Source organism: Paenibacillus phyllosphaerae, from assembly GCF_014192105.1.
Lineage (GTDB): Bacteria > Bacillota > Bacilli > Paenibacillales > Paenibacillaceae > Paenibacillus_Z > Paenibacillus_Z phyllosphaerae.
Genome location: NZ_JACHXK010000019.1, coordinates 1 through 57,671, shown reverse-complemented (window position 1 = coordinate 57,671; position 57,671 = coordinate 1). Strand labels below are relative to the sequence as shown.

Genomic DNA, 57,671 nt, shown 5'->3' with positions numbered 1-57,671 from the left:
GCCTATGAAGAATCGGAACGGATGAAGCAGCTCATCCAGGATCTGTTCGAGTACACGCGCCTTCGGAACAATGAGATGAAGCTGACCCGGGCGAAGATCAACGTGGTCGAGATGCTGTACCAGATGTCCGAACTGTTCCGCCTGGAGATGAAGAAAGCGGATATCGAGCTTCGCATGTCGTTCGCGGAATCTGCGCTTCCGGTATACGCCGACGGCAACAAGCTGCACCGGGTATTCGAGAATTTGGTGACGAACGCGATCAAATACGGTCGCGACGGACGATATCTGGACATTAACGGGCGGTTGGACAATGGACAAGTCGTCATCGATATCGTGAACTACGGCGAACCTATCCCGCAGTCGGCGCTGCCGCATATTTTCGAGCGATTCTATCGGGTCGAGAAGTCACGGGCGATAGACACGGGCGGATCCGGACTCGGCCTTGCGATCGCCAAGCAAATCGTTGAGGTGCATAACGGCACCATATCGGCTTCGAGCAGTCCGGAGCAGACCGTATTCACGGTCCGTCTGGGCCTCTACCACGGATGACGAACGCTATAATAAGCGTACTTAGGAACGAGCTTGCTGGTGAGACTGCAGGCTCGTTATTTTTTGTTAGCAGAATCGTAATCTTTTCGTTACCTTTTCGTATCCGATCATTAAAGGCTGTCCGTCATAATGAAGATATGAACCGTAAACGATTAGGAAGGTGTTACGATGGCTACATCCCTACAATGGAAAAAGCCCATTCTGCTTGCTGTCTGCGGCGCGCTCGCATTCGGCATGATGTCCAGATGGGATACGATACAGGCGCAAGCGCCGCAAGTGATTGCCAAGCTAACGGACGCGGTCGGCATCAGCAGTTCGTCGATCGGTTCGCTAGAGGGCGAAGCCGCGGTATTGATGAATGAACAGACCGGCGAAGTGCTATACGGCAAGAATGAGCACGAACGGCTCTATCCTGCCAGCACGACTAAGCTATTGACGGCGCTTATCGCGCTCGAGCAAGCCGATCCGGACGCGTGGATTACTGTCGGAGAAGAAGCGCGACTGCGGACGGCCGGCGAGAGCAGCGCAGGTTTGCAGGAAGGGGACAAGCTCCAGCTGCGCGATCTGATCGCGGCGATGCTCTTGCCTTCGGGCAATGATGCGGCGCGCACGGTTGCCCGTTATATCGCCCAGCAGGAAGAAGGCCGGGGGCTAACGCCGGAGGAAAGCATCGAGGTGTTCGCTCAGCTGATGAATGAGCGGGCCAAAGCGCTTGGCGCGACGGAATCGCATTTTGTCAATCCGCATGGCCTTCATGACCCGAATCATTATACGACGGCGTCCGATCTGGCCTTGATCGCCCGCAAGGCGCGGCAGAATCTGCTGCTCTGCCAGCTCGTCGGCGAAAGCGAATATATGGCCTCGGACTCGGGGGTAGAACAAACGTTCGTAAATCGCAATAAGCTGCTCCAACCGGGAAGCGGGTATTATTTTGACGGCGCGAATGGGATGAAGACCGGTTATACGAGCGAAGCGGGCTATTGTCTGGTTGCTTCGGCCAAACGCAGCGGAACCGGCTATATTGCTATCGTCCTGAAGTCTTCATCCGAAGGCGTATGGCTGGATGCCGCGAAACTGCTGGATTATGGGTTCAAGCGATCGCACCTGGCCAGATAGGCGCGGCACATGACGGAAAAGTTGACGGCCTCTCGATCATCGATATAAGGTAATAGTCGTACATATACGCATATGAAACAGGTGATCAAGATGACGATCAATACGGCAGCATGGCCATTGTCAGCGTCCGCGATTGCGGATGGACTTCGGGCGGTAGGCGTCGAGCACGGAATGACGCTGATCGTTCACTCGTCGGTGAAGTCGCTCGGCCATTGGATTATCGGGGGACCGGCAGCGATCGTTCTGGCACTGGAAGAAGCGCTTGGCAAGGAAGGAACGCTCGTCATGCCCGCTCAGAGCGGCGATTTGTCCGAACCATCAAGGTGGTGCAATCCCCCGGTACCAGAGAGTTGGTGGCAGGCGATCCGCGAAGAGATGCCTCCCTTCCAGGCGGATCTCACGCCAACCTTCGGAATGGGCGCTGTCGTCGAGTGCTTCCGCGCTCAGGAAGGCACATATAGGAGCAATCATCCGCAAGTATCCTTTTGCGCGCGCGGACCGAAGGCTAGTTCGTTGACCGCACACCATGAGCTTGCCTATGGGCTAGGCGAAGGCTCGCCGCTCGCGAAACTTTATGACAGTAACGCGATGGTTCTGCTGCTAGGCGTAGGCTATGACAAGAACACGTCGATTCATTTGGCCGAATACCGGGCGAATTACGGCTCCAAGGCTACTATTGTCAATGGAGCGCCGGTTGTCGAAGACGGGTGCAGGCAATGGGTAACGTTCGACGACGTCGAAATCTCGTCGGATGATTTCAATCAAGTGGGCGAAGCGTTCGAACAAGCAACGGGTCTTGTGAAACAGGGTAGGATCGGAGAGGCGACGGTGAAGCTTATGCCGATGCGCGCGCTTGTTGATTATGCCGTTACTTGGATGGAACAGCATCGATAAGGAAATCGATTCGAACCACAATGAAGCTGCCGGCAATCGTTCCGGCAGCTTCTTTTTCGTGAGTGAGTACGGTAACGGGTCGGCCCAACTACTGTTGTCCTGGCATTTGTCCTGGCATTTGTCCTGGCATTTGTCCTGGCATTTGTCCTGGCATTTGTCCTGGCATTTGACTTGGCATTTGACCTTGCATACCAGGCTGTTGCATACCGGGCTGCTGCATGGACGGCGGTTGAGCGTGATTGGCGACCTCTGAATATGATTTTTGGCACATCATATTGGAGATACGCGGGATATACACCATCTCTCCAGCCCGCAATTGATTCGGGTTGGCAATATGAGGATTCGCTTCCTCGAGAATGGTGTGCGGGATGTTATATTTGTGACTGACCGAGCCAAGCGATTCGCCTGATTGACAGGTATGCTGCGCGTAGATCATGTCGTCTGATTTGCCGTCTCGGAAGAAAGGGAAGAAAAAGGGCGAAAAGAAGAAGAATGGGTACAAGAAACGATTCGGATAAAACGGATGGGGATATGGCCGAAAGAAAGGGCGCCCGAAACCTCCGCCAAACCCGCCGCCAGGGAAAAAACCACGTTCCATGAAATGACCTCCATTTGCGTTAGTAAATTGACGTTACACTATATGGAAGTAAATGGGGATTATGACGAAAATGTAAGCCTTCTTGTCTCTATGAGCATGGCTTATGTTCTTGTTTAGCTTCATTCCTTCAAGCTCGGGTTTATGCCCCGCTGCACTTGTCCATTCCAACTCTATCAAACTTTCATAGAATGGATTAGTCCAACAGTAAGGGAGGGAATGGAATGAAGCAGAAGCTCAAAATTGCCAATGTCTCGATGACCCCTATTCGCAATCGCAAAAAAAGAGCGCGCGTTTCGTCGAACAGCACTTGTGATCGGACGGACAATGCGGTAGCTGGCGTTCAAGAAGCGGGGGCTGAACTGTCGCGGTTCTTCACTCGCTTGCAAAACGAGGACAATGCGGCACAACTTGTACGCGCCATTCGTTGTAAAATCAAACGCGGCGTTGAAGACTTGCTCGGCCCGGATTGTGAAGTGGTCCGCTTCTTCAGCCAAAATCGGTTGGCTTGCGTACGCATTCGTTGCGTATTCGGCAATTGCTGCGACGTGCAGATTACGTTTGACATTTGCGTATCGCAAGGTAATTGCGGCAACCTGGTACAAGGCATCTCCGATAATCGTTCGCATCGTCACTATTAATGACAGGTAAGAAGCCGTAGAGACAGAAGAGAAGCAGCTGCTTGTGACAGCTGCTTCTTGGCGTTTGCGGATACTTGTGGACGGAAGGACGAGAGAAAAGGATGCATTGCGATAAGCCGCATTTTATTTTGATTTTGAGAAAGGTTCAAGTAAACTCGTAATATGGTTTACATAAATATAGTTACGTCTATAACTGTTAGGAAGCGGGCCTCCTATCAATGATAGCGGCGAATCGGCTTGAACATGATAGCGGCAGCTATGCCGGCAATGAACACAAGGAGTCCGCAGCTAAACAGAACAAGATCGGGACTGAAATGGTCTGCTAATGCCGCAGATATGGCGAGCCCGACAGGAGGTGCCGCGCTGCTGAGCGATCCTAACATGCCGAACATACGGCCTTGAAGCTCGGATGGGACCTCGATGCGCATTATGACGCTGACGAGCAGCGTGCAGAATGAGAACAAGATGCCGACTAGAAAGATAAAAGGAATTGCAAGCTGAGCTCCCGACATCACCGCGATTAGACTATAGAACGGTCCCATCAGAATCAGGCTGCCCAAGATCAGCTTCCCCCGGTGCCGCTGTTTGCGGGAGATGGTAAGGATGATCGACGCGCCGATCGCATATCCGAGCGGGATTGCCGCCTCGATCAGGCCGAAATGAACCGGCGATGCTTCCCAAATACGAACCGCCATCACTTGAATGAGCATCAGCGTGGAGGTGAAGAACATGAGCGTGATCGTGGTCAAGAACAGTACGGCTTTGGCGAATGGATTGCGCCACAGGAGCATAAAACCTTCCGTATAATCGTCCTTGAAACTCGATTTAGGCGTGGTTGCCGCTTGCTTGCGCTTAGGAAACTTACCGGCTGCAACCACGCACAGTACAGAGCAAGCGAACATGATCGCGTCGGTAACGATGGCTGTGATGCCGCCAAAGGCAGCGACGATTATGCCGCCGAGCGCAAGACCCGATATGCGAGCTGCATTGTCCGCAATGTTCATGACGCCGGCCGCTTGCTGAATGCGGTCTCTCCCGACAAGATCCGTGAGGGAAGCTTGGAAGGACGGCCCATGCACAAGTCCCACGACTGCGGATAGCGCGGTTAGGATCAGAATAACGAACATCGGCGAAGGCAGGAATGCCATGGCGCCTGCAATCCCGAGCACGAACAGGCATCGGAGCGTGTCGGCCATCAGGATCAGCTTCCGGCGATCGAATCGGTCCGCTATCGTACCGGCGAACGTACCGAATAGCAAGGATGAAAGCATATGCGTCAGCGTCACGGCCGACATCAGCTTCGCGCTTCCGGTCGCCTGCAGCACCCATAGATTGAGCGCTATGCTATGGAAGCAATTACCGAACACGGACAGTGTCATACCGCTGAAGAGGAACAGGAAAGGGCGGTTGCGCCAAAGAGGTCTCGAAGCGGACTGTCCCGTTGTTTGTTCATCGGCCGCAGTTTCCAAAAACATGGTGATTCACCTCAACTTAAACGTTTAAGTTATTATAATGAACGGCGCTGCCTCATGGTTCCGGCAGCACCTGGATTGTTGAAGACGCATGCTAGGAAGGCAGGCGTCGTATATGTTTCATCATGACATCAAACGCGATCGCGGCCTTGTTCCGAAATGTGATCGTCCGAACATCGGGCGGCAGGAGGGAGGCCAGATCGCTGGTGCAAATGACGGTGAGTTTGGCCGGGTCCGTATGCTTGGCGGCATACAAGCCGATAATTTCATTCACGACAACGATATGCCTGCCACGTTGGGTCTGTTCATCCACAAAATGTCTGAGCTGATCCTCGTCCGCCATCCAATGATAAGCGCCGCTGGGAAGGGACAGCGTTTGTTCGAGCAGCGCATTCAATGCCTGGTTATGGAATCTTTCGGTAATCAAGGCGATTTCAGAGGTCTGTTGCTCAGCGGCAATCCGTAGGGCATTCGCGAAATCCGGCACGATCTTATGGAACAGATCGTCCTCGATGAGACTATCGATCACGACTAGCGGTACGCCCATCTTGAAGCGGTTCGAGATTGAGTAGAACGCTTCCTCATGGACATCGATCAAGAAGACGCCGTCCAGCTTGCGTTCTACCACGACATCCAGTTTGGGAGCGGCCGCATCCAAGGAGACGACGATCACGTGATATCCTTCGGCTGTCATGAGCCTTTCCAATTCCATGACGAATCGCTCCTGAGGAATTGAACGCCACGGTTCGATCCGGGGACCGCGATTAATCAGGATGCCGATCAGCTTGGTCTCGCCCTTAACCAACGATTTCGCTGTCAGGTTAGGGACGTAGTTCAACCGGGAGGCGGTCTCCTGCACTTTGCGGCGCGTATCCTCCGGTATCGTCTGATTCTGCACATTGTTCAAAATATAGCTGACGGTCGCTACCGATACGCCGGCTTCAAGGGCGATGTCCTTTAGCGTCGTTTTTTTCAAGATGTCACCTCCGAGTTAAGAGTTGATGAACACAAGGTAATTGTTGGGCGGTGAATGCTGTATTCAGTGAACACAAACACAATCGCCGGACGGTGAATGCTGTATTCCCAGTCTTACGACTGCGAACACAAACCAATCACCCGGCGGTGAATGCTGTATTCCCAGTCTTACGACTGCGAACACAAACCAATCACCCTGCGGTGAATGCTGTATTCCCAGTCTTACGACCGTGAACACAAACCAATCCCTCGACTTAAACGTTTAAGTTAAAATTAGCACAAAGGCAACTTGAAGTCTACAGCGAATGTAACTGTAACTTCATAACATAAAAATATTTATGTTAACCAATAACCACATTATGGACATTCTTGTTTAACACGTGAACCATTATGGTGTATGATGTAGACAAAAGCTTAAAGGAGGTTGTCCACGATGAGTGAACACAATAACAGTAATTCGCAAGAAGAGTTGGCGGTATTCGCCGGCGGATGTTTCTGGTGCATGGTCACCCCGTTCGAAGAGATGCCCGGCATCATTCGTGTGACTTCCGGTTACATAGGCGGTCATACCGTGAATCCCACATATGAAGAGGTATGCAGCGAGACGACCGGTCACGCCGAAGCGGTGCAGATTGCATACGATCCTGCGTTGATGCCATATACGAAACTGCTCGAGATCTTCTGGCGCAGCGTCGATCCGACCGATGAGGGAGGACAATTCTTCGACCGCGGTTCTTCCTACCGTACGGGCATTTTCTATTATACCGAGGAGCAGCGCGAACAAGCGGAAGCTTCCAAGCAAGTATTGGCCGAGAGCGCTCGGTTCGACAAGCCGATCGCCACTGAGATTGTGCCAGCGACGACGTTCTATCCGGCGGAGGAGTACCACCAGGATTATCACAAGAAGAATCCGTTCCGCTATAAAATGTATCGTAAAGGCTCGGGCCGCGACGCATTCATCAAAGCGCACTGGAATACGGATCGCGACAAGGCAGAGCTGCAGCAACGGCTGACCAAGATGCAGTACGAGGTCACGCAGAACAGCGCGACGGAGCCTCCGTTCCGCAACGAGTTCTGGGATAATCATCGTGAAGGCTTGTATGTCGATATCGTCTCCGGCGATCCGCTCTTCACTTCCAAGGAGAAATACGATTCCGGCTGCGGCTGGCCAAGTTTCACGAAGCCGATCGCCGGCGGCGCCGTAACCGAGCATGAGGATCTCACGCACGGCATGGTACGGATCGAAGTGCGCAGCAGCAACGCGGACTCCCACCTCGGCCACGTCTTCGATGACGGTCCTCGCGCGGCGGGCGGATTGCGCTATTGCATCAACTCGGCTTCGCTGCGGTTTATTCCGGTAGAGGAATTGGAGCAAGAGGGATATGGCGCGTACCTGAAGCATTTTGAATAAGGAATTACTCTCGGGCCTTCTTAGTTGCGAGCTGCAGCTGGAAGGCTTTTTTATGTTCCGGCGTCATATCTTCGGACAAGCCGTCATACGTATAGGACAAGCGGTTACAATCGTTACCGTTTCTTTAGATTTCTTTTGGGTCGTTGTAACCTTTTTGCAACATTTGAAACCGGGCAATCGTTTATAGTAATAACTGTAGGCAATTCGACCACTTACGTGTTTCAACACAGCTTGGATTGCGGTAATCAACCTTGTACGCTTGGAATGAAGAAGGGATGGGTTCTCATGAAAAAATCAATTATCGGTGCAGCAATGTTAACCAGCTTAGTCGTCTTTATCTCTGCCGCTTACGCAGTTGGCGAGGATTATAAGCCGGTGCAGCAGACACCTGAAACCCAGACCGTATTCGTAACCGGCGTGTCCCAAGCGAATGGTACACTTACGCTGACCACGGATGCCATCGACTGGTATGAAGGCACTGAAGCCGATCGCGTATTCCTGGAGAGAGAACCCGATTCCGGACTAGATGCAACCCCGGACGGTTACTATATCGTGAATGATGACGAACAAGCGAAGGCTTATCCGGTTGACCCTAAGGCTGAAGTACTCATGCAAATCTATGATCACACGGGCAATATCGAAGAGTTGGACACGAACTGGAATGAGACGATTACGCTCGATAAGTTCGCTTCGATCTTCCCGAACTCGGACATACTGGACTTGAGCCAGTTCCCGTATCACCTGACAATCACCGATGGCGTCGTTACGAAAATCGTTCAACAATACATCCCATAAGCAAGCTAAACGGGTCACATACGCAAGGGACACCTCATCATAGATGGCGGTGTCCCTTGTTTGTTCATGAAGCTGTTGAACGTAGCTGGCGTTGTTCGCGGCTCGACAGATGCGAGCGGATTTGGCGCAAATTCGTGACTATGATACCGCTGATGACCAGCAAGCTACCCAAGATCGAATAGATCGATACGTGCTCGTTATAGAACAATACACCCAAGGCCATGGCGATCAGCGGCGAGATATAGAGCCAGGTCGACGGGAAGAATGCGTTCGTCGCCTTGATCAGCCACGCATACAGGCTATGCCCAAGCATGGAGCCGAACACGATGAGGTAGAACAACGATCCTGCTGCCGGAAAGGTGAGTAACGAGTCCAGGCTTACCTTCTCGCTGAATGCGGATAAGACAAGCAAGGCGAGTCCGCCGTAAAGCATTTGCACAGCATTAATTGCGATTGGCGATACATCATTCAGATGGAACATAACTTTGCGCGACATGAGACTGCCCGCTGCATAGCCCAGTTCGCCGAGAAGAATAACGATACAGCTCGCGATCCATAGCGCATCGGTACCGACGACCAGCTTTGGCAGCAGGAGCACGACGACACCAGCAAAACCAATCACACATCCGAAGTATACGCTGCGTCCGGCACTTTGCCCTGTGCGAGCAGCAGCCTGCATACCGAGAATCATCATCGGCCCTGTAGCCGACAGGATCGCCGCCATGCCGGAATCCACATACTGCTCCGCCCAGTAAAGCGCGGCGAACGTCATGAACGTGCTGCTCAGTCCGACGAAGACAAGTTCCTTTCTTAGCAGAATAGACAGACGGACCTTACGTTGCAGCATCATCCAGCCCAACAGGAGCAGACCTGCTATCGTGAAGCGCAAACCTGCCGAGAAGAAAGGCGGAAGCCCGGCTTCGACGCCGATCTTGATCGCGAGAAAAGTCGTTCCGAAAATCGCACACATCAGCACATAATTGATAATGACCATGTTACCCACTCCTTTTTTGTATACTATAATGGGTAAGCAATAGAACAGATTGTTACGTGATAGAACAGATGGTGGAAGGATGTGGGGAGCGCTCATGGAGCAATCAGAACTTTATGCCGGCAAACAGCGTCAGTCGACCATATATGAGGCGGTCCAGATGAGGATTCGGGAAGGCGAATGGAAGCAGCATGATAAGCTGCCTTCGGTTCGTGCGATGGCTGAGCGGATGCAGGTTCACCGCCTAACGGTGCTCAAGGCGTACCAGCAGCTGGCCGATGAAGGCATTCTGTATGCCAAGTACAAATCCGGCTACTTTGTCGGACCATTAGAGGATTTCGAAACCGGCGTGTCAAGCGAACAGAGCTGGACATACCAGGCGAAGCCGGTCTACGTTAACCAGAGCCGTCTCTCGGACATTCATCGGCATTCGGTAGACTATCAAATGGCCGAGGCGTTAATTGATCCGCAGCTTCTGCCGAATGCTTATATGTCCAACTATGTGAAGGAAGTATTCGATCTATATCCGAGGGTGCTTAGCACCTACTCGTCGGTAATGGGCGATCTCGAATTACGGGAAGCAATGGCCCAATTCTATCTGGACAAATATGGCGTTAGCGTCGATGCGGCTGAGCTGATGATCACCACCGGTTCGCAGCAAGCGATTGATCTCATCTCGCGTGCCCTCGTTAAGCCAGGTGACAAGGTGCTTATTGAGCGGCCGACTTACAGTCCCGCGATTGATGCGTTCCTGCAGCACCGGATACAGCTGTTCGCTGTAGAGATTACGCCAAGCGGTTATGACATGGCGGAGATCGAGGCGATTATGAAGCAAGAGCGGCCACGCTTGTTCTATATGAACCCGACGTTCCAGAATCCGACGGGCTACACGGTGCCGGTCCACCAGCGCAAGCAGCTGATCGAGCTGGCCGAACGGTACGATTGCTTGCTCGTTGAGGATGACGTCTATCAGGACATTTATTTCGGCAGTCCGCCGCCTCCGCCGTTCTTTTACTACGATACCGAAGGGTACGTCATCTATATCCGCAGCTTCAGCAAGTACGTTGCGCCGGGGTTGCGCATCTCGATTCTAGCAGCGAGGCCATCGGTCATGTCCAGCATTGTGCCGGTCAAAGCTCTGTCCGATAACGGCACGCCGCTCCTCAACCAGAAGATCTTCCAGCATTATTTCTTCTCCAGCCGGCTGCAGGAGCATGTCGTGAAGCTGCGCACCGCGCTCGATATCCGCAGAGCGAAGATGGAGCAGATGCTCGCGGGCGGATGGCGGTTCGACAGTCCCAATGGCGGTTTGAATCTGTGGGTGCAAGTGCCGCAATCGCTCTCCGTGGAGGAGCTGCTGCACCGAAGTCTCGCGCAGTCGATGGCTTTCGTGCCGGGATCGATCTGCGACCCGCTCGGAGGGATGAAAGACCGGCTGCGGCTGAGCTACTCCTATATGAACGAATCGAAGCTGACGGAAGGCATTCAACGTCTGGTCACGCTGGCTGACGAGCTAATGAACGACAAAAACGGGCAAGTCGGTTAAGACTCGCCCGTAAAGGTACCGCTAGCCAGCGGCAAGGTGATGGTAAAAACGGATCCTGCGCCTATGACGCTGGTTGCGGTCAGATCGCCGCTGTGATCCTGTACGATTTTTTGGCAGATGGATAGTCCCAGGCCGGTGCCCGTTTCCTTGGTCGTATAGAAAGGATTAAAGATCTTCGTCAGTCCGTCCTCCGATATGCCGCAGCCGGTATCCTGGATATCGATGGCGATTTGCGTGCCGACAATACGCGAGCGGATGATGACTTTACCTGGTTCTTGCATCGCTTCAATCGCATTGCGTACCAGATTGAGCAGCACTTGAACCATTTTATCCCGGTCCATGAAAACCAAGGTACCGTCCGCATCCTCGTGTTCGACCGTCAGCAGATGGCCTTTGGATAGCGCAAGCGATTCCGTCAGATAGTGAACGCGTTCGATACAGTCGGCCAGCCGTTCGTTGCGCATGTTGCTGATGTGCGGCTTGGAGAATTGGAGGAACTCGCTCGTCAGTTCACTCATCCGCGTGATCTCGTGCATGATTATATCAATCCAACGCTCAATGTTAAAGGCATGGGAGCGCGACAGGTCAATGAAGCCGCGCAGCGTCGTAAGCGGATTGCGGATTTCGTGGGCCATGCCGGCTGCCAGCTCGCCGACGATTTTCAGCTTTTCGGAACTGAACATTTCTTCTTCCTGTTTCAACCATTGTAAGCGTTTGTTCTCGAACAGCCGATTCTCGGCGAGCGTAATAATCGCTTGAGCTTCCGCGGCTTCCAAGGGGAACTCGGCGATACTGTACGTCACTTCAAAATCCAGCTGATTCGAGGCAAGTACTTGTTGAATTTGCTTAATCGTATTCGGCTTCCGCGGAAACAGAAGTGCGAACCGGTCTCCCGCATAACGTGAAATCGCGGAAGCTTGCGGAAAATGATACTGTAGGGAATGCGCAAATTTGGCCAATATCTCGTTCTCGTAGCGCAGCAGCTCTACGCTCCGGAAGCCTTGAAGATCCAGGAGCAAGAGCGTAAAAGATGCATCAGGCTGGGCCGACATCCGCTTCAGTGCACCGAGATAGCCGTCATAGTTCAGCAACCCTGTCAGCGGATCGTGAGCGGCCAGATACTCATTGCGCAAGCGCAGCTTCTTCTTATCCTGTTCGCTGGTTATAACGAGACGAAGGAGGATGACGATAATCTGGAAGGAAATCAAATCGTAAATCGAGACGAGTAGATTGTACGACGTATTCGGCATGTAGGAGAGGCGCGTCGCCGTGTAGAGCAATGATAAGCTGACTGCAATGGCAACGGCATGTTTCGGGCGTTGAACGACCGTTAGTACGACCAGTATGTAATATAGCATGGCAGACCAGTTCAATTGGCTGCACGCGTGGAAGCAGACTAATGTAAGCGCTTGAATAACGAGAGCATACGGGATGCGCTTGTCCCAAATTACGGATGCCAGGAACAGCAATCCGAACATGGCCAGCAGCCAAGGATTTATCGTTGTATCAAGAATAATGGATGAAATTACCACAAATACGATGATGATCGGAAAAATAATTCGCCGGACGAAATTAATCAGCTTCATCAGAAACACTCCTGGGAAAAAAGATTCACTTCATTATACGAGTAAATGAAATTGATTCACAGGAGATAAATGAAAAAAGGAGTGACATTGAACGTGAGATATGATTAAACAATTGTAAAAGCAGAGACAAAGCTAAAAAGTGAGCAAAGACAAAAATGCTGGCTGGCCAGTGTTTTCTTATATAACTATTACACAAAACCCGTATTTTATACATATGTCTATAATTCGGCATAAAATCCTTATTCCATAAGCTTTCGTATATGTCGGATGACAAGAACATATATCGTTAAAGGACAAGAACATATATCGTTACCCGTTACCCGCGTCACTGTTCGCACTGTTCGTTCGCTTCCCAAACGTTCTATCCAAACAAAAAAACCACCAATCATATTGGTGGTAAAATTAAAACCTCAGTTTTGATACATAAAGATTAATACACTGCATAAGTCGTTTATTTTCATCGCTTGGATTATCAAAGATATTCATCGCAGCTGTCATTGGAGTAAACGATCTCATGTGATTTATACTTCTTCTTTTGCTGATCGTACAATTGGGGCAATTGAATTGTACTTTATTCAAAGCTTCCTTTCTAAGTTGATGATATTCAATTGAACTATCCGACCGATTGATTTTAAATGCAAATTCATAGAAACTCGATTGCTTCATTTTTTGAATTAGGTCCCATGACGGCGCTGTCTCTTTTGACGCCCACTCTTCTGCAATTTCAAGCCACTTATTAAAGAAATCTATGCTAAACTGGGAAGTAACCTTATTTAAGACCCACTTTAACTCTTGAACATTACCAAATAGTTGAAGCCGTTCAAATTCAATATACAGATATTGTAGTTCTTCTTTAATTAGTTTCGTCACTACCTGAAACGTGCTGTCAAGATTCCTCGGTTCTTCTATATTATCTCCCCTAGTATTCCGATTATAAAAAAACTCGCATACAAGTAATGTTTTTCTCCAGAATACATATGCGAATGCATAAGGGCATATTTTTGGGAATTCGTATTCATCACCTTTCCGCATTTCCCTGAATTGTTTGATACAGTGCGAGTGATTTTTTAAAAATTTATTCCTTATGTATCGATCAACAGTTAAGAATGTTGACTTGTTATCATAGAAGATTTCCTGAAGGGTTGATGACATGTTTTCTTCGAACGCATTCTTGATATCCAGCAACAAAGTGGATCTTAGCGTTGCTCCCGTTAACAACTCAATACTCCCGTATTGAGGAATAAAAATCCATTTGTTAATATGTTCTTCTTGCCAATCTCTCGATAACCATTGTTTTAAGTATGGATCAGTAATCTCCTGGCATTTTTCCCACTCACGCCATCTTGATGTTGAGAAATCAGCCAATATAAATCCGCATTTACATGTGAAGGGACTACCTAACCTCCTGTTACTCAACAGAAATGGGATTTCTTCCATACAGTTGGGACAAGCATTAATAAGATCCAAACCGTGATATGGACATTTTTCAACTAGAGTGAATTGATGGAACCAGCTATGGATACCATTGCGTACGCACTCACTACACCACCTTAATTGCTTCGAAAACCATATAGCAGCTTTCTCACGGAAATTGCTGAGTGGCCCCAGTAATAAAGACACAGTGGATCTATTATGTTCGAACAAGTTGTACCCCAGTACTTTAATTATTAGCTCTTCATCGAATGAAGCTAGATACATCAGCTCCCTTCTATGATCTCCGATTAAATTCCCCTTCATATTTTTTATTGTTTCATTACCAAAGGTCCTTAGCAAACTGTCACGATCAACCACATTTGCTACTGACAGCTTTTCGAATATGGACCAAGGCGTTTCAAAATCCCTAGCCCACTCTCTTCGCCATACAATATTCAAATCACCATTCAGGTTCAAGCTAATTAACTCCTTTATGTGCTAATGCCATATAGATCTCTGATTCAATATAACCGGTTAGCCTTATGGATTCTTTCCATTGGTTTATTGTAATCCAGTCACTTTGGTCACCATGTGCACCGTACACTTTCAGCGCATTCTCTATTGTGAAAGCGAAATATTCCATTGGAATTTCAAATTCTGAAGAGACTCCATGTTCTTTCCGGATCTCAACGAAAAGGTTATATAACTGTTTTGCTTCTTTTTCCAACCTCTCTCCCCTTTCATAACCCTCTGGGAAGAAATATCTCGTGTAACTCCAGCCGCTATCCTTAGGATACGTTGATATCTCGGGGGAATCGTAACATTTGAGCACCATCCTAATTTCATCTAACGTACGGAGTCCACAGAACTGATGTTCATGTGTCATAAAGCGGCCAATAATTTGAGACTTTTTGTGCTCTAGGAAGAATGTTCTCCTCGAAAGCAACTCTTCTTGCCCAACTGATATTACAGACATACTAACCTTCTCTCTATCTAGTTCATTGTAAATGTCCATTAACCAATTGTAATGAAATTCAGTTAAGCGATGAGCTTCATCCATGATAAGTATAATTCTCCTTACCTTGGATCTTTCTGCCTTTTCAAGCATCAAATTAGCGATTTGCCGCCTCATTTCAGCAGGTTTACGCTTTGCTGGAAATGGGAATCTGAAATCGCTAAGTAAGTCATAAAAAAACTTTTCTTCACTAGGAACTCGATACGAGTTACTGTTAGCAATGAGAATAGGTAAAGGTGCTCCAACTTGTGTCGGCAAGTTTTCAATTGCAAATTTTACTGCGGAAGTTTTCCCAAGCCTTGGCCTACCATAAACAATCATTCCTGGTAAGCGATTATTTACTATCTTGAAAATACTCTCCATTAGTCGCAGAACTTCCTTAGTTGGGATAAGGTAATGACCTTGCTCAATTGGATGAGTACCTACTTGTACATATGGCTTTTCCACGTTTAAATCTCCAATCACAATGATTTTGTTTTAAACCTACTGAGCATTTGCTCGTAATGGTCTACTTCATTTTGATGCTGTTGCCTTTTTGTCATCTCCCTCGCTTTTTCAAGTGCTTCATTATGTACCTTTGCCTCATTAATAACTTGAGTTTGTTCTTCTGGTGCATCAATAGGTTCCTTCACTGCAGCTTCTTGAACAGATGTAACTTTATTGATTGCCCTTTTATTTCCTTTAAGCGCATTTTTCATGAGATAATCGGTATATACAAAAATTGGATCATCCCAGGTTGTATAGTGGATTAACTTTCGCAAAGCAAGAGAGTTAATTGCTCTTCTGGTCGTCAATGAGTGAGGTGTAAGTGACCATTTCCCGGCAGCCGTTAAGTAACCGAATTCGCTCCCATCCTCTAAAAATACCTTTATAGTTCTGATATCATCCACATTGACATGAAGAGTTACTTCTTGGTTAATAAGATGGGCTGAGTGAGCAAGTTTATCACTACGGTATTCAACACCCTCAAATTGAATATAAGGTTTTTTACCTGAAGTAAGTGAACCACGAACAGTTCGTTTGATCGTTGTTTGCAGAAATAACATCTCCGATCGTTTATCTTCTTCTAACCTTCTGGGGAGAAGTCCATTCTTCGTACGCTTTTCTAGTAATTCTAACGGCGCTTGATGATAAATACCGCCGTGAGGCGTACCATTGTAATTAGAGATCATCACATCAACGAGCTCTTTCAAATGCTCGTAAGTAATCCTCCATTTCACTGCGTTCTTTTCAGGATTTTTTCGTCTTGGGTCGTCAGGATTGCTTCCTGTCGTATTTGGCAAACGATGAAAACCGGCCTCTTCAAGTGTCTTAAAGAAACGTTCAATAAGACCTCTACGCATTGGGAGAGCAACTGGGCCTAAATTGGTAACACATCCAATCAAATTCTTTAGCCTCTCCTTGACTAAATTTGCAAGATGGGCCTTAGCATTATCGAAACAAATTACATCCCATACTGCCCAGGATGCTGTCTCAGGAAATATTTCTGAGGGAAAGCCACCGACATCATTGTATGAAAGGCCATCTATACTTAGCTTAATCTTTCTATGCGGTAATACTGCATTTCTCACACAGTGCATTACATCACTTGCACTAACTTCTCTTGAAAGGCTAATGGAATAACCCAAAATGTTACGAGTAGCTACATCTATCAATGTCAGAATCCAAAATCGTTCGAGTATTTTAGTTACTAAATCACCTTCAGGTGTTTTAATTTCTACGCAAAAAAAACCATCAATTCGGTGCGAGTCAAATTGAACTTTTTGGAATGGAATCAGTGTCGATGGATGGTTCTGCTCCCCTTCCCCAGTGTGACGAGCTCTTGTCTCAGCGTCTTGTCCATATCGGGATACCGCTTTTCCAAAATACGCATAACCCAAACGATTTAAATATCGTCGTAATGCTCTATAGCCCATCCAAGCTGTATTGAAAGGGTAAGAAGTGTGTGAGATTTCTTTCCTTCTACACTCTTCAATAAAACGTTTATGTATGCTTTTTGGCGTCATAGCGGGCTCAAGAGACCGTCGATTTCTGCCGAGATATAAGTCGTCAATTAGATCTTTAATATCCGGATAAGTTTCCAACAGTAAATTAAACTCGCCGGTTTTTCTCCTCTCATTCCGTTCAACTGTCAACAGATTCAGTTGATATGGCTTTACTTTCTTATACGGTATTAACGCACGGAACCCCCAAACAACACCGTTCTCGTCTATGCTCATACATCGTTTAATTAAACGCCTCAAATTTTGCTGATCAATTGTTGTGACCTGTTTTATATCTTCATGTGAGCCTTCTCTCTTTAAATACATCATCACTGCTGCTTTTCGATTATTGAATATTTGACGTTCTTCTTCCGACAATGACTCTGTATCGACCATTGGCCAGTGGTCAGGATTTATTTGCTCAGGAAGTAGACCTTCCTGCTCATGTAAGCGGAGTCTGCTCACTCAACCACACCTCCATCTCATTTCCCCACACTTTTTCGCAAAAATTGGTTGTTATCACTCCCTCATAGCAAAGCCATTGACATGCTAAAATAACATCATATGGCACAACCTCGCCCTGGAGCTGCTTACAAATGTCCCCTATTGATATCCCATTTGATTTAATACAGCCCATAACTTGAGTTATTGATGAAGGTTTTTGGTGATTAAGTATGTTCATAAACATTTTTAATTTGTTTTCTATGTATCGTGGTCCCTTGCGAATCATTCTTTCGGTTCGCACCTCATGAATGATGCCATTCTGCTTACACCACTCTCGCTGAGCTGAGATTTGCCTATTTGTACGCTCATATTTGGTGGATTTGGCGAATAGTTCTTTTTCGTATTTAACTTCAACAAACACTTCTTTGCCATTTTTGAATAGGATCCACATATCAAAAATAGTTGAGTGCAGCCTCCCATTGATAACATACGGAATTTCTATCGGTTGTTCGCAATATGTCAATACTGTTGGATCAGTTTCAACTACTAACCAATGGTCAAATTCCAGATCGCTGTACAACGTAATATCTCTTAACCCAACCTTTGGGCCTTTTGCCATCCAATAGTTATTTCCGTACTTCTTATTTCTAGGCACTACAATCGGCTTGTACTTTGGTTTGTTTAAGTCATACATATTCCATTTTCTTCCTTACTTTGCTTATAGCTATAAGCAAAAGTTGCGAGTATTATACAGTCTTTCAAGCTTAAGTTAGGTATATAGAGAAATCTATTTGCAAATACTAGGTTTATAGGTTATTTGATAGGGGGAATAGTAATGCGTGAAGATGAGTTTTATATGTGGTTAGGAAAGTATATAAAAGAAGTGAGGATGCGAAGTGGAAAAACTCAACATGAAATCTGTCTCGCCTATAGGCTGTCACGTTCTTCTCTCTCAAATATTGAAACCGGAAGGCATCGTTTGAGTATTTATTCATTTTACGAATTGTTGTGTATTTTAGATGAACCGTTCGAAAATGTGATCGATTCAATGCTTACGTTTCATAGACAAAAGAACTTTTAGATTTCTTATCGCCTTCTGATACGAATCGATTATAATTGGATCGATCTCATTCTTATTATCAATTATTGAAGCAATTTCAAGCTGATCAAAATCCAGCATCAGAACATAACGTGATTCATATAAATCGTAAAGAATTGGAAGTTCCCAGCTGCCGTGTAATTCAGCGAGAGAAAACCATTGTAGTTTAATCATTTCTGCGCTCGAGTAGTATAGTCCATTAAATAACAATCCTTTTGATGTAACTGAAGCTAGCCCGCAGCGAAGATCCATTTTGTTCTTCATTACCCTCACCTCATTAAGTATTATTTCCAACCTCAGCTAATTGATACATATATGTATTAAAAGTGATAATCGATACTAAAACATACATGTTTCTTATTTGAGCCATTGATTACACTTAAACAGAGGTGTAATCATGGATAATTTAGTACTTAAACTTATCGGCCAACGAGTTAGAGATCTGCGTAAGTTACGAAATCTTTCTCAGGAACAACTCGGTGAGCTTGCTGGTTACCACTTTTCATACATTGGTGGATTGGAACGTGGGCAAAAGAATATTTCTCTTTTAAATTTGGATAAGATTGCACTCGCGTTGAATGTCCCCCTACATGAGTTGTTTCTTTATGGACGCCAATTGAAGCGAGAAAAAAACAACGATAAAGATAAAATCATAAATGATATTCATGAAAAACTTGTAGTAATGAGCCCTAACGAGTTAAGAAAGTTACAACGTTTGATGGATGAGTTCTTTACTTAAAAATACAAAAGAAAATCGTTCCGCGTAGTGATTATTAACTACACAGGACGATTTTCTTTTTTCCTAAGCTTTTCAATCGATACCGTTCTTTTGAATCCCTCTACCCTCTTAGTTATAAACTCTGGCTATTCAGGAAATAGCTGGTGGTAATTTAGTTATGAGGTGAGCCACTTGAAGGTACAAGAACAAATAGATTTTGATACACTACAGGTAAAGATTCAGTTACTTCCTGAATTCGTATTCCAATTTGTGCATTTTAAATTGGGCGAGAATTTATCCCCTTCTTCTCTGCTAGAATATTCTAGAGATTTCAATCATTTTTTTACCTGGATGCAGAGTGAACTATTATCCTCCTCTGTTAATAATATTGTAGAGATTCAGACATGCCACTTAGAGCAACTTACGATTGAACAAATACGAGAATATGAAGGATATCTCCGTATTGTTGAAAACAGAATGGACCGTTCCATATTACGTAAGATTCATTCGATACGTTCTTTGTTTAATTTTCTTCACGATATAGCTGAGAATGTTAATTGCGAACCTTTACTAAGAAAAAATGTTTTTCGCAAAATTTCTTGGAGTAGAATTTCTAATCCGATGACTAGTGCGCGAGAAATTCAGACTCGGGTATTAGTTTCTGAAGAAGCAGAAGACTTCATTACCTATATTCGAACAGAATTTCGAAATAAAAATGCGGATAATCTTCAAGCAATATGGAACTACGAACGAAATGGACTGCGAGACATATGTATCATTACTCTTATGTTGAAATCAGGATTACTTGTGAGTGACATTGTGAACCTGAACATAGGTGACCTTTCCTTACCTGACAAATATATAGATATCACTCGACAATGGGCAGGACAAAGGAGTAATCATACCGTTGTGTTTAGTGATTCTACTCGAGAGGACCTAGTCAAATATCTAAAAGTGCGAGAATTAGTCTATGACCCCAATAACGCTGAAAGAGCATTGTTTTTAGCAGTACCCAATGGTCAAAAAATCGGTAAAAGAATGTCTAAAAGAGCCGTTCAGGAAATGGTGAAAAAATATGCTGTCAAATATGGGAAGCCCGAACTGACCACCAGACAATTAAGGCACACCTTTGGATTAGAACATCAGAAAAAAAGCAGTTTAGTTAAGACTAAAGAGCAGCTTGCATTGAGAAGTATTGAAACGACTGAGAAATATCATATATTATCAGAATTGCTTGATTAACCCTTTAACTAGGAGATGAAACAGGGCTATTCGATAGAGGTTTACGGGTCTGTAAAGCTTTTTGTGTAAACTCTCTTGAAGCAAAAAGCTAACACAAATAGTGACCGATCCGGTCGGGGAAGAAAACGGAGAGCTGGAGGAGCATCTGGCCCCAGTTCTGCACACGCCCTGTCCATTTTCGAGTGACATCCATCGTCGCTAAGTAGAGCATTTTCAACAGCGCTTCGTCGCTTGGGAAAATGCTTTTTCCTTTGGTGACCTTACGAAGCTGGCGATGGTAACTCTCAATCATGTTCGTCGTGTAGATCAACTTACGGATCTCCGGCGGGTACTTGAAGAAGGTGGAGAGCTCCTCCCAATTGTTGCGCCAGGAACGGACAATGAGGGGGTATTTGCTACCTCAAGTGTCTCAAAACGATCCAGCTCTAACAAGGCTGCTTCTTCGGTTGCCGCTTTGTAGATGGGCTTTAGATCCGCTGTGACCTTCTTCAAGTCCTTGTAGGAGACATAACGCGTCGAATTACGAATCTGGTGGATGATGCACTTCTGGATTTCCGTATGTGGATAGCAGGCAGAAATAGCCTGAGAGAAGCCTGTCAGGTTATCCACACAGGTGATGAGGATGTCTTGGACGCCACGGTTACGCAGGTCGTTTAGAACGCTGAGCCAGAACTTCGAGGACTCGTTCTCCCCAATCCACATGCCCAGCACGTCCTTGTTGCCATCTAAATCGATGCCAATGACCATGTACGCCGCCTTGCTCACAATGGCGCCGTCTTGCTTCACTTTGTAATGAATGGCGCCCATGAAGACGACCGCGTAAATGCCCTGCAGCGGCCGATTCTGCCATTCTTTGATGAGAGGGACTATCTTGTTCATCACGTTCGAAATCATCGTTGGCGAGACGTCAATGCCGTACAGCTGATTCAGGTGGTCCTGGATGTCCCGTGTGCTGACACCTTTGGCGTACATGGCGATAATCTGGTCCTCAATGCCGGTCACGGTGGACTGATGCTTCTTCACGATGACAGGCTCGAACTCACCGTTACGGTCTCGTGGGACGCTAATCTCGACGTCTCCGTACTCGCTCGTGACGGTCTTCTTACTCTTTCCGTTACGGCTCTTAGACGTCGTTTTACTCTTCACGTCGTGCTTCTCGTAGCCCAGCTCCGTGTCCAATTCCGCCTCCAGCATCGATTGCAGCGTCTCTGCAAACGCTCTTTCAGTGCGGATTGCACATCGTCTTGAGGTTGTTCTCCTTCACGAACGCCTTCACTTGTTCCTTATTAAATCTCGCCATGTGTGCCATCCTCTCAAACCAACCTTTCTCTCATTGTAATCTAAATTCGGTTTGAGAGTTTACACAGAATATTTTACAGACTCAGGTTTACCGCCCTCAAATAAAACACCACTAATAAGCCGGACACATACCGGGCGCTAAGCACGTCCCGGTTGATGAATTGCGTGAGCGAATGGACGAGCTCGACGCGTCCAAAAAACCTTCTCGTATACTGCCAGGTTGGATATCGCGGCAACATGGCAACACGGATTCTCCTGCAGAATGGATTTAAGGCTGCAAACTTGACTGGTGGCTATAAGTCGTATGAAGTGGATTTGTTTCAGCCAGAAGGCTAAACGTAGAATGGGGCCAATAATTGGCCCATGAGATTGTAGAGAAACCCTACAATTATTCAAACGTAGGGTTTCTCTTTGCTTTCTGTGATGAATAGAGGAAGCGAAGTAACTCTTACATTTCCTTCGCCTTACGATCTAGCGAGACACTTTCACTGCTTATTTCTCTCGAAATAAAATACTTCTGGGGTCATCTATCACATTTGACAATTCTTTAAGATCAATACGGTCATAATAAGTTCTTAGATTCTGAGTACTCACCATTATTCTTTGGTCAGTTTTTACCGCAGCAAGTTTACCGCCACAATGAATTGTTGGATAGGTATTTATTGTGACTGAGTCTCGCTTTGAGGTAATTGGAAATGCATAAAATATTCCATTGGAAATTTCTTCATACAGAAGCACTGGAGTAACATTATCAGAAAGGGAACTCTTTTTTATGTAATAAATATCTCCAGGTTTCGGGCCATTGATTATTTCTTCAAATACCCTATCCCGTTCTTCCTCGTTGATAGCATTTATTTCTTCAACGGCTTTAGAAGTATCAGGAAGGTCAAAGACTTGTTTCGAGGCTTGTTCAATAAACGTACTGTAGGTGTAGATTTGAATCAATTGTCCTGTTATTCTATAAAATTCATTTAATAGCTCAGGATGGGGATTTCTGATTTCATTATTTATTTCCCACCAATCAGGCTTTACATCATCAGTAATAAAAATAACAGGTCGACTCTCTGCTTTTGCATGTTCAATTAGTTCTTTCCAAATAATCAGATCTCCATATTTTTTATAATTTTCTTTTTTGTCAGCGTCTTCAAAGCCTGGAGGGATACAAAGGTTGTAGCGGCGCTCACCTTCTTCATATATTTTTATAAGGTCTTCTGGATTAAACCCATCACCAATACTATCACCAAAAATTTCGAAAATTTCTTTAGATATCGGATCTTCGGCCTTTAGATTGAACCCGTCGTAATACTCTTTTCTTTCCAGCTTGTCAGGGTAAAGATCAAACTTACGAACGATTATTTCCTTTAAGTTATTGAGTTCAATTTGCAAATCAGTTGCAAGTTCTGTACGAAATCTAATACCGGACTTCTCTACACTAGATGCTAAGGCTTCTATGTTCTTTTTGAAGTATTGTTTTGTGTATTGCAAAGCTTTAAGCTCGGCATCAATAACCATTCGCCGGTTGGAGAAGAATTCTTTACCCACTTGGTAAGGCATCCAGAGGCGATTCTTAAATGTCTCTAGAACGTGAAAAAATTGACGTCGCGCAATTGGAGTCATTTTATAAGCATTTAGTAGTGTATTTGTATCCAAAGAGATTATGGCGTCTGTCCAAAGGATACTTGAAATATCATTATCGTAGCCTATATGTGCGAAAAATTTAGATTGCACTATTGTAGTCCACTCCCTGTTAATACTTTTAGACTCTTCTAAAAACCGAGTATTAGTTTTCAGAGCTTTCGGCATTAAAAATCTTGCTTATCTTTATATTAGGGATGTATTTTGGATTGATTATTATCTGCTTGTATCTTGAGCAATCTTTAGAAACCATTTTGGTATAGACCTCATCCACAGTATTTTCTCTGAGAACCTCAGTGTCATGAAACTTATATTGAGGAGCAATCAAAATATCAAAATCGAGTTCTCGCTCCTGAGAGCACATACAAATGAGGTTAGCTAATTCCTTTGATACCCCGGCAAAGTGTCTGATTCTTAAATTGTCAGGTAGATCTTCAAAACTAAGCTCCAAGATAATTTGATCGGCTGAAATCTGATTCCACTCCAAAAACAGAGAACAGTATATTGCCTCCCCATAAATACCATTTGATATGGAAACCTCTTCTCTATCCGACTGAGTTAATTTTACTTGATAGAAACGGTCTGGTAGCACCATCTTCACCTTAAATTCAACCATAATTAGTTCCTCCGAGTCACGTAATTTTACAGTTCTTTTTTCAACTTACCACAACGAATTCCATTGTTTCATTACATTCTACTACAGTAAAAAGATTCCTTCCTTGTTAACGTGTATCGGATTAATAATTCAATTCACTGTGCAATTAAAGGCTGGGTGTCATTGATTCGTTCTAGCTGTTCGTACTCTAGCATAACGATACAGTATCTGAGAGAGGGAAGGAAGTGTTTGGAATAATGGATATAACTGATACTCTGGGGGTAAAGGATGACGAAATGGAAGAGATAAAATTACGCTTATCCCCTAATTCTCTTACATTATTGAAACATCATTGTGGTGAGAATAAAGAACTAATAAATTTCTGTTTAACTGAAGCATTGAAGTTGGCAATTATCAAAGTGGTCGTACCACCTCTGGAGATCAATGAAACTAATGAACTCTTAGTGGTTGACGATGTGAAATTAGAAGAACGAATCAAGGAGTATCTTCTGGCGCGTGAAAATGGACTTCCTTTACTTAATTACTATACTCGTAAAAATTGGGCCAAGAGAAAACTTACTATAAGAAAGTGAGTAAAAGAGGTGATCTGTAGAACAAAGTCGTTAGCTTATCAACAAAAGGAGCAGTTGCCGCGGCTGAACTGCATCCCGTCAAGTGGACAGTATAAATAATAAAAGTCAGTTAAGCGGCCTTGGTCCTGAATTCTATCGGACTGAGGCCGTTTAATTTTGCTTGTAATCGTTCGTAATTGTAAAAGTGAATGTAGGCCTTAATGTCTCTTTCAAGCCCCTCAAAAGTTCGGTACGAATGCAAATAATATTAGTTTCGTATTTTTTTTCGCTCGACCATAGGCGAGTACGTCTTATGGTCGCGGAGCTGAACCCTTGAATACGTTTGTCTTCTTCATACAATCTCCATAACTCACTTAAGTTCATAAATAAAACCTCTCCTTTAGAAGCTATAAAATCTAGTTTGCTTCTAAGGAGAGGTTTTAATAATCAGCGTGTTGAACTAGCGTTCTCCGATAGCGTAACGTCAATCTGAGTCAAACCACAATTCTCCATCATGACCAAGTGCAAAGTACAGCCGGATGTTGGGTCTATTTGTGAAACAGGTTTCGTACGATTTCCGCTACTTTCCCCTTCTTAAGCTGTTCCGGCGACACCGCTTTACCATCCAAAGTAACCGCAGGCCAGGATTCGATTCCATATTCCGCCGCTTTGGCTTGCATCTGCGACTTGGTGCCTGGGCTACCCGTGTTGTAAACGAAATTGGAGCATCGCGGGCAAGTCAACTCTCTGACTAGGGCTTCGAGTTCCTCCAATTGAGGGCTGCCGTCTTTAAAAATCTCGATCGTTTTGCTCATTAGCATCGTCTTTTCTTAATCTTTTTAACACGGGGCAATTGGGTTTGGGAGAAGGGTCAAAATGCGCAGGACGTTCGACCGCTTGCTCCAGCAGCGATTTGAAGCTCGCCAACCGGGTGATCTTTTCATTGATTTCCTTTATTTTTGCGATCGCTAGCGCCTGTATCTCCTCCGCTGGAAAGTAGCTCTCCTGATTGATCACCGCCAGAAGTTGCTTGATTTCATTCAACGAAAAACCGATATCTTGCGCTCTCTTGATCAACCTAATATCTTCGACAGCGGTTGTGGAATACATCCGATACCCCGACTCGCTTCTGGCCGGCTTTGGCAGCAACCCGCGCTTTTCGTAATATTTGACGGTTTCTAGGTTAACGTTCGCCGCTCCGGCCACTTGACTGATCGTGAGTCTATTCATCGCGCAACCTCCTCCCATTAATTATGATAAACCCCGGACTATGGTGCCGGGTCAAGCGATGAATTGCCCGAAGAAATAGATTTCCGTAATGAATCCGAAAAAACTTGCCATTACCTTTGATATGGCTCGCTGCGCATGATCTTAAATGAGAAAACGACAGCCTTCTGCGACTGCCGCTTCACTGTAATCGTTGAGCTATTGTTCCCGGCTAGTTCGATGGTGTCCGTTTAACCTGTAACGCTAGAAAAAAGAAACCATTGAGTATAACCAACAAAAAATGCATGAAGTAGGGGATATAACCAGGCAATATGTAGTGAACCGTTTTAATGTGGTCAATTATAAAGTAACTCCACATCATTTGATAAATCAAATTGCAAAGCAAGATGATATATGTTATTCGCCTATCTTCCATCCATTCTCTAGAACACAAGGCATATCCCATGGAGACTTGTATAAGACACCACAATAAACCTATCGGTACGAACCTCCAACCCCAAAAGTACTCTAATATTGGAGGGAAGTACAACAATCCCTGAAATACAGTCAATATTCCGAGAATTCGCAAGTTAGTGAAGTTGATGGCAAACCCTCCATCTCTGGTACACAGCATTAAATCATTCTCTGAATATCATACCATATATTGGAACTGACCTGCCATTAAGTTCAACGACGAACGGCGGCCGATCGTGTGGTCTCTCTGATGTGACACGCTGGACTGCTAAAGAATCTTTTCTCAAACCAGGAAAGAAAAACCACCCAAACTCGGGCGGTTTTCACAATATCCCCATTTAAGTAAAGTATCGCCAATCTAAGTTAATTCACAGTTGACTAGTCAAGATATCAACCTCTGAATAACAACTTAAAGACAAGATTTTACTTATTTAATCAGTTCTCCGTTCATGATTATTTTGAAATCTAGTTAATACGGTTATGAACAAGAGTGCGTTTATTCCAAGAAGAATAAACAAGTATAACGATGGAATTTTGGTTATTACCAATACCGCTGTGCCTGAGATAATCAGACCTAAATTCTCTTTTCTATACTTTTTGTAGTCTTCATTTTTATACTTAATCAACCTATAAGTAATTAGTATGTCAATAAGCACAACGACTAATACTGCAAAAACATATATCATCATACAACGTCCTCTCCAAATGGAATAAGGATTTGATAGCTATAAAAACTTCATAGCTATCAAATCCTAAATATTAATATTCTTGTGGATTACATGTTATTAACATAACCATACGCTTGCCCAATATGAGTTTCCATACTATTAAACTGATCGATTGCGACACCAGCAGCTGCTGCAGATGCTGCACCACCAGCGAGTGCACCAACTACGGTTCCCCACGTAACAATTGTTGTTCCTAAAGCAACTGCTAGCGAGGCTAGAGCAGCTTGATAGGCAGTGTAATCATTTGAAAACATATCAATATTAGACCGTGCTGAATCAAAGAATGTAACTGTAGGAGCAACTGTTTTAGATACATGAGAACCTGAAGCTTTCAGATTATCAGAATCAGCGGCAAAATCTACATCGCTGTAAGTCGCAAAAGTAAATTTCTTGTAGTCGCTAGTGCTATAATAGTGGGAATATGCAGCTACACCACCTGTAGCATTCAATGCTGTAATTCCGCTACTAAGGGCGTTACTATTATCCTCACCTGTTTCTAACAACTCACCGTCAACATAAATCTCTTTGTTTTTTGTTAATCGATAGTTTCTTGTTTCAGTACCATCTGCAAACTCAGCTTGGTACTCTTTAATGCTACTATATTTTGGTTCCAATGTGTAATCGTTAGTCTTTGTTACTGTAAAGAGAGTATCTTGGCCTTCTTTACTAAGTGTAATAGTAGTATTAGTGGTAACAGTACCGAGAAACTCATTATTAGCTGTGTAAAGATTTCTTGAAGTTTGAGTTGATTGAGTATCAGATTTCTCAGCAGCGAAACCAGTAGCAGCAAGTGATGTTGTGACTAAGCCGACAGCAAGAACCGTAGATAAACTCTTCTTGAATCCATTCATACCTTTTTTGAAACCTCCATACAAGTTATTTGCCTTACATTCCATAATATACCATAGGAATGAATGGAAATGTAATATTACAAATGAATTACAAAAATTAAAAAATTCTAACAAAAAGATTTGTTGACAAAACCGAATTGTCATTATTCACTTTATACCGGACTCAACTTTCATAGACACGATAAATAACCACTTCGTGTAGAAGTCGAGTCCTAATAAATATTCTTGGCTTAAAGCTTCGCTGAATACTTGGGGGCATCATCCAGAGTTGGCCTTAACAAGCAGCAATCTCGTATCGCTCTGCAACATTGCCATGACAGATGAATAAAACACCTAAATGATTATATTATCACCTTTAGAAATGAGCTGGAATAAAGCCCCTATCATTGAAGCACATAATGGATGGTCACACACATCAATCATCAGATTACCGAAGTATTGTATCCACCTTGACGATCAGGCAACAGCCTTCTCATGCTTGTTTTTGATATGCTGAATGCAAACCCTGTCATAATCGCCGGCTTATTGCGGAAGACTCCGTGATTGATCCTCTTCTGCTTGGTCATGATTTGTCTGGTACTGCTAGTTAGAACGTAACAAACAAGGACGAACACAGATTTCGCATTCGTCCTTTGATTATCTTTTTGAGCTATTGGATTTCTAACTGCTACAAGCCCGCAGATGTCTCCAGCATATATAAATCAGTAGTTCTTAATTACATTCAATGCTTTTAATTGTCTTTCGAGAAAATGAACCCAGTATGCTTTCTTATTCATCTCGACTTTAGGCACGATTCGTTCAAAAATCTCTAATATTCGAGCTCTACGTTTCACATCTGATTTTTGACCACTAAAAGAAAAACACTCCTCCCATTCATTGTCCCAGATATACTTCTGTGGTTCGATATCCGCTGGAATAGTATTAAGAAATACCATGCGAACTTCATCTTTCAGGTCCTGAGCTACCTTTTCTTTTATATGGTCAAGAATAAGCAGTGATGCTTCATCGTCTAGTTGAGTAACAAGAATAGATTGGCTTAGAAAATCGTTGAAGTGAGTCATAAAGCACATATGAAAATCGTCTAATGGTTTTAGTATCATATTTGAATTACCATAATGAGTCTCTTTATACCACAATCTTTTAGTAAGGGCTTTGGTTATCGCGTAATGGGGAGGGCGAGCGTCATCATATACTTCCTTTTGTATTCTTAAAAAATCTTCTCTTGCTTTTTGATAAACGGTATTGATAATACTAGCATCGTACCTAAGCTCTATTGGTTTCTCTAGCTGTGCTTCATGGACAGATTCAGCGACTGAGACTACTTTAGATACGAACTCCTCAGCGTCCTTGCGATTTTTGATAACTCTTGTCTTCCGTCTTGCACCTTCTTCGTACACATCATAGCGTAAAAACATGGTTCTTAGTGCATTTAACTCAGAGATATCATGCTGGTCCGTATTCATTTTTCGTAACGCTTGTTCTTGCAATTTTATCAACTCATGTTCTCTTTCCTGCTCATAGGTCTCTTCAGACCAATCATCCTTGTTTAATCTGTGATAGTGGCTGTAGCAGATAAGTATCTTTTTCTTCAGTGCAGTGTCTAATAAGTTCTTCAGTATTTTCTTTGTAACTTCGTTCATAGGATCATCAGAACGTTCTATTACAGCAATAACGTCAAAATGCGAATAGTTAATTAAAATACTTCCTTCCAACGAGCCGGTATCAGAATTACTGTGCCCATAGCCCACTATATCGTGAAGTGAAACTGTTGCATACTTGCCATTAAACTCTTGATTATATGGCACTTTCACTTTAGCTCTCTTCACCAATGGAGTAATCGATTTGCCAATATCAGATGAGTCTCGACTGAAAAAGAAGCGCAGCATGTTCCAAGCCTCTTGCAGGGAATAGACTCCATGATAACCTTTAATCGTATTAGAATTTTCTATTATACCGAACCCCGGAGAGCCTCCTATGGTTGTCTGCTTTGCTCGAGTTGTTTCTGCCTCTTTTAGAATGTTATAAACTCTTTTTTGTATATACTCGTAAATCATAGAGATAATTTTCCCTTTTGAATTCAAGGGATTAGTGTTACTGTCTAAATCATTCTCTAACTTTTGATGCATATATTCGATTAAAAAATCTCTTGTTGAAATACTGGTTACCTCTTCTTTGCGAGTTACATTCATATACCAATCTTCGATCATGGCATAAAGGGTGTTCCAAAAAGCATTTAACTCAATATCAAGCGATGACTTCGCATCTATTTTATATTGACCCAATACATGTCGAATAATAAATATATTCTGTTCATCTGCATTATTGAAAGCCTCTACGCATTCTTCAAGTAAGCCATCAGAAACAAGGCCTTGGCCACATTTAAGCGAGATATATTTTTTGATAAATGCTGCAAGAGCATCCTGTACTCTTGGAATAATCCATTCTTTATCATGAAACACGATCTTAAAATCATAGGTTAAATCATTCGAAAGCACATACTCCGTTGGGAATGTAGTCGTTCGATTGGCATTAATAACGGGGAAGTTAACGTTGTCTGGAAGGGAGCTGCAGCTTTTAATAATGGTGCTTTTTCCAGCTCCTGTCCTTGCCGCCAGAAGAATCTGATAATCGGATTTTTGTTCTTGCAAGCCTAATTCTTCTTCAATAGTCAGATGTTCAAATTCACGTCTGCCTATTTTGTAGGCAACTCGTTCAACTTGTGCATGGATGCGAGTAAAAGCCTCATCTTTAAGATCCATTTTTAATTTACTAGCCAATTGCAATTTAAATCCATTCTCGATTATGCGCTCAATCTGCTCCAACCTTAAAGTATTAAATGGAGTTTCATAAAGAAAATAATTAAAGGCAATTTTAAATAATCCAAATTCCTCTTTATTGATAACCCCAACAGTGCGTACACGCCCATCATCCCATCTAACGTCAATTGTGCCGTTCGACATGTATGTGTAGCGAATATCTCTAATCATTGCAGCGACCTCCCCATTGATGACTTAGTTGTCAGCCATGATCGTTTAATTCTGCCAAGGAAAAGTTATTCTCTACAATTCAACTGACACAATTTCAATATATTTTTGGCAGTTGAATAAAATAACTCAGTCTTATGATAAATTTGACGATACTTGTCTGTTCCTCGTACTACATCATTCTTAGGTGCATTGATTTTCTGTTTATAGTTAAGGCCAGTTTTCTAATTTGGTTCCCCAAACCTACCTTAGAAATTGAAAAACAAACGACCTCCGTCCCAAGAGATCACAGGACAAAGATCGTTCAATTGATTCAGACTTTTCCTACTTACCCTACTGTTACCTATCCTCTGGAACTCGCAATTCTTTGTTCGCGCTGCGGCCGCTCGTCAAGTTTTTGACTAACTCATTCACGTCCAGTCCCGAGACGCTCTTCAACATCTCTGGTGCGGTAGCCATCAGCGAAGTTACATAATTGCTGACACGAGCTGCGCCTTCGCCATGGCCCGTATCCACAACGGTCAACTTGTCGATGCCTTTAATCGGCTCTGCTACTTTGCCTGCCAGCTCCGGCAACATCTTGACGACGATATCAAGCACAGCCGCTTCCCCGAATTTCTCGAAGGCCTGCGCCAACTTTTCCTTCGCTTCGGCTTCCGCCAGGCCGCGCAGACGAATGACTTCGGCTTCCGCTGTACCTTTGGCGCGTTCAGCCTCCGCAATCGCCAGTCCTTCCAAACGCTTCTGTTCGGCATTCGCTCTCGCCTCCGCCTCGATGCGATATTGAAGTGCATCCGCTTCACGAAGCTTCTTGGCTTTATCGGCCTCGGCCGCTTGCTCGACGGAGTATCGCTCGGCATCCGCTTTCTTCTTTACTTCGGAGTCGTATTGCTTTTCCCTGCGGAGAATTTCCTTTGCCTCCAGGTCAATCTCGCGCTCTTTGCGAACAAGCTCGACTCGCATTTGTTCTTCCACGACGGATTGTTTAGCCCGAGCCTCTTGTACCGCGTAAGCCTGATCGGCTTCTGCCTTAGCGGTATCTTGCTCTTTTTTGAATGACGCTACTTTTAATTCCTTTTCTTTGCTCGCCTCAGCAATGTTCGTGTCGCGCAGCAATTCCGCCTTCTGGCCTTCCTCTTCCGCACGTGCTTTTTGAATTCTAGCGTCCCGTATCGCTTCCGCTTGCGCGATGTCCGCATCTCGTTTGACAACCGCAATTCGTGGTTTACCTAGCGCTTCCAGGTAACCGTGCTTGTCGCGCACATCCTTAATCGTGAAGGAGACGATGACCAGACCCATTTTCTTCAAATCACGCGCTGCAACGCCTTGCACCTCTTGGGCGAATTTATCCCGGTTGCGGTACACCTCTTCCACGGTCATAGATCCTAAAATCGCGCGCAGGTGACCTTCTAGCACCTCCTGTGCTTCCGATTTCAACGACTCAATTGGCTTGCCCATGAACTGCTCAGCTGCCGTCGCGATATCTTCGACCACGCCGCCGATTTTGATAATCGCGACGCCATCCGCCAGTACGGGCACGCCTTGCTCCGTGTACACCTCAGGGGTGGAGACATCCAGCTTGTGGGACAGCAAGGATAGATACTCGGCTTGTTGGAAGATCGGAATAATGAACGAGCCGCCTCCACGCACGATTTTTATTTTGCGCTGGGCCTCATCTGTTATGACATTGCTGCTGCCCAGGAACGAACCGGTCACTATCATCGCCTCGTCCGGACCAACCGTCTTGTATCTGGCCCAGAATGCCAACCCCAGCACCACCAATACACCTACTACAATTGCGGGAATCACCATATAATCGGGGATATTCATTGCGAAAAACTCCTCTCGTTTTTAAAATGTGTGGTTTCACTTCGACTTAAAGCTCAATACTTGCTACCTGGAGTACCCCCTCCTTCTCTTCAACTTCCACCACGACTACCTTGGCGCCGGCAGCAATACCGACTCCTTCGTAGCTTGATGCGATATGATGGGTGTAACTCGCCCCCACTCGAAGCGTCACCTCGCCGTAGCCTTGGGCAGGTACAGGCGTGAGCACTTCGGCGATGACTCCGACTAGCTCCATTACGGAGTAGCCGACCGAGTTCTCGCTTCGTTCCATGGGACGGATATATAGGAAGTAGAAGGCAAGCGTAAGCAATTGCGCGACTATGCACGCCAGCACCATCACGATGGCTGTACCGAGCCCGGTATATTCCTTCAATAAAAGTCCCGCTCCGCCAAAAGTCGTGATCCATCCCGCCACCGTCATCGGCTGCCACATCCGAATGCCATCCACCGACAGAAAATCCAATGCGCCGTCGAGCGCCACGCTTAACCAATCCCCGAGCACTACACTGACAAGTGCGAACAACACACCACCGAACAGGCAAGACAGGAATAACGTCTCCATTGTGCAAACCTCCACTTTTTATAGATCGTCCTTCCGAAATACAGCACTAGATAAGGATGGCTTCGATGACGAATGGCAGTGAAATCAGCCCTGTGACGAGGAACGGATTCATCCAATTGCATGCTTCGATGAATAGCGTCTCTAATGCTTCCATCCCACACCTCCTACGAGTAAGTTTCATGATAAAACATGGCTAGAAATCGTTGAATATCGTCATTCATCCGCCTCTTGACTTGCGGTGGAGGAAAATGTCCGCCTTCGTACACGATCGATCCGGCAAGATTGGGAATGACTTCCTTGGCTCGCTTCGCAACCTCCTCGCCCGGGAAGAAGAGATCTCGGCTACTCGCTAACACTAATGTAGGAGCACGATAGTAGAATAACTCCTCCGTGTCAACGAGCTTAGGCATGTTGCGTTCAAGCTTTACATATTGCAAAATCTCACCTAACACGCGACTCTCCTCATCGTCTATAGCGCCTATTGCCATGGCATCTGCAATTCGATTCAACGAAGCGGAGGAGCGGAACAGCCGGTAACCAAGCAGAGGGACCAGAACGTCGCGGATCATCCGGCCTGTGGGACCGGCGATCATACCGGCAGGATTAACGAGGATCGCGCAGGCGATCCTCTCCGGCATGCATGCCGCTAGTCGCAGTATGAGTCCGCCTCCATAGGAAGGACCAATGAAAGCAGATCGTTTCAGTCCGTAATGCGTCAAAATATCCGCCAGCCAATAGGCAAAACTGTTATCCTGCGCAGAGATCCTTCGCTCACTGCTTCGTCCTGGGTGCCCGATCGTGTCCGGTGCAATAATGCGATATTCCTGAAGCAATGGCCGGAACCAGGATAGCGTCATCGGGTTGAGGCAATTGCCGCCTTGCAGAATGACAAGAGGCTGCGCGTTCGGAGGACCCGATTCGAGCACGTGCGTTGCGCCGTAGCGCGTCTTTACATAGGTTCTTTCGAAAGGTACGGCAAGCTCCGTTAAATAGCTTTCGTAACTGCTCAGTAATGCTTCTTTCCCTTGTTGGCTTCGATAGATCGTTTCCATCACAATCCCCCTTCGACGAATTGAAAACAAAAAGAACCCGCCACCAACGGCGCTGTGTATAGACACAGCAATCCCTTGGTGACAGGCTCCTCCAGGAACAGCAATATTCAGCTATTCAATATGGACTCTGAAAAAAGACAAAAAGAGCCCTTGGTGACAGGCTCCTCCGGGTAAAACATGTATTCCGTTGTGCTTACTATGACAATATCATAACTCAAATCCCTGATTTTGTAAATGGGGAAATTCGTATTTTAAGCAGCCATCTCTCAGCAAGCTCCGGCGCACGCAAAGCAAGCGTCGGCACATCGTTGGCAATGTTCATGCTCATGCTGCTCACACGCGTTGCCGCAAGCTTCGCATACTTTAGCACAGAGGAGGCAAGCCTCCTTGTTATGGTACAAGTCTATATACCCTAATGTAGAGGAATCGATGCATACGATTAAGGTTTCCCGTGATCTCCATCAACATTTCTTTTGACAACCATTTTATAGGTATCAATAAATGCTGTGGGATCAGAATGGACCTGGTAGGAGTAGACGCCTCTATTCGTATGCAAATACAGAAGGCCCTCCTCCACCCCCATTCTTCTGTAGGACATGTCATAGACCTCGCTTAAAGGAAACTCTCGAGCGAACGTTACAATTTTGGCGGTGTACAAGGATAGGACACGGTTATGCAGGATGGTCGAAGGTCCCTCCGAAGACAGGTTTCGTTCAATCTTGTAATAAGGATGTTGAGCAATCAATACAGTCATCACGACCTCCTACTAAGCATCCTCTCTGATATGCTCTCGTACTTGCTTCAGTTCATCCTGCACGCTCTCTTTCCATAACGGGACGCCGGTTCGATAGGCCGCCCGCCCATTCAAGTGTCCTGCAACAGGCGAGGTCAGGAACACGAACACGATACCGAGCAGGATTTTCGCGCTGATATGATCCAGATAGAACATGAAATAGAAGAATGATCCGCTCAAGATGATGAGGACGCCAAGAGTCGCACTCTTGGTCGCGGCATGCGACCTTAAATACACATCAGGAAGCCGAATAAGTCCGAAGGTGCTGATCGCACAGATGATTGCCCCGATCAAGATGAACAGTCCTAACGCATGTTCTCCGAAAGCTTGAATTGTCTCCATATTAGAGCACCTCGCCTCTCTCGAGATAACGTGCAAAAGCAATTGTCCCTATGAACGTCAGGATGCCGATGAGCAGGACGATATCCATATAAGTCGTTGTTCGAAGCCATGCGCATACGATGGTAATCATAGCAAGCAGAACAATGCCGATCGTGTCTAATGCCGCAATCCGATCGGAAATTGAAGGTCCCTTCAGCAGTCTATACATACAGCCCAATATCGAGAGTGACAATACGGCCAAGGATAAGATCAACCACGTATCCATCATGTTCTGGTCACCTCCATAATCGCTTTCTCGAATGTGCACTTGATCTGCCTCGACAACAAGTCGGCATCCTGGATATCCATGGCATGAATATATAACGTCCGGTTATCATCGGACACATCCAATGTGAGCGTACCGGGAGTCAGACAGATCAGGCAGGCAAGAAGCGTGATTTCCCAATCCGACTTCAGCTCTGTCTCATACGCGAAGATACCGGGTTGTATAGCCAGCTTTGGCTGCAGAATTTGCTTGAGCACGACCAGGCTGGAATGCAGCAGTTCTTTGTTGAACAACAGGAATAGCTTCATTAAAGCCCATACGCGGTACAAATAAAACTCATACGTCCAAAAGCGGCGAAGCAGCATCAAACATATGAGCCCCACCAGAAACCCGACGATAAACTGTACAACGGACCATTCATTATTCAGGAACATCCAAACGAACGCAAGAATGAAATTCAATAAAATCTGCAGGGCCATCTCATCTACTCCTTTAGCACGGCGTCCACGTATTGCATCGGAAGAATCAAGGTGCTGCCGGCATCAGCGACAAGATTATACACTGCCTCTGATCCAAGCCCCATTCCGATTACCAATAGGCTTAATCCGACGGACGGCATGATCAGCTTGCGATTCAGCATCGGCGACTGCTCCTGAAGCGGCTTTTCTTCTCCCCAAAAAGCTTGCATGAATATACGAATTAAGGAATACAACACAATCAGACTCGAACCAAGCGCAACGGCCGTCAGTCCAAAATAGCCCTCTCTTAGTCCGGCCTGGATGAGCAGCAGCTTGCCTGCGAAGCCGCTGAACGGTGGGATTCCCGCTATAGCTAGTGCCGTAATGAATACCATCGCGCCCATCAGCGGGTAGCGTCTGATCATGCCCCCCATTTGGCGCAAATCGGCTGTTCCCGCGACCTGAATGATCAGTCCGCCCAATAGGAACAGCAGCGCTTTGGCCAGCATGTCGTGCATGAGGTAGAACACCGCGCCCTCTAGACCTTCTTCGGAGGAGACCGCCAGACCCATAATAATAAGTCCTACGCTCACAACTACGTTATAGTTGATAATTTGCCGAATGTCATGGTACGCAACAGTGCCTATTGCACCTAATATCATCGTTGCGATGGCCATCCCCATCAGCCAGCTATGCGTCACTTCCGGATTGGAGTGGAAGATCAGCGTGAAGGTCCGAATGAGCGCATAGATCCCTACCTTCGTCAGCAGCGCGGCGAATAGTGCCGCTACGGCCGAAGGCGGCGCGCTATACGAACCCGGCAGCCAGAAGAAAAGGAACAGGCCCGCTTTTAATGCGAAGACGATCATGAACAGCAGCGCGATCACATTCAGGACGCCGGATTGACCTGCTTCCGCAACCTTGAGCGAGAGATCCGCCATGTTCAGCGTTCCGACAACGCCATACAGATACGCCACCGCCGCTACGAACAACGATGAGGACAATATGTTAATCAGCATATATTTCAAGGTTTCGCGCAGCTGCCGTCTGGTACCCCCGAGCACAATCAAGGCGTAGGAGGAGATCAGCATAACCTCGAAGCAGACGAACAGGTTGAACAGATCACCTGTCAGGAACGAGCCATAGATCCCGACCAGCAAAAATTGAAATAACGGATAGAAATAGTACCGTTCCCGCTCCACGCCGATTGTGCCGAACGCGAAGAACAAGCAAAAAGCACTTACGACCGAGGTTGTGAGCACGAGTAAAGCGCTGAGCATATCCGCTACAAATACAATGCCATAGGGCGGCATCCAACCGCCTATATGCAGCACATGAATGCCCGCGGATCGAACTTGCATCACGATGATGCCGGCAATCGCTATATTCATCAGAACGCTAACCGTACTGACCCAGCGCTGGATAACAAGGTATTGCTTCAGGAACAGCAGGATAACCGCCGTGCACAAGGGAAGGAGCAACGGAAGCACCAGCAGGTTATTCATCTTCTTTCCCCCTTAACAAGTCCATATTATCCGTCCCTAACTTCCTGTAAGCTTGGTAGGCCAGGACAAAAAACAGCGAGGTCACGCCGAAGCTAATGACAATCGAGGTTAGAATCAGCGCTTGAGGCAGCGGATCGACATACGAATTCGCTCCTTCTCCCAGTAAAGGCGCCGCTCCCGTCTTCAGGCGAGACATCGTCAGCAGAAGCAGATGAACGCCATGCGTCAGCAGCGAGGTGCCTAATATGATTCGCAGCAGACTCTTCGACAGAATCAGGTAGACGCCGACCATGAACAGCACCCCGACGGACATCGACATATACAGCTCCATGGCTATTTATCCCTCCCTATTGTCAGAATGATGGTCATCGTGATGCCGATTACCGTCAGATATACGCCAAGGTCGAACAGCACCGCTGTCGCCAGCTCTGTTTTGCCCAGCAGCGGCAGATTGAAGTAACCGAACGAATGGCTTAAGAACGGGGCATCGAATAAGAAAGAGCCGGCTCCCGTTAGAATGGCAATAAGCAATCCGACAGCGGTAAGTCGCTTGAAGTCCCATGGTATGACTTCCCGGATGGTAGCCATGCCGAAAGCCATCGTAAGCAGGATGAGCGCCGCGGCTGTCATTAACGCACCGATAAACCCGCCGCCTGGATGATGATGACCCGTGAAGAACAAGTACACCGCAAAGACCAAAATGATGAAGATGGCAACCTTCGAAACCGTCCGCAGAATGACGTCATTGCTCGGTAGCCGGTCCTTGTTAAGCCTGTTCGCGAAATCAAGCTTACGTACAGCTTCCGGCCGATCCGAGGCCAGATTCAAGCGGATCAGAGCGTACACGCCAAGCGAAGCAATACCGAGCACTACGATTTCGAGCATGGTGTCGAACCCGCGGAAGTCGACCAAGATGACATTGACGACGTTTTTACCCCCGGCCAATACATAGCTGTTCCGCAGGTAATAATCCGAGATGGATTCGAACAGCTTGCTGCCGCTCGCGCTTAGCGCAACCAGTGTCATAATGACACCTACCCCGGCCGAGATCGCCAGTTTGACGATCCTTGTACGAGGCTTGGTCTGCTCCTTTTCAAGTTTCGGCAGGTGATAGAAGCACAACAGGAACAGCGCTACCGATACCGTCTCCACGATCATCTGCGTCAAGGCCAGATCAGGCGCGCGGAAGATGACGAAAAACAAGGTCACCATATATCCCGCGGCACCTGTCAGGATGATGGCTTTCATCCTTGAATTCACGAATGGGATGGCGATTACCGAGAGGATCAGAACCAGATTGATCACGATTTCATAAAGCGAAACCGGAGCGAATCGGTCCATATTGACGGATATCGCACCATAGTGATACAGTCCCCACCCCAGCGAGAGAATCAAAAAGACAAAAATATAGATGACGTAATGCCGCAACGATCCCGTCATATAACGATTGGTCATTCGTAACGAGCCTTGATGAAGCAGCTTGATGCCAGCATCATAGGTCAGATTTAGCGAGACTCGACGGAACAGCGGCTCATGAAGCACGCTTAATCTCGGATGAAGCTTATAGATCAACATCCCTGCCACTGCCACGCCCATCGTCATGAAGAGCTCCGGCGTCCAGCCATGCCACATGTGGATCGACACATAGAATCGATCGCCGGGCAGCAGCAGCGCGGGATGGATCGCAGCCATCGCAGGCTCGATCAGCGTATAGGACAACAGGTTAGGGAATAGACCGAACACCACGGCTAACGCAGCGAGAACCACAGGCGACAGCAGCAGGCCGATCGGAGCTTCATGGGGCTTTTTCTCCAGCTGCTCGAATTGCGGGCGACCCGTGAACGTACGGAACACGACCATCATGCTGTATCCGAACGTGAAGACGCTGGCAACCCAAGCTAAGACCGGGAATAGACGTAGCAGCGTCTGACTGTCGAATCGATCCAGTTCGGTAATGCCCAGCACGGCGGTGAAGAACATTTCTTTGCTTAAGAATCCATTGAACGGCGGGAGACCCGCCATCGAGAACGTCCCGATCACCGCGATCGTGAACGTAATCGGCATGATCGAGAGCAGCCCGCCGAGCTTGCGGATGTCCCTTGTTCCCGTCTCGTGATCCACAATGCCGACGACCATGAACAAGGCTCCCTTAAATACGGCATGATTGATGAGATGGAAGATGGCCGCCATCGTGGCTTTGGCATAGAACACCGAATCGCTGCCATCTGTATAAAATGCAGCCGCCGAGCCCAATCCTAGCAGGCTCATGATAAGTCCCAGTTGACTAATCGTAGAGAATGCCAGAATGGCCTTGAGATCCGTCTGCTTGAGCGCTTGGAACGACCCATATATTAAAGTCACAATTCCGCAGACGGAAATGAGCCAGAACCAAAGCGCCTCTCCCGCGAAAACGGGGCTGAATCGGGCAACCAGATATAAGCCTGCCTTGACCATCGTAGCCGAATGGAGATAAGCACTTACCGGGGTAGGTGCTTCCATTGCATCCGGCAGCCAGATGTGGAATGGAAACTGCGCCGATTTGGTGAAGGCCCCCAGCAAAATGAGAACGAGTGCGGGAAGGAACAACGTATGATCGTTAACCGAGCCTGCGTTGTTAATGATTTCTCTCAGGCTGAATGTCCCTGTCATAATATAGAAGAGGACGAATCCGGCTAACATCGCAAGTCCGCCAAGTACCGTGATCAGCATCGATTTCAAGGCTCCGTAACGGGATTTCTCCCTGTTATGCCAGAACGCGATCAGCAGGAATGAGGAAATGCTGGTGATCTCCCAGAATCCGTACAGGATAATCAAATTGTCTGCCAGAACGACACCGAGCATGGCTCCCATAAATAACAGCAAGTAGACATAAAAATTGCGCAGCGCTTCCTTCTTCCGATCCAAATAATAGATCGAGTACAGGACGACTAACGAACCGATGCCGCTAATAAGAAGGGAAAATAAAAGTCCCAGCCCATCAAGGAATACGGTAAATCGTATATTCAGCGACGGGATCCATGGAATCGACCCCGAGAGCTCCTCCCCGGCCTGTACCGAGGCCATACAGCTTATAAAATAGACAAACAAGAGCACGGGGATCGGGAGTATGATCCAACCGGTATGAAAACGTAATGACGGTTTCCTCATAACGGTTAGCGCCGCGGCGTAAAGAAATGGCAGTAGAATGGCCATGTGCAATAAGGACACGTTCTAAGTCAACCTCCTCCATAAATGATGATAATGACACGTAGTTTCTCCATTTGTTCCAAAAAAACACAAAAGGAGCCCGCTGTTGGCAGGCTCCTCCGAGAAAAACATATACACTTGGTTAACTGTCAGAATCATACCGTTATCTCTTCAAGTTGTCAATCTCCGGAGAGATTGATCAGGAATGAAATCTGCCCAAGAAGGGAATCACTCCTCCTAGAAGGAGTGTTCTCGCATGCTGATCAAAAAAGCCTTAATTTGCTTGTCTATATTCGCTATGATCCTAGTGCTAGCTGGCCTCTTCCATGCAAGGCTGCAGAAGGAGCAACAGGATATCCTCGTCTCCCCTTTACTGGGTAGAACTTACTCGATGCTTGCTGCCCCACAAGTGGATCAGAATCGAATTCGACCGTTCCAGCCAAGGGAGTATGTGCGGATTATTCGGAAGAGCAGGGATTCGTAAGTTTTTTTTCCATCACAGTTACTACAAGGATGTGATTGAGATACTCTTCAGTCTCATGGTACTATTCATAATCCCCTGGATCCTGGGCATCTATCTCATCCAACGTGACAATAAGCTCCTTATCATGTATGGACCTATAGCTTCCGCCATCGCTTTTATTCATAATGAAATCGGTCTGCACTTTGAATGGTGGAGCTTACACCCGAAGGATATGGAATTAATGATTGCCTTGATTTCCAATATTGGCGTATATCCTGTATCTGGATGCTTCATGCTCTACTTTCTCCGGCAGAATAAGGCCTACTTAAGTGTTTTCATCTTTGCTGCGATACTTACAACATTGGTGTACACATTTTCCCTCCTAAATAAAGTACAATTTCATCACGGTTGGAATATTGGCTGGACGTTTCTATCGTATCTAACTGCCAATACACTTCTTTATTTTTATTATTTGCTGTACCAAAACAAGGTAAAAATAGCCCGCTGATGGCCAGCTCCTCCAAGTGTCCTTGCATATTGAATCAAGCTTCTATTCGTTAGTAAAAGCAGACCTGGTCAAGGGGGATTGGTGATTCGTTCTTATTTGAGATCGAGTTATCAGCGCTAACTCTCTTTGTCTTTGCTAGACTTTTTATTTTGTCTATATCTCATAATGGCAAGCGGGAGATTTAACACTCCAATAATAAAACAAGAAAAAATAGGTATTAATTGAGGTACGGTAGGATAATTCGGTTGGCCGTCTCCTACAGGTCCTGTTTTGGGTTGATGGCTATCCCACAACCCATACAACAGACCAATAACAGGTATCAGAATACAAACAGCGCTAGTAACGATATGGAGCACGTGTTTATTCAAGCCTACACCTCCGCTACAGATCATTTCGCATCATTGTCGTGCCTCACGCCTTAGCTTTATCCCCCGCACCAAGGCCCAGCTTCAGCACGAGCGGCTTGATCGTCAGCCCCTGGACCAAGAGCGAGAAGAGCACGACGCTGAACGTCAAGACAAGCACATCGTCCCGGCCTTCGAAGGAGCTGGGCAAGCTAAGTGCCAAGGCGATGGACAAACTTCCCTTCAATCCGCCCCAGTTGAGTATGGCTTTCCAACTCCCAGGGAAATTCCTCAGGAAGGCTACGCTCGCGTACAAGGCTATCGTTCGACCGAGCAGCACAATCAGAATCGCCGCTGCGATCAGCAGCCATTTGTCCGAGAAGTCGACATGCTTGATCTCAAGGCCGATCATGAGGAAGATGAGCGAGTTAGCGATTAAGGTTACGACGTCCCAGAACGAATGAATGTTCATCTGGGTTGTCTCGGACATCCCGATCCTCGCGCCGTAGCTGCCGAATATAAGGCCGCTGACGACAACCGCGATAACGCCGGATACATGGAAATGCTCCGCGATGAAGAAACTGCCGAAGAACAGCAGCATCGAGAAGCCGATCTCGAGCGGATAATCGTCATAGAACCGAATCAGCTGCGAGAAGAGGTAGCCGAGAACGCCTCCAATCGCGATACCTCCCACCGCGAATTTGAGGAACAGCCATAAACCGCTGCCAATCCCCGCCCACCCCATCTCCATATACGACAACAGATAGATGGAGGAAATTTGGAACAGCACAACGGCAATACCGTCATTGAACAGCGATTCGCCTTCGATGATGGTAACGACCGACTTCGGGACACCTAGCGACTTGAAGATCGAGATGACGCTAATCGGATCCGTAGCGCTCATGAGCGCCGCGAACGTAAAGGCTACTACGATAGGAAGATCGAGCACATAATAGGAAGCACCTGCAATCAGGAGAAACGACAGAAGCGTCCCCCCGAAGGCCAGCGCAAGAACCGGCTTGCTCTGTGCTCTTAAGTGCGAGAACGGCAGCTTCAAGGTCGCGTCTCCTAACAGAATAGGCAAGAACAGCGAAATAATGACCGCTTGGAACACATGCGACTGGGTAATATACGTCTCCGCCTCCTCTAAGAACGGGATGTTGGTGACGCCGAGCAACAGCCCGACGATCACCAAGGCGATGGAGTATGGCTGATTGAGCTTCTTGGCCAGCGCAATGACGAACATGGAGACGGCGAGCAAAATCAATAATTGAATAAACGTCTCGTTGAAGTGATGCATACGGTACGACCTCCCTCTCTGTGTATGACGGACGTGCGCGGTTTGAGCCCCGCCATTCCGCTTATATTTAATAAGATTGCCCTCCCATGTTTTGCTTCATCAGACGTTCCCTTCCGAAAAAAGACAAAAAGAGCCCGCTGATGGCAGGCTCCTCCGGTCAAGCAATCGTTATACAAATGTGAACTCATTATAAACGTACATCCTAAATTTGTAAATGGTCTGCGATGAGGGCTCGCTCGGTTCATCGTTCCTTATCGGCCTCGAGCTGACGTTCCAGCCATATCTTCCTCCGCTGCCAAAGCCGCTTCTTGATGACGATCCATATGCCGATCACCGAGAGAGTCGAAAATATAGTCAGCCCCGCCCCGCCTGAAATGGCGAATAGTTTGCCGTATCTGGCGGCGACGAGCATGGTCACGCACGCAAGAAAAACAAATGATAGCTGTTCATCGCATTTTTGGTATACGTTAAATTTGCGGGTCGCTACCCATAGAATTTGTTTCTTCTCGTTTTCGGATAGTGCTTCAAAGCGGAACGGCTGTTCGTAAGAGGGTGATACTGCCTGGTGAGCCGTTCGTTTCAAGTTCGCTCCCCCTTTGCCGCGTCGGACTATGCGCTTGCTAATTCGCCCATGCGGGTAACCGCCTTAATATGAACGGAACATAGAACGAATCATCAAGTAAACGCTGTGCGCCTCATCGTTCTCTTGCAGCGATGCGCCATACTGTGCCCGCATATGGGCCAACAGCTCTTGATAGTGACGAACCTTCTCTTGTGGAGAGAAAGCGGAGTCTCTCACGGCCACAACTATTTCACGGTATTGTTCAAGTGTTCGCCTCACAACAGATACGTTCCCCTTTATTAATCGCTTCTTAGCGTTTATTTATATGGAACAGCCAACTGATTAACCGACACGATCGCATCGTTTTTCTTCGCAGGCACGCGCCAGTGCCGTTCATGTCCTGGCAAATCATCGAACCATTCGGCCTCGTCGGGACAGTCTAACACCATAAATTTACCGTATTCGTTATCCCGCGACTGATGATACTTGAGGTACGCTTTGCTATTCTCAATGGCCAGAATTTCGATCTTCCCGGACGTGTGGCTCATGGAAAGACGGACTCGTTTGCCCAATCCCGACGTTCTTGCTTTGGCCTCCTCTACGATGCGGTAGACGCGTTCCAGTGGCAGGACGAACTCCCGATTGCCCGCTACGGGACGGTTAACGAAGAAATAGTACGGCGTCACGCCCGCCCAAGACAGCCGGTCAAGCAGCTCCGCCAGCACGAGCGGATCGTCATTGATGCCTTTGAGTACGGGTGTTTGGTTAACCACGATCGCGCCGGCGTCGTGCAGCGCGCGAAAAGCGCGTTTCGCTTCGGCCGTTATTTCACGAGGATGATTAATATGGGCCATGACATAAATGCGCTTCTCTTCCGTTGAGTGTGTGCGAATGACATCCAGCAGCTCTGCATCCTCGTAGATGCGCATCGGATTAAATACGGGGATTTTAGAGCCGAGCCGGATGATCTTGACATGGTCGATTGCCCTTAATTGCTCGATAATGAGGTGAAGCTTGGCGGTTGCAAGTATTAAGCTGTCGCCACCGGTCAACAGGACGTTGTTGATTTCCGGCGTCGAGGCAATGTATTCGATCCCGGGCGTCACATCGGATAGCGCTTCTTTCACGTCATTGCGGAATAACCGCTTGCGGAAGCAATATCGGCAATACGCGCCGCATACCTCGGACACGATCAGCAGGGCGGTCGTCGAATACTTGTGCTGGCAGCCCGGCACGACATAGTTCGTGTCTTCGTCCGAAGCATCCCAGCGTCCGTACTCCTGTAATTCCCCCTCGTTCGGAATGACCAGCTTCCGAATCGGGTCATGCGGGTCGTCCCAATCGATCAAGTTCAAGTAATAGTCGTTGACCCGGAACACGAACTTGTCCGTAATGGGCTTTAGTACCGCCTTTTCACTCTCAGATAACTTCTCGATCTTGCCCACGTCCATGATGTACTTTACCTTCTGCTTCTGCACAACCATCTCTCCTTTGTCCCCAAAATCGAGTGTAGAGGGAGCCGTATTGTCACAAGCTAACAAGCCTCCGCCAGCAGGGTCAAAACAAACAGAAAGAGACCCTGAAAAAGGGTCTCTGGTTGAATCGATCAATTGAAGAGATAGACCCATCTACTGCTGACGAGGTTAGCTGACGGACTCGGGTAAGATGGTACCCTACATTCGAACGGAATGATTCGCCCCAATTGACTGGTTCCCCCGCTTTTCGGCCTATAGCCGAAAACTAAGCGTAGGCCTATTGTAAGCGCTTATGTACCAAAAGTCAAAGTAGATGTGTATATTACTTTATAAATTTTGGCGCGAGAAGCTCAACGAAGCGCTGCAAAAAATCGCATAGGCGAGCGACCTAGTAATGCGAGTTTAGTGCCTTCTTCTCGTTATCCTCTTCCGTTCAACTATGACGTATTTGTCTCCTATTTACAAAAAAACCGAGCAAAGACCAGGAAAAAAGCCTGGTGCTCGGCGGTTGGTGTTGCGATTACATCAGACCTTATTGTGAAGCATTGCAAGCCTATTGCCTTGACAGGGCTGTTGCGGATGATCAAATAATTGGCTTAATGTGTTCTGTATTTTCATTTTCCAGTAGGCGCTCCACCCGCATGCGAAACTGCATTTCCTTCGCCCGACGCGCCCGATCTTCTTCCGTCAGCGCTTTATGCAGCGAAACGCACATGCCGACCATAATAAATGCGAACGGTAGTGCCGCCGCGATTGAAGCGGTTTGCAGCCCATTCAAGCCGCCGCTGATCAACAGCACCATCGCAATGCAAGACTGTAAGACGCCCCAAATGATCTTTATTTTGTTGGACGGATTGAGGCTTCCATTCGATGAGAGCATGCCCAGGACGAAAGTGGCCGAATCGGCGGAGGTGACGAAGAAGGTAATGATCAGCAGCGTCGCGACACCTGCGATAATCGTGCCGAGCGGAAGCTGCTCCAATGTCAGGAACAAGGCGGTCGTGACATCGTTTTGCACAGCCAACGCCAACTCAACGTGATTGAACATCTCCAGCTGCAGTCCTGTTCCACCGAATACGGAGAACCATAGGAATCCAAACGCGCTCGGAACGAGCAGCACGCCGAGGATAAATTCCTTGATCGTGCGACCTTTTGAGACGCGCGCGATGAACGTGCCGACGAACGGCGCCCATGCGATCCACCAAGCCCAATAAAATAGTGTCCAAGCCCCTATCCATGTGCCTTGCGTGAATGGCGTAAGACGCAAGCTCATGGCGATCAGATTTTGTACATAACTGCCCAAAGATACGGTGAACGTATCGAAAATAAAGGACGTCGGTCCCATCACCAGCACGAACAAGAGCAGAATGACCGCAATGAGCAGATTCGTATTGCTCAGCAGCCGAATGCCTTTATCCAGACCGGTTGTCGCGGAGAGCAGGAACAGCACGGTCACGATCACGATAATCGCGATTTGCGACGCCGTCGAAATCGAGAGGCCGAACAGATGGTGCAATCCGCCGTTGATCTGCAGCGTCCCAAGTCCCAGCGAGGTCGCGACGCCGAACGCGGTCGCGATGACGGCCAGCATATCGATCACCTTGCCGATCGGTCCGGAAGTCCGCTTCTCCCCAAGCAGCGGAATGAACGTTGTGCTGATCAAGCCTTTGTAGCCTTTGCGGAATTGGAAATACGCCAGCGACAACGAGATGACCGTATACACGGCCCACGGATGCAGCCCCCAATGAAAGAACACATACCGCATCGCAAGGCGCGCGGCTTCCGGCGTTCCTCCCTGGGCGCCCTCCGGTGGCTCCATATAGTGGGACAACGGCTCGGCTACTCCCCAGAAGACAAGACCGATCCCCATTCCCGCGCTGAAGAGCATCGCGAACCAGGAAACGGTCGAATATTCCGGCTCGTCGTCATCCGCGCCGAGCTTGATGCTCCCGAAGCGGCTAAACGCCAAGTACAGGGCAAAGATGAGGAAGGCCAAAGTCGCCATCAGATAAAACCATCCGAACTGCCCGATCGAGAATTGAAACACCTTGTCGGCGGCTGCAGATAATTGATCCGGTGCTAAGGCTCCTAATAGGACGAAAACAATGATGATAAGCAACGATATGGCAAAAACCAATTGAACCCCTCCAGTTATAGAATCATGTTCGAATCCCCTGCCTGCAATGGAGGACTAACGTGTATTAAGGCGGGAACAGTGCGATAAATGCAACTATAATGATTACCGTCACTCCCAGTGCGGGCGATGGCCTGCGCGAGTGGTAACGCATCATCGGAAACATCAAACTATCGACCGCAAGCGACCACCATAAATTCCAGTTGCTATTATTAGTGATATATCCAAGACGCAGCGCAAACCATTCCACCGCCACATACAGCAGAATCCATTTCGCATTATGGGCAAGCTGCCCCCATAGTTTGTCCGGATAGCTGGATAAGAAAATCAAGGCGCTCCCCGGATAAATGACCAGCAAGTGGGCAATTCATTGAGCTTGTCGTTGAGTAAGCTTCCTCTGAAATTCCACAGCTTATCTTCGCCGTAAACAAATAGATATAACGCCGCGCATAACGCGACGTACAGCATCGTTGGATAGTAGTTTTTCCAGTGTTTCCTATCCCCCCATCTCCAGACTGCCATTATCGTCCAAGCGACGGTCATTAAATGCATGGCAGCCTTAACCCCCTTCCTGTGTTCTCGAACTGACAAACGCAGTCACGTTAACTAAAGTCTTTCCCAAAACAACCTTATTATCTCAGACCACACAGAAGTCCGAGACGATCGGCGATCGTCCCGGACTTCATTTCCCATGCCAACTTAGCTCTCTCATACTACTTCTCCAGCATCTTCGCCCAAAAGCCGCCTCGAAAATGCCTCGGCTCGTGCGAAATGACGAACGCCTTTGGCGCATCGGCTTCTATGCGTTCCAGCAGCTTACGTTCGTTGCTTCGCTTAACGAGCACCTGCATCACGAGACGATGACCGTTTCGCCCTTCACCGACCCACGTGGTAACACCATAGCCGTATTGCCTCAACTTGTCCGGCAAAGCCGTATGAACCGAGTCGGCGATGACCTGAACGACGGAATAGCCCAGCGCTAGCTTCTCTTCGATTCGGCTTCCAAGGTAGACCCCTAGCCCGAACCCGATGCAATAGGCGGCCATATGGATCGGACTGGATAGATTCTGCAGAACTAGCTGAAGCCCCGCCAAATAAATGAATACCTCCACCATGGCGAATAAAGAGGCTGCGCCTCTCCTGCCTTTAATGACAAGAATGAGGCGCAGCGTGAAGATAGAGACATACGCGATATTAATGCCAAGGATCGAGAACGCGATCAGCGTCAAATTCATTGAGCGCCACGCGCAGCGATATATTCGGGGCGCGGTTGCTGCCCAGAATAAGGCCGAACGAGACGGTTCTCCACGCTGTTGTAGACCAAGAAGACGTTGCTTCGCGGATAGGGCGAAATATTGCTGGCCGACCCGTGCATGACATTGCAGTCGAACAGCAGCACAGAGCCTGCCTTGCCTACCGGCATGTCGATGCCGTAATTCTGCGCGAGGAAAGTCAAGCTTTCCTGATCCGGCACGCCATACTCTTGCTTGCGCAGCGACTGCTTGAAATGGTTCTCCGGCGTCCGTCCAACGCAGGAGACGAACTTGTTATGCGAGCCCGGCATCACCATGAGCGGACCATTGTACGGATTGTTGTCCTCTAGGGCAATCGAGCAGCTAAGGGCGCGCATCGCCGGCATCCCATCCTCGACATGCCAAGTCTCGAAGTCAGAATGCCAGTAAAATTCTTTGCCGGTAAATCCCGGCTTGAAATTAATCCGCGATTGGTGAATATAAGTTTTCGACCCCAGTAGATATTCCATAATCGCCGTAAGCTTCGGATGGGCGGACAAGCCGCGGAATACCGGATTGTGATCGTGCACAGCAAAGATCGAGCGAACCTCGTCGCTTCCAGGCTCGCGAATGACGTGTTCGGCCTCGCCTTCGCGATACTGCTTCTGCAGACGTTTGAGTTCCGCTTTCCAGTCCTCTACCTCCGCGGGCGAGAAGAAATTCTCCAGGAACAAATACCCGTTCCGCTCATAGAAAGAGGACTGCTCTTGCGTCAAAGGGCTATCCGTCGACCATTTGCTGTAAACGATGGGGTCCGATCGGCGCAAAATACTGGGTTCCTGAGCAACTCGAGACGGATACCGATCGGCAGGGGCTTGGGTAATCGTATGTTCGACTGTCATGTGCGTGAACATCTCCTCTTCGATTGGAATATTAGTTGTTGACCAGCGGATATACGCCTTCGCTGTCGTGAACCTCGCTGCCGGTCAGCGGCGGATTGAATACGCACACCATACGCAGCTGGCTGGTTGCGCGCAGCAAGTGCTTCTCATGGCCGTCGAGCGCGTACAGCGTTCCGGACCGAATCGGATACGTCTGCCCGCCGACCACTTCGATTTCTCCTTCCCCCTCGATGCAATAGACCGCCTCCACATGGTTCTTATACCAAATCAGCGTTTCCGTCCCTGCCTTGATCAACGTGTCGTGAAGCGAGAAGCCCATGCCGTCCTTCTTCAGCAGCAATCTGCGCGCATTCCAGGTTTCCGTGTCGATATCGTCCTTCGTATCCACCACGTCGTTCAGATGTTTCACAATCACGGTTATTCATCTCCTTTACGAGTAAGGTCTTGCCGTGCTTACACGCTTGCCTTGCCGGGCGTCGTCCGCTCGCCGACCCCGAGCAGGCTCTGCAGCGCCGCCTCAATTCGCTCCAGTCCTTTGGCGAGGACATCCTCCTCGATCGTCAGCGGCGGCATCAATTTCGCGACCTCGTCCCTAGGACCGGATGTCTCGAGTATGACGCCCCGTTCGAACGCCGCCTTGCTGAGCGCGGAAGCCTGCGAAGCATCTCGGAAGACGAGCCCCTGGATGAGCCCTTTGCCCCGCACCTCGGCAATCGCCTTTGGATAGGCCGCCGCCATGCGATGCAGAAATCGCGTAATCGTATGGGATTTGGCGGTGACGGCACGCTCCAATTCGGTCGTACGCCAGAATTCCAACGCTTCCGTCGCAGCGACGAATCCGAGATTATTACCGCGGAAGGTGCCGTTATGCTCACCCGGATTCCATACGTCATGCTCCGGCTTTATAAGGGTCAGCGCCATCGGCAGCCCATAGCCTCCGATCGACTTGGATAAGCAGACAATATCGGGACGGATACCCGCTTCCTCGAAGCTGAAAAAGGTACCGGTGCGGCCACAGCCCATCTGCACGTCATCCACAATAAGGAGTATGGCATGCTCGCGGCAGATCGCTTCGACTTGCCGAAGCCACTTGGCGCTGGCCTCGTTCAAGCCTCCTTCGCCCTGCAGCGTCTCCAGCATAATCGCGGCTGGATGATCGATGCCGCTGCCGGGATCTTGAAGCAGCCGCTCCAGCATGACGGTCGTATCTATCAACGGTCCGAAATATTTGTCGTACGGCAGGAAAGTCGTGCCTCCTAACGCCACGCCAGCCCCTTTGCGCTTGAACGAATTGCCGGTCGCGGCCAGTGACCCCAGAGACATGCCGTGGAAGGCGTTCGTAAAGCAAATGACATTCGTGCGGCCCGTCACCTTGCGGGCAATCTTGAGCGCGCTTTCGACCGCGTTGGTGCCCGTCGGTCCCGGAAACATCACCTTGTATTCGAGTCCTCGCGGCTTCAAGATAATGTCATGAAACCGCAGCAGGAAGGATTCCTTGGCCTCCGTCGCCATATCCAAGCTGTGCGTGACGCCGTCCTGCAGCAAATAATCGATGAGCTTCGTCCGGATACGCGGGTTGTTATGGCCGTAATTCAACGCGCCGGCCCCGGCGAAGAAATCGATGTAACCGTTGCCGCTTCGGTCCCACAGCCATGCGTTGCTTGCTTTCGTAAAGACGGTCTTGAAGCTGCGGCAGTAGCTTCTTACCTCGGATTCCATCTTGTCGAATACATCCAACACCGGCATTAAAGAGTCAGCTTGTTTCATTCGATAACCCCCTTCTTCATCGTCAAAGGCCCTACCCGGTACAACAATTCCGCATCGTGCGTCTCCCCTTCCGGGAATAAGCTCGGCGCATAATGCTCGGTTACGATGCATGCGGTCTCATAATCTGCGGCCAGCCGTAGAAATAAACCTCGGGATGCCGCATTATTGGGTCCCACCGTCGCTTCGAGACAACGGATGTCGGCGTTTTCCTTCCGCCGTAGAAGCTTTTGGAGCAGTCTTCGGCCAATTGCATTCCCCCGATAGGAGACGTCTACGCCGATCTGCCAAATAAACAGCGTATCGGGCTGCTCCGGCTTCCGGTAGCCGATCGCGAAGCCGACCAGCCTCCCGTCCACGCAGGCCACCGCGCAGGTTGACGGAAACATATCGCACATCATCAAATAGGCGTAAGCCGAATTCCAATCCAGTCCGCCGGATTCCCGGACGAGCCGCCAGATGGCGGCGCCGTCCTCTACTTGCGGCTTTCGAAACGTCACTTGCGTTGATAGTGTGATGTTCATTGCGGCCTCCTTTCCTTGGACACCAAATTGGATGAAAGCGCTATCCGAACCGGCTGAGAAACGACCTTAGCCGCTCGCTTCGGGGCTGCCCGAAAATATCGGCCGGGGTGCCCTGCTCGACGATCCGGCCCTCCGCGCCGAAGACGACACGGTCGGCGATATCTCGGGCGAAGTCCATTTCATGCGTAATGAGCATCATCGCCATGTCGCTGTCTCGGGCAATTTCCTTCATGACCGCCAGCACTTCGCCGACCAGCTCGGGGTCGAGCGCGGAGGTCACCTCGTCGAACACCATCACCTTCGGCTGCATCACCAGCGCGCGGGCAATCGCGACCCGCTGCTTCTGGCCGCCGGATAGCCGGGACGGAAATTCGCTCAGCTTGCTGTCCAGCCCCACTTTGCCCAGCATCGTCACCGCCCGCTCGTGCGCCTCCTCCTTCGATAAGCCGAGGACCGAGCGCGGGGCGAGCGTGACGTTATCGATCACACTCATATGGGGAAATAGATTAAAATGCTGAAACACCATGCCGATATTGCCGCGCAGCCGTCTAAGATGCCGGTCATTTGCCGGAACCGTCTTCCCGGATGGCATACGCATCTCCCACAGCGACTCCCCTTCGACGAGAATCCTGCCGCTCGTAGGCTTTTCAAGCGTGGCGAGCATGCGGCCGAGCGTCGTTTTGCCCGAGCCGCTTGGTCCGATCAGCGCGAGCTTCTCGCCTGGTTGGAGCGTCAGATCGATTCCTTTAATGACCTCAAGCTCGCCATAGCGTTTCGTAACCTGCTCATATTGGACCAACGGGGGCGCCTTGGCGTCCGCTACCGGCCGTTCGGGCTTCTCCGCCGCTGACGGCTCGGCAAGTTGTTGATTCATCGTGCGATTCCACCTCCTTATCCGGCATATCGCCGCTTCATGATTTTTTCCATCCGGCTCACGCCGAACGAGAGAACCAGGCTGAGCAGCAAGAAGAGAATGCCGGCAATCGTATAAGGCTCGAACACCCGATACGTAATCGAAGCCGTATTCTTGGCGCTTAGCAGAACCTCGACGAGTGTAATCGCTGACAGCGTCGGTGTTTCCTTCACGATGACGATCAAGTAATTGCCCATCATCGGGATGACCGGCGGGATGGCCTGCGGCAGAATGACGCTGAACCAGGTCTTGACGCGAGATAAGTTAAGCGCCTTGGCCGCTTCCCACTGCCCGCGCGGAACCGCTTCAATGCCGGACCGGTACACCTCGGATAGATACGTCCCGTAATGCAGCCCAAGCCCCAGCACGCCGGTCGCGAAAGCCGAGAACGATAACGGCGTCAGCATCGGCAGACTATAATACAAGAAGAACAATTGCACGAGCAGCGGCGTGCTGCGGATGAATTCCACGATCGAACGGATGACCCATCTCACCGGACCCCAACGCGAGCGGGCGAACATGGCCAGCACTAATCCGATGACGACGGCTAGCCCGAAACCGGCAAGTGCCGCTCCGATCGTGTTGCGAAAAGCTTTTAGCAAGCCTGGCAGTATCTCGGCCGCGTAACTCCAATCCCACATCCTCCATCACCTCCATGCCGTAAACTTGCGCTCCAGGATGCGGATGGCCATCGTGATGCAAGCGGCGAGCAGGAAGTAGATACCAAGCAGCATTCCGAAAATATACGGCGTCCATATGTAGTAATTATTACGAAGGATCATCGCCTCATAAGTTAGATCGGCTAGCGTGATGAAATAAATCAACGAGGTGGCTTTCAATAACTCAATCATCAAGTTCCCCATCGGGGGGAGCATGCGGACGAACGCTTGAGGAAACACAACGCGCCATAGCCGCTGGGATTGCGATAAATTCAACACGATTGAAGCCTCATATTGCCCCTTCGGAACGGCGGCGACAGAGCCGCGCACGATCTCCGCTCCGTATGCGCCGATATTCAGGCCGATCGCCAGAACGGCCGAAAGCAGCTTGGAAAGCTCGATGCCGGCGAACGGAAGAGCGAAATACATCCAGAACAACAACACAAGCAAGGAAACCGCCCGAAATAATTGGATATATAAGCGACAAATCGCACGAACGAATGCAAACCTTGACCCGCTACCAAGTCCCGCCAGGAGCGACATGAGCAAGGCCACGCCCGCCGATAAGAGAGCGACCTTCAGCGTCACGCCGGCACCACGCGCGAACATCGGTATCCATTCCGTCCACGGTATGCTCATCTTAGCTGCCGCACAGCTCCGCCGCCGTCGCGTCCCCTGGCAGCTCCTGTTCCGTGAAGCCGAATTTCTTCAGGATTTCCAGCAGTTCGCCCGACTCCTTCATCTTCGCAAGCTCTGCATTAAAGGCATCCCTGAGCGCCGCATCCTCCATCCGGAAAGCGGTGGCCCCGTAACCTCGCACGCTCTTACCGTCCACAACGGGCTGCTCGAAGTCCATGACCCGCTCGATGCTGCCATCCTTGGCGCCGTCGAGGCGCGATTGCAGCGCCGGCCCGGTCATCGTCATGGCATCCGCCCGTCCCGATTGCAGCGCGCTGACCGCCGCGTCCTGATCGGGCACGATGACCATCTGATTGTCGGCTACGCCGGATGCCTTCAGGTAGCCGATCTCGACCGCTCCAGCCATGACGGCGACCTTCACATCCGGTTGATCCGCGATGGCTTTGTAACTCGTCAGCTTGAGCGGATTGCCCTCTTTAACCGCCAATCCTTCGCCGATACTGTACTCCGGGTCGGCAAATAGCACGGTCTTGCAGCGGTCCGGGTTGATGAACATGCCCGCCGTGATGAGATCAAAGCGGCTGGCCTGCAGTCCCGCAATCAGCGAGGAGAATTCCGTCAGCTCGCCGCGAATGTCTTCGACGCCGATCCGCTTCAGCACGACTCTGGCGATTTCTACGGCTTCGCCGGTCAATTCGCCTTCCGCCGTTTTGTAAGCATACGGATTTTCGTTCGCGAATCCGACCGTTGCATAGCCATCGCTCTTCAATTGTGCTAGCGTGTCGTTCATTTGAGCCGATGCGCTCTTGCCGCCTGTCACATTTAATGCGGTCTCGGCGGTCTGCTCTCCGCATGCGCCGAGCAACAGCATCGGTATTACGAGGAGAGGCATCCATTTCACCTTCACCCATTCCCACAACCTTTCGCTTGTTTTTTGAACACTTAAAAGGCTATCATCATTTGGGCGGCGGGTCATTTCCAGAATTTACTGATAATTCAGCGTATTATAGGCTCAAATTGGCAGAGCGGACCTCACCGGACATCTCCTCCTTTTTCCTCCCGATTCCTTCCAAATGGTAGGAGAAACCAGGGTTTACACCCTGTCAAATATATGTTACATAAGAAAAACTTATAATTAAATATCGTATTCAATTCGAAAGTGCAAATAAAATATTCTTATAATTGGTCTATCACATCCATGCGCCATCTAAAAGTCATTATTACTAGTTCTGGTCGGGGTGACACTGCTGCGGAACCCTGGCCGCAAATTGATCTCCCAAATGAGCGTTGCGGCGGTCATCATGATTCCCATTGGAACGACGATCGTGCAGCCGATCGCGGACGAGAATTTAGGTAAAGCGGTGAGTTCTACGGCGTTCTTCGTCGGAGCGCTGGTCTTACTTAAGATTCTCCAATACCGCTTCAATTGGATGGAGGGGCTGTTGTCTGGCAAAGTCGTGGTTGTGATTGATAATGGGGTTTTGCAAAGCAAGAACCTGCGGGCGATCCGGATGACGATCAGTTCGAGGAACATTTGCATCAGAACGAGATTAGCTGAATTATCGACGTCCTGAGCGTGACCGTAGAGCCCAACGGACAGATCGGGTATGAACTGATGCCGCACGACCTGTAACCTTTCTGCATGCTCTGCCCCCGAATCCATCGACCTCTGATACGCTGTTCGACGAAGTTCGACGTACCGGTCATTCGACACCGGTTGACCTTTGCTTGTAATAACAATTCACATGCCAGCATCAAATAACGTTATATATCTGGTCAAAGGGAACCCCGAAACACTTGCAAGACGCGTGCACCTCACGTTCCCATTTTTCCTGATAGTGCGCAAACGGCAGCCGATCTGATGCCGTTTGAATGATTAGTCTTAATCCAGGCCCTATTTCGAATACATATCTGAGAAAGGAGGTATTCGATATGGTGATTACGCCAGATTTACCAAGATTACCGTTTTCCGAAAGAAACGGAGTCAAATTTTTTGAACTTATCGCCGAGCCTGTAAAACAAGAGCTTTTACCTGGGTTCTTCATTAACGCTTTTGGATATAACGGCAGTTCTCCAGGACCCACAATCATTGTTTATCCAGGCGATTATGTACAGATCCGAGTGCACAATAAACTCTCGGAACCAACAAGTGTCCACTGGCATGGCTTAGATGTTCCTAATGTTATGGACGGAGTACCGGAAGCTGAACCCTCTCCCAAAATTCAGCCAGGATCCTATTTTGATTATCATTTTAAAATCGTAAATCCTCCTGGCACGCATATGTACCACACCCATTTTCATTCAGTAAAACAAGAGATGATGGGATTAGGGGGGGCTTTTATCATCGCCGACCCGAACGAATACAGAACCAAAATTCACAGAGATTACTTTATCATGCTCCAGGAATTTAAGGTTAAAGGCTTAGAGAAGGGTGAAGTCAGAGAAGGGGTCTATGAATTGGACCCTTATTCGGATAATTTTAATTTCTTTACGATGAATGGTCGATGCTTCCCACACACGACACCTTTGGAGGTGCGATACGGCGAACTTGTACGAATACGAATAGGAAATTTAATGATGAACGCCCATCCGATTCATATGCATGGACAGCAATTTGTTGTCACTTCGACAGATGGAAATTCACTTGCCCCACAGAAAAGATATCTTAAAAATACGATTTTGGTCGGTTCAGGAGAAACCTATGATGTTGAATTTATTGCTCATAATCCAGGGACCTGGATCTTTCATTGCCATATTCCACACCACATGGCAAACAATTTCACTGAAAAATTAGGCGGAATGACAACTACGATTAGATATGTTTAGTTTAGGCCCCCCTTTACAACGAGGATCGTAATGGTTCTTTACCCCTACCATGGGACAAAAAGAAACTGCTTACGCGGTGGCAGCCCCCTCCTGGATTACTGAGTACCCGCCTTTTAAACTCATGTTTGTGCACAATCTCGACAGAAACTTGCGCAATCATGGCAGTGCTTCTATAGCATAATCCTCACTGGTGAACATCGAACAGAACTTTACTGTCTCCCATTTGAACGAGTCCTTGACCCTCTCCTCCAGGCTCCACTTCTTTCGAGTGATTTCCTTAGGCTCTCTGAAGGGCTCGGTTGTTTGGAGCGATGGGTCCATTATCTACTCAAGATCTTTATTCTGATATGGCATCCTCGTAGGCATGGGGAGAAGCCCGAACGATTAATGGATTCCTAATGACTCTAATAGAGGGAGATAAATATACACGATGGAACTAGAATTATTGATAACGCGATACTTCAACGACAAACAACAAACAAGCAGCCGACCTTCTGAACTGCACCCCAATTGTTAGACAGTGTCTAACAATTGGAGGTGCAGTTTTTTTGTCCAAGTTTAATTTAGAGTTGAAAATGGAGGCCATT

General features: G+C 47.8%; 56 protein-coding genes, 2 pseudogenes and 1 riboswitch (1 of these 59 running past the window's edge). Of the genes and pseudogenes, 14 read left to right on the top strand and 44 right to left on the bottom strand.

Going from position 1 to position 57,671, the window contains the following annotated elements; all coding sequences use genetic code 11:
• The 3 genes from FHS18_RS27290 to FHS18_RS27280 form a co-directional block, all read left to right on the top strand.
• Positions 1 to 549: the 3' portion of a sensor histidine kinase gene (locus FHS18_RS27290; protein ID WP_246427943.1), read on the top strand. 546 nt of this gene lie to the left of the window's left edge; the window shows 549 of its 1,095 coding nt (coding positions 547–1,095); its start codon lies off the left edge, out of view; the stop codon is at positions 547 to 549.
• Positions 550 to 717: 168 nt separating this feature from the next.
• Positions 718 to 1,665, top strand: coding sequence for a D-alanyl-D-alanine carboxypeptidase family protein (locus FHS18_RS27285; RefSeq protein ID WP_183603558.1), 948 nt, complete (start codon positions 718 to 720; stop codon positions 1,663 to 1,665).
• A gap of 90 nt (positions 1,666 to 1,755) precedes the next feature.
• Positions 1,756 to 2,559 (top strand): AAC(3) family N-acetyltransferase, encoded by an 804-nt coding sequence (locus FHS18_RS27280; RefSeq protein ID WP_183603557.1) that lies wholly within the window; start codon positions 1,756 to 1,758, stop codon positions 2,557 to 2,559.
• An 88-nt stretch (positions 2,560 to 2,647) separates the two neighbouring features.
• Here the strand turns inward: FHS18_RS27280 and FHS18_RS27275 are convergent, their stop codons facing one another.
• Positions 2,648 to 3,157 (bottom strand): LysM peptidoglycan-binding domain-containing protein, encoded by a 510-nt coding sequence (locus tag FHS18_RS27275; RefSeq protein WP_183603556.1) that lies wholly within the window; start codon positions 3,155 to 3,157, stop codon positions 2,648 to 2,650.
• Between the two features lie 221 nt (positions 3,158 to 3,378).
• Here FHS18_RS27275 and FHS18_RS27270 point away from each other — a divergent pair, with 221 nt between their 5' ends.
• Positions 3,379 to 3,795, top strand: a complete 417-nt coding sequence (locus tag FHS18_RS27270; protein WP_183603555.1) for a hypothetical protein — start codon at positions 3,379 to 3,381, stop codon at positions 3,793 to 3,795.
• Positions 3,796 to 4,010: 215 nt separating this feature from the next.
• Here the strand turns inward: FHS18_RS27270 and FHS18_RS27265 are convergent, their stop codons facing one another.
• The gene (locus FHS18_RS27265) at positions 4,011 to 5,270 is read right to left on the bottom strand and encodes an MFS transporter (protein WP_183603554.1); all 1,260 of its coding nucleotides are present in this window, start codon (positions 5,268 to 5,270) and stop codon (positions 4,011 to 4,013) included.
• 91 nt (positions 5,271 to 5,361) lie between these two features.
• The gene (locus FHS18_RS27260) at positions 5,362 to 6,243 is read right to left on the bottom strand and encodes a LacI family DNA-binding transcriptional regulator (RefSeq protein WP_183603553.1); all 882 of its coding nucleotides are present in this window, start codon (positions 6,241 to 6,243) and stop codon (positions 5,362 to 5,364) included.
• 432 nt (positions 6,244 to 6,675) lie between these two features.
• Here FHS18_RS27260 and msrA point away from each other — a divergent pair, with 432 nt between their 5' ends.
• Positions 6,676 to 7,653, top strand: coding sequence for a peptide-methionine (S)-S-oxide reductase MsrA (gene msrA, locus FHS18_RS27255; protein WP_183603552.1), 978 nt, complete (start codon positions 6,676 to 6,678; stop codon positions 7,651 to 7,653).
• Between the two features lie 285 nt (positions 7,654 to 7,938).
• Positions 7,939 to 8,448, top strand: coding sequence for a hypothetical protein (locus tag FHS18_RS27250; protein WP_183603551.1), 510 nt, complete (start codon positions 7,939 to 7,941; stop codon positions 8,446 to 8,448).
• A 64-nt stretch (positions 8,449 to 8,512) separates the two neighbouring features.
• Here the strand turns inward: FHS18_RS27250 and FHS18_RS27245 are convergent, their stop codons facing one another.
• Positions 8,513 to 9,442, bottom strand: coding sequence for a DMT family transporter (locus tag FHS18_RS27245; RefSeq protein ID WP_183603550.1), 930 nt, complete (start codon positions 9,440 to 9,442; stop codon positions 8,513 to 8,515).
• Positions 9,443 to 9,536: 94 nt separating this feature from the next.
• Between FHS18_RS27245 and FHS18_RS27240 the strand changes: the two genes are divergently transcribed.
• Positions 9,537 to 10,985: an aminotransferase-like domain-containing protein gene (locus tag FHS18_RS27240; RefSeq protein WP_246427942.1), complete on the top strand. Its 1,449-nt coding sequence runs from the start codon at positions 9,537 to 9,539 to the stop codon at positions 10,983 to 10,985.
• Here the strand turns inward: FHS18_RS27240 and FHS18_RS27235 are convergent.
• The 5 genes from FHS18_RS27235 to FHS18_RS27215 all read right to left on the bottom strand — a co-directional run bounded on the left by FHS18_RS27235 (position 10,982) and on the right by FHS18_RS27215 (position 18,119).
• Positions 10,982 to 12,571, bottom strand: a complete 1,590-nt coding sequence (locus FHS18_RS27235; RefSeq protein WP_183603548.1) for an ATP-binding protein — start codon at positions 12,569 to 12,571, stop codon at positions 10,982 to 10,984. The two genes, FHS18_RS27240 and FHS18_RS27235, sit on opposite strands and share 4 nt — an antisense overlap.
• Before the next feature lie 402 nt (positions 12,572 to 12,973).
• On the bottom strand, positions 12,974 to 14,461 hold the full coding sequence (locus FHS18_RS27230) for a TniQ family protein (protein WP_183603547.1): 1,488 nt from the start codon (positions 14,459 to 14,461) through the stop codon (positions 12,974 to 12,976).
• Between the two features lies 1 nt (position 14,462).
• Entirely contained in the window at positions 14,463 to 15,446 is a 984-nt protein-coding gene (locus tag FHS18_RS27225) for an AAA family ATPase (protein WP_183603546.1), read from the bottom strand.
• 14 nt (positions 15,447 to 15,460) lie between these two features.
• Positions 15,461 to 17,446 carry a Mu transposase C-terminal domain-containing protein gene (locus tag FHS18_RS35280; protein ID WP_183603545.1) on the bottom strand — a complete coding sequence of 662 codons (1,986 nt, stop codon included), beginning with the start codon at positions 17,444 to 17,446 and terminating at the stop codon, positions 15,461 to 15,463.
• Positions 17,424 to 18,119, bottom strand: coding sequence for a TnsA endonuclease N-terminal domain-containing protein (locus FHS18_RS27215; protein WP_183603544.1), 696 nt, complete (start codon positions 18,117 to 18,119; stop codon positions 17,424 to 17,426). Before FHS18_RS27215 ends, FHS18_RS35280 begins: the two co-directional genes overlap by 23 nt.
• Positions 18,120 to 18,260: 141 nt before the next feature.
• Between FHS18_RS27215 and FHS18_RS35465 the strand changes: the two genes are divergently transcribed.
• Positions 18,261 to 18,506: a helix-turn-helix transcriptional regulator gene (locus tag FHS18_RS35465; RefSeq protein WP_183603543.1), complete on the top strand. Its 246-nt coding sequence runs from the start codon at positions 18,261 to 18,263 to the stop codon at positions 18,504 to 18,506.
• On the opposite strand, the gene FHS18_RS27205 is transcribed toward FHS18_RS35465, so the two are convergent.
• Positions 18,471 to 18,788: a hypothetical protein gene (locus FHS18_RS27205; protein ID WP_183603654.1), complete on the bottom strand. Its 318-nt coding sequence runs from the start codon at positions 18,786 to 18,788 to the stop codon at positions 18,471 to 18,473. The two genes, FHS18_RS35465 and FHS18_RS27205, sit on opposite strands and share 36 nt — an antisense overlap.
• A 133-nt stretch (positions 18,789 to 18,921) precedes the next feature.
• Between FHS18_RS27205 and FHS18_RS27200 the strand changes: the two genes are divergently transcribed.
• Together FHS18_RS27200 and FHS18_RS27195 are read left to right on the top strand one after the other, a co-directional pair.
• Positions 18,922 to 19,263: a helix-turn-helix domain-containing protein gene (locus FHS18_RS27200; RefSeq protein ID WP_221401482.1), complete on the top strand. Its 342-nt coding sequence runs from the start codon at positions 18,922 to 18,924 to the stop codon at positions 19,261 to 19,263.
• Between the two features lie 171 nt (positions 19,264 to 19,434).
• Positions 19,435 to 20,484 carry a tyrosine-type recombinase/integrase gene (locus FHS18_RS27195; protein WP_183603542.1) on the top strand — a complete coding sequence of 350 codons (1,050 nt, stop codon included), beginning with the start codon at positions 19,435 to 19,437 and terminating at the stop codon, positions 20,482 to 20,484.
• A gap of 88 nt (positions 20,485 to 20,572) precedes the next feature.
• On the opposite strand, the pseudogene FHS18_RS27190 reads toward FHS18_RS27195, so the two are convergent.
• Together FHS18_RS27190 and FHS18_RS27185 are read right to left on the bottom strand one after the other, a co-directional pair.
• Positions 20,573 to 21,784 (bottom strand): annotated as a pseudogene (locus tag FHS18_RS27190) (IS256 family transposase).
• Between the two features lie 73 nt (positions 21,785 to 21,857).
• Positions 21,858 to 22,022: a hypothetical protein gene (locus tag FHS18_RS27185; RefSeq protein ID WP_183603541.1), complete on the bottom strand. Its 165-nt coding sequence runs from the start codon at positions 22,020 to 22,022 to the stop codon at positions 21,858 to 21,860.
• Here FHS18_RS27185 and FHS18_RS35275 point away from each other — a divergent pair.
• Complete coding sequence (locus tag FHS18_RS35275) at positions 21,949 to 22,119, top strand: rhodanese-like domain-containing protein (RefSeq protein ID WP_343060697.1); 171 nt, start codon at positions 21,949 to 21,951, stop codon at positions 22,117 to 22,119. The two genes, FHS18_RS27185 and FHS18_RS35275, sit on opposite strands and share 74 nt — an antisense overlap.
• A gap of 156 nt (positions 22,120 to 22,275) precedes the next feature.
• Here FHS18_RS35275 and FHS18_RS27180 read toward each other — a convergent pair whose 3' ends face one another.
• Positions 22,276 to 23,511, bottom strand: a complete 1,236-nt coding sequence (locus tag FHS18_RS27180) for a PIN-like domain-containing protein (protein WP_183603540.1) — start codon at positions 23,509 to 23,511, stop codon at positions 22,276 to 22,278.
• A gap of 52 nt (positions 23,512 to 23,563) precedes the next feature.
• Positions 23,564 to 24,034, bottom strand: a complete 471-nt coding sequence (locus tag FHS18_RS27175) for a hypothetical protein (protein WP_183603539.1) — start codon at positions 24,032 to 24,034, stop codon at positions 23,564 to 23,566.
• Positions 24,035 to 24,270: 236 nt separating this feature from the next.
• On the opposite strand from FHS18_RS27175, the gene FHS18_RS27170 reads away from it, so the two are divergent.
• Complete coding sequence (locus FHS18_RS27170) at positions 24,271 to 24,606, top strand: hypothetical protein (RefSeq protein WP_183603538.1); 336 nt, start codon at positions 24,271 to 24,273, stop codon at positions 24,604 to 24,606.
• Positions 24,607 to 24,715: 109 nt separating this feature from the next.
• Here FHS18_RS27170 and FHS18_RS27165 read toward each other — a convergent pair whose 3' ends face one another.
• The 30 genes and pseudogenes from FHS18_RS27165 to ehuB all read right to left on the bottom strand — a co-directional run bounded on the left by FHS18_RS27165 (position 24,716) and on the right by ehuB (position 55,165).
• Complete coding sequence (locus FHS18_RS27165) at positions 24,716 to 24,847, bottom strand: IS3 family transposase (protein WP_183603537.1); 132 nt, start codon at positions 24,845 to 24,847, stop codon at positions 24,716 to 24,718.
• Between the two features lie 286 nt (positions 24,848 to 25,133).
• The gene (locus FHS18_RS27160; RefSeq protein ID WP_183603536.1) at positions 25,134 to 25,400 is read right to left on the bottom strand and encodes a thioredoxin family protein; all 267 of its coding nucleotides are present in this window, start codon (positions 25,398 to 25,400) and stop codon (positions 25,134 to 25,136) included.
• Entirely contained in the window at positions 25,375 to 25,815 is a 441-nt protein-coding gene (locus tag FHS18_RS27155) for a MerR family transcriptional regulator (protein ID WP_183603535.1), read from the bottom strand. Before FHS18_RS27155 ends, FHS18_RS27160 begins: the two co-directional genes overlap by 26 nt.
• Positions 25,816 to 27,040: 1,225 nt before the next feature.
• The gene (locus FHS18_RS27150; protein WP_183603534.1) at positions 27,041 to 27,844 is read right to left on the bottom strand and encodes a hypothetical protein; all 804 of its coding nucleotides are present in this window, start codon (positions 27,842 to 27,844) and stop codon (positions 27,041 to 27,043) included.
• A 701-nt stretch (positions 27,845 to 28,545) separates the two neighbouring features.
• A complete protein-coding gene (locus FHS18_RS27145) occupies positions 28,546 to 30,831 on the bottom strand; it encodes a hypothetical protein (protein ID WP_183603533.1) in 2,286 nt (761 codons plus the stop codon).
• 336 nt (positions 30,832 to 31,167) lie between these two features.
• Complete coding sequence (floT, locus tag FHS18_RS27140; RefSeq protein WP_183603532.1) at positions 31,168 to 32,658, bottom strand: flotillin lipid rafts scaffold protein FloT; 1,491 nt, start codon at positions 32,656 to 32,658, stop codon at positions 31,168 to 31,170.
• 46 nt (positions 32,659 to 32,704) lie between these two features.
• Positions 32,705 to 33,238, bottom strand: coding sequence for an NfeD family membrane protein (locus FHS18_RS27135; RefSeq protein WP_183603531.1), 534 nt, complete (start codon positions 33,236 to 33,238; stop codon positions 32,705 to 32,707).
• A gap of 164 nt (positions 33,239 to 33,402) precedes the next feature.
• The gene (locus FHS18_RS27130; protein ID WP_183603530.1) at positions 33,403 to 34,290 is read right to left on the bottom strand and encodes an alpha/beta fold hydrolase; all 888 of its coding nucleotides are present in this window, start codon (positions 34,288 to 34,290) and stop codon (positions 33,403 to 33,405) included.
• Between the two features lie 266 nt (positions 34,291 to 34,556).
• A pseudogene (locus tag FHS18_RS34655) lies at positions 34,557 to 34,679 on the bottom strand (four-helix bundle copper-binding protein); the annotation flags it as partial.
• A 377-nt stretch (positions 34,680 to 35,056) separates the two neighbouring features.
• A complete protein-coding gene (mnhG, locus tag FHS18_RS27125; RefSeq protein ID WP_183603529.1) occupies positions 35,057 to 35,425 on the bottom strand; it encodes a monovalent cation/H(+) antiporter subunit G in 369 nt (122 codons plus the stop codon).
• Position 35,426: 1 nt separating this feature from the next.
• Positions 35,427 to 35,693 carry a Na(+)/H(+) antiporter subunit F1 gene (locus FHS18_RS27120; protein WP_183603528.1) on the bottom strand — a complete coding sequence of 89 codons (267 nt, stop codon included), beginning with the start codon at positions 35,691 to 35,693 and terminating at the stop codon, positions 35,427 to 35,429.
• Positions 35,690 to 36,169, bottom strand: a complete 480-nt coding sequence (locus FHS18_RS27115) for a Na+/H+ antiporter subunit E (protein ID WP_183603527.1) — start codon at positions 36,167 to 36,169, stop codon at positions 35,690 to 35,692. Before FHS18_RS27115 ends, FHS18_RS27120 begins: the two co-directional genes overlap by 4 nt.
• Before the next feature lie 5 nt (positions 36,170 to 36,174).
• On the bottom strand, positions 36,175 to 37,653 hold the full coding sequence (locus tag FHS18_RS27110) for a Na+/H+ antiporter subunit D (protein WP_183603526.1): 1,479 nt from the start codon (positions 37,651 to 37,653) through the stop codon (positions 36,175 to 36,177).
• Entirely contained in the window at positions 37,646 to 37,984 is a 339-nt protein-coding gene (locus FHS18_RS27105) for a Na(+)/H(+) antiporter subunit C (protein ID WP_183603525.1), read from the bottom strand. The genes FHS18_RS27110 and FHS18_RS27105 overlap by 8 nt, the downstream gene beginning before the upstream one ends.
• 2 nt (positions 37,985 to 37,986) lie before the next feature.
• Positions 37,987 to 40,860: a Na+/H+ antiporter subunit A gene (locus FHS18_RS27100; protein WP_183603524.1), complete on the bottom strand. Its 2,874-nt coding sequence runs from the start codon at positions 40,858 to 40,860 to the stop codon at positions 37,987 to 37,989.
• 795 nt (positions 40,861 to 41,655) lie between these two features.
• Positions 41,656 to 41,838, bottom strand: coding sequence for a hypothetical protein (locus tag FHS18_RS27095; RefSeq protein WP_183603523.1), 183 nt, complete (start codon positions 41,836 to 41,838; stop codon positions 41,656 to 41,658).
• A 383-nt stretch (positions 41,839 to 42,221) separates the two neighbouring features.
• A complete protein-coding gene (locus FHS18_RS27090; RefSeq protein ID WP_183603522.1) occupies positions 42,222 to 43,454 on the bottom strand; it encodes a cation:proton antiporter in 1,233 nt (410 codons plus the stop codon).
• 241 nt (positions 43,455 to 43,695) lie between these two features.
• On the bottom strand, positions 43,696 to 44,037 hold the full coding sequence (locus FHS18_RS27085) for a hypothetical protein (protein WP_183603521.1): 342 nt from the start codon (positions 44,035 to 44,037) through the stop codon (positions 43,696 to 43,698).
• Between the two features lie 296 nt (positions 44,038 to 44,333).
• Positions 44,334 to 45,494 carry a KamA family radical SAM protein gene (locus FHS18_RS27080; RefSeq protein WP_343060695.1) on the bottom strand — a complete coding sequence of 387 codons (1,161 nt, stop codon included), beginning with the start codon at positions 45,492 to 45,494 and terminating at the stop codon, positions 44,334 to 44,336.
• Positions 45,495 to 45,635: 141 nt separating this feature from the next.
• Positions 45,636 to 45,773, bottom strand: a riboswitch (cyclic di-AMP (ydaO/yuaA leader).
• A 301-nt stretch (positions 45,774 to 46,074) separates the two neighbouring features.
• Positions 46,075 to 47,628, bottom strand: coding sequence for a glycine betaine uptake BCCT transporter (locus FHS18_RS27075; RefSeq protein ID WP_183603519.1), 1,554 nt, complete (start codon positions 47,626 to 47,628; stop codon positions 46,075 to 46,077).
• 64 nt (positions 47,629 to 47,692) lie between these two features.
• Positions 47,693 to 47,983, bottom strand: a complete 291-nt coding sequence (locus tag FHS18_RS27070; protein ID WP_183603518.1) for a hypothetical protein — start codon at positions 47,981 to 47,983, stop codon at positions 47,693 to 47,695.
• A 355-nt stretch (positions 47,984 to 48,338) separates the two neighbouring features.
• Positions 48,339 to 48,860: a DUF2179 domain-containing protein gene (locus FHS18_RS27065; RefSeq protein ID WP_183603517.1), complete on the bottom strand. Its 522-nt coding sequence runs from the start codon at positions 48,858 to 48,860 to the stop codon at positions 48,339 to 48,341.
• Positions 48,857 to 49,759: an ectoine hydroxylase gene (gene thpD / locus FHS18_RS27060; RefSeq protein ID WP_183603516.1), complete on the bottom strand. Its 903-nt coding sequence runs from the start codon at positions 49,757 to 49,759 to the stop codon at positions 48,857 to 48,859. The genes FHS18_RS27065 and thpD overlap by 4 nt, the downstream gene beginning before the upstream one ends.
• A gap of 31 nt (positions 49,760 to 49,790) precedes the next feature.
• Entirely contained in the window at positions 49,791 to 50,174 is a 384-nt protein-coding gene (locus FHS18_RS27055) for an ectoine synthase (RefSeq protein ID WP_183603515.1), read from the bottom strand.
• Positions 50,175 to 50,212: 38 nt separating this feature from the next.
• Complete coding sequence (gene ectB, locus FHS18_RS27050) at positions 50,213 to 51,526, bottom strand: diaminobutyrate--2-oxoglutarate transaminase (protein WP_183603514.1); 1,314 nt, start codon at positions 51,524 to 51,526, stop codon at positions 50,213 to 50,215.
• The gene (gene ectA, locus FHS18_RS27045) at positions 51,523 to 52,047 is read right to left on the bottom strand and encodes a diaminobutyrate acetyltransferase (RefSeq protein ID WP_183603513.1); all 525 of its coding nucleotides are present in this window, start codon (positions 52,045 to 52,047) and stop codon (positions 51,523 to 51,525) included. The genes ectB and ectA overlap by 4 nt, the downstream gene beginning before the upstream one ends.
• A 40-nt stretch (positions 52,048 to 52,087) precedes the next feature.
• A complete protein-coding gene (gene ehuA, locus FHS18_RS27040) occupies positions 52,088 to 52,921 on the bottom strand; it encodes an ectoine/hydroxyectoine ABC transporter ATP-binding protein EhuA (protein WP_221401481.1) in 834 nt (277 codons plus the stop codon).
• Between the two features lie 17 nt (positions 52,922 to 52,938).
• Complete coding sequence (gene ehuD / locus FHS18_RS27035; RefSeq protein WP_183603512.1) at positions 52,939 to 53,601, bottom strand: ectoine/hydroxyectoine ABC transporter permease subunit EhuD; 663 nt, start codon at positions 53,599 to 53,601, stop codon at positions 52,939 to 52,941.
• A gap of 6 nt (positions 53,602 to 53,607) precedes the next feature.
• Positions 53,608 to 54,258: an ectoine/hydroxyectoine ABC transporter permease subunit EhuC gene (gene ehuC / locus FHS18_RS27030; RefSeq protein ID WP_183603511.1), complete on the bottom strand. Its 651-nt coding sequence runs from the start codon at positions 54,256 to 54,258 to the stop codon at positions 53,608 to 53,610.
• Between the two features lies 1 nt (position 54,259).
• On the bottom strand, positions 54,260 to 55,165 hold the full coding sequence (gene ehuB, locus FHS18_RS27025) for an ectoine/hydroxyectoine ABC transporter substrate-binding protein EhuB (RefSeq protein ID WP_409348576.1): 906 nt from the start codon (positions 55,163 to 55,165) through the stop codon (positions 54,260 to 54,262).
• 394 nt (positions 55,166 to 55,559) lie between these two features.
• Between ehuB and FHS18_RS27020 the strand changes: the two genes are divergently transcribed.
• A complete protein-coding gene (locus FHS18_RS27020) occupies positions 55,560 to 55,832 on the top strand; it encodes a DUF421 domain-containing protein (RefSeq protein ID WP_183603510.1) in 273 nt (90 codons plus the stop codon).
• A gap of 358 nt (positions 55,833 to 56,190) precedes the next feature.
• Positions 56,191 to 57,084, top strand: a complete 894-nt coding sequence (locus FHS18_RS27015; RefSeq protein ID WP_183603509.1) for a multicopper oxidase family protein — start codon at positions 56,191 to 56,193, stop codon at positions 57,082 to 57,084.
• Positions 57,085 to 57,671: the final 587 nt, after the last annotated feature.

Bases quoted from the DNA above. Each gene is read 5' to 3' on its own strand.
- FHS18_RS27130 (WP_183603530.1), bottom strand. From the start codon at position 34,290: ATGGAAACGATCTATCGAAGCCAACAAGGGAAAGAAGCATTACTGAGC.
- ehuC (WP_183603511.1), bottom strand. From the start codon at position 54,258: ATGAGCATACCGTGGACGGAATGGATACCGATGTTCGCGCGTGGTGCC.
- FHS18_RS27150 (WP_183603534.1), bottom strand. From the start codon at position 27,844: ATGAATGGATTCAAGAAGAGTTTATCTACGGTTCTTGCTGTCGGCTTA.
- FHS18_RS27240 (WP_246427942.1), top strand. From the start codon at position 9,537: ATGGAGCAATCAGAACTTTATGCCGGCAAACAGCGTCAGTCGACCATA.
- FHS18_RS27135 (WP_183603531.1), bottom strand. From the start codon at position 33,238: ATGGAGACGTTATTCCTGTCTTGCCTGTTCGGTGGTGTGTTGTTCGCA.
- FHS18_RS27065 (WP_183603517.1), bottom strand. From the start codon at position 48,860: ATGAATTTGACGCTGATCGCGTTCTCGATCCTTGGCATTAATATCGCG.
- FHS18_RS27095 (WP_183603523.1), bottom strand. From the start codon at position 41,838: ATGCAAGGACACTTGGAGGAGCTGGCCATCAGCGGGCTATTTTTACCT.
- FHS18_RS35465 (WP_183603543.1), top strand. From the start codon at position 18,261: ATGCGTGAAGATGAGTTTTATATGTGGTTAGGAAAGTATATAAAAGAA.
- FHS18_RS27275 (WP_183603556.1), bottom strand. From the start codon at position 3,157: ATGGAACGTGGTTTTTTCCCTGGCGGCGGGTTTGGCGGAGGTTTCGGG.
- floT (WP_183603532.1), bottom strand. From the start codon at position 32,658: ATGAATATCCCCGATTATATGGTGATTCCCGCAATTGTAGTAGGTGTA.
- ehuA (WP_221401481.1), bottom strand. From the start codon at position 52,921: ATGAATCAACAACTTGCCGAGCCGTCAGCGGCGGAGAAGCCCGAACGG.
- msrA (WP_183603552.1), top strand. From the start codon at position 6,676: ATGAGTGAACACAATAACAGTAATTCGCAAGAAGAGTTGGCGGTATTC.
- FHS18_RS27105 (WP_183603525.1), bottom strand. From the start codon at position 37,984: ATGGAGCTGTATATGTCGATGTCCGTCGGGGTGCTGTTCATGGTCGGC.
- FHS18_RS27185 (WP_183603541.1), bottom strand. From the start codon at position 22,022: ATGTTGCCGCGATATCCAACCTGGCAGTATACGAGAAGGTTTTTTGGA.
- FHS18_RS27110 (WP_183603526.1), bottom strand. From the start codon at position 37,653: ATGAATAACCTGCTGGTGCTTCCGTTGCTCCTTCCCTTGTGCACGGCG.
- FHS18_RS27120 (WP_183603528.1), bottom strand. From the start codon at position 35,693: ATGATGGATACGTGGTTGATCTTATCCTTGGCCGTATTGTCACTCTCG.
- FHS18_RS27160 (WP_183603536.1), bottom strand. From the start codon at position 25,400: ATGAGCAAAACGATCGAGATTTTTAAAGACGGCAGCCCTCAATTGGAG.
- ectA (WP_183603513.1), bottom strand. From the start codon at position 52,047: ATGAACATCACACTATCAACGCAAGTGACGTTTCGAAAGCCGCAAGTA.
- FHS18_RS27115 (WP_183603527.1), bottom strand. From the start codon at position 36,169: ATGGCCCTGCAGATTTTATTGAATTTCATTCTTGCGTTCGTTTGGATG.
- FHS18_RS27235 (WP_183603548.1), bottom strand. From the start codon at position 12,571: ATGAAGCTGATTAATTTCGTCCGGCGAATTATTTTTCCGATCATCATC.
- ehuD (WP_183603512.1), bottom strand. From the start codon at position 53,601: ATGTGGGATTGGAGTTACGCGGCCGAGATACTGCCAGGCTTGCTAAAA.
- FHS18_RS27155 (WP_183603535.1), bottom strand. From the start codon at position 25,815: ATGAATAGACTCACGATCAGTCAAGTGGCCGGAGCGGCGAACGTTAAC.
- FHS18_RS27285 (WP_183603558.1), top strand. From the start codon at position 718: ATGGCTACATCCCTACAATGGAAAAAGCCCATTCTGCTTGCTGTCTGC.
- FHS18_RS27145 (WP_183603533.1), bottom strand. From the start codon at position 30,831: ATGATTAGAGATATTCGCTACACATACATGTCGAACGGCACAATTGAC.
- FHS18_RS27170 (WP_183603538.1), top strand. From the start codon at position 24,271: ATGGATATAACTGATACTCTGGGGGTAAAGGATGACGAAATGGAAGAG.
- thpD (WP_183603516.1), bottom strand. From the start codon at position 49,759: ATGACAGTCGAACATACGATTACCCAAGCCCCTGCCGATCGGTATCCG.
- FHS18_RS27020 (WP_183603510.1), top strand. From the start codon at position 55,560: ATGATTCCCATTGGAACGACGATCGTGCAGCCGATCGCGGACGAGAAT.
- FHS18_RS27205 (WP_183603654.1), bottom strand. From the start codon at position 18,788: ATGAAGAACAAAATGGATCTTCGCTGCGGGCTAGCTTCAGTTACATCA.
- FHS18_RS27015 (WP_183603509.1), top strand. From the start codon at position 56,191: ATGGTGATTACGCCAGATTTACCAAGATTACCGTTTTCCGAAAGAAAC.
- FHS18_RS27200 (WP_221401482.1), top strand. From the start codon at position 18,922: ATGGATAATTTAGTACTTAAACTTATCGGCCAACGAGTTAGAGATCTG.
- ectB (WP_183603514.1), bottom strand. From the start codon at position 51,526: ATGAAACAAGCTGACTCTTTAATGCCGGTGTTGGATGTATTCGACAAG.
- mnhG (WP_183603529.1), bottom strand. From the start codon at position 35,425: ATGGAGACAATTCAAGCTTTCGGAGAACATGCGTTAGGACTGTTCATC.
- FHS18_RS27280 (WP_183603557.1), top strand. From the start codon at position 1,756: ATGACGATCAATACGGCAGCATGGCCATTGTCAGCGTCCGCGATTGCG.
- FHS18_RS27090 (WP_183603522.1), bottom strand. From the start codon at position 43,454: ATGCATCACTTCAACGAGACGTTTATTCAATTATTGATTTTGCTCGCC.
- FHS18_RS27270 (WP_183603555.1), top strand. From the start codon at position 3,379: ATGAAGCAGAAGCTCAAAATTGCCAATGTCTCGATGACCCCTATTCGC.
- FHS18_RS27175 (WP_183603539.1), bottom strand. From the start codon at position 24,034: ATGGTTGAATTTAAGGTGAAGATGGTGCTACCAGACCGTTTCTATCAA.
- FHS18_RS27245 (WP_183603550.1), bottom strand. From the start codon at position 9,442: ATGGTCATTATCAATTATGTGCTGATGTGTGCGATTTTCGGAACGACT.
- FHS18_RS27215 (WP_183603544.1), bottom strand. From the start codon at position 18,119: ATGTATGACTTAAACAAACCAAAGTACAAGCCGATTGTAGTGCCTAGA.
- FHS18_RS27250 (WP_183603551.1), top strand. From the start codon at position 7,939: ATGAAAAAATCAATTATCGGTGCAGCAATGTTAACCAGCTTAGTCGTC.
- FHS18_RS27265 (WP_183603554.1), bottom strand. From the start codon at position 5,270: ATGTTTTTGGAAACTGCGGCCGATGAACAAACAACGGGACAGTCCGCT.